49 protein-coding genes and 1 riboswitch (2 of these 50 only partly in view) are annotated in these 57,671 nt (G+C 68.9%); of the genes, 41 read left to right on the forward strand and 8 right to left on the reverse strand.

What is annotated here, in order from left to right; translation table 11 throughout:
• From secF to D7316_RS04095, 4 genes are all read left to right on the forward strand, one after another.
• A protein-coding gene (gene secF, locus D7316_RS04080; protein ID WP_124711089.1) for a protein translocase subunit SecF crosses the window boundary here: on the forward strand, positions 1-298 show its 3' portion. 896 nt of this gene lie to the left of the window's left edge; 298 of the gene's 1,194 nt are visible here — the last part of the coding sequence; its start codon lies beyond the left edge, outside the window; it ends in the stop codon at positions 296-298.
• Between the two features lie 73 nt (positions 299-371).
• Complete coding sequence (locus D7316_RS04085; RefSeq protein WP_124711090.1) at positions 372-2,021, forward strand: ABC transporter substrate-binding protein; 1,650 nt, start codon at positions 372-374, stop codon at positions 2,019-2,021.
• Positions 2,014-2,610: an adenine phosphoribosyltransferase gene (locus D7316_RS04090; RefSeq protein WP_124707159.1), complete on the forward strand. Its 597-nt coding sequence runs from the start codon at positions 2,014-2,016 to the stop codon at positions 2,608-2,610. Before D7316_RS04085 ends, D7316_RS04090 begins: the two co-directional genes overlap by 8 nt.
• Before the next feature lie 83 nt (positions 2,611-2,693).
• Positions 2,694-5,168: a RelA/SpoT family protein gene (locus D7316_RS04095; protein WP_197718181.1), complete on the forward strand. Its 2,475-nt coding sequence runs from the start codon at positions 2,694-2,696 to the stop codon at positions 5,166-5,168.
• Between the two features lie 22 nt (positions 5,169-5,190).
• On the opposite strand, the gene D7316_RS04100 is transcribed toward D7316_RS04095, so the two are convergent.
• Positions 5,191-6,129, reverse strand: a complete 939-nt coding sequence (locus D7316_RS04100; RefSeq protein ID WP_124707160.1) for a peptidylprolyl isomerase — start codon at positions 6,127-6,129, stop codon at positions 5,191-5,193.
• A 200-nt stretch (positions 6,130-6,329) separates the two neighbouring features.
• Here D7316_RS04100 and D7316_RS04105 point away from each other — a divergent pair, with 200 nt between their 5' ends.
• Entirely contained in the window at positions 6,330-7,082 is a 753-nt protein-coding gene (locus D7316_RS04105) for an MBL fold metallo-hydrolase (RefSeq protein ID WP_124707161.1), read from the forward strand.
• Positions 7,079-8,344, forward strand: coding sequence for a histidine--tRNA ligase (gene hisS / locus D7316_RS04110; RefSeq protein WP_124707162.1), 1,266 nt, complete (start codon positions 7,079-7,081; stop codon positions 8,342-8,344). The genes D7316_RS04105 and hisS overlap by 4 nt, the downstream gene beginning before the upstream one ends.
• A gap of 25 nt (positions 8,345-8,369) precedes the next feature.
• Here hisS and D7316_RS04115 read toward each other — a convergent pair whose 3' ends face one another.
• From D7316_RS04115 to D7316_RS27065, 3 genes are read right to left on the reverse strand one after another with little or no spacing between them, the layout of a single operon-like run.
• Positions 8,370-10,034 (reverse strand): DUF885 domain-containing protein, encoded by a 1,665-nt coding sequence (locus D7316_RS04115; protein WP_197718182.1) that lies wholly within the window; start codon positions 10,032-10,034, stop codon positions 8,370-8,372.
• Positions 10,031-10,894, reverse strand: a complete 864-nt coding sequence (ypfJ, locus tag D7316_RS04120; protein WP_124707163.1) for a KPN_02809 family neutral zinc metallopeptidase — start codon at positions 10,892-10,894, stop codon at positions 10,031-10,033. The genes D7316_RS04115 and ypfJ overlap by 4 nt, the downstream gene beginning before the upstream one ends.
• A 32-nt stretch (positions 10,895-10,926) precedes the next feature.
• Complete coding sequence (locus D7316_RS27065) at positions 10,927-11,097, reverse strand: hypothetical protein (protein WP_164473720.1); 171 nt, start codon at positions 11,095-11,097, stop codon at positions 10,927-10,929.
• A gap of 51 nt (positions 11,098-11,148) precedes the next feature.
• Here D7316_RS27065 and aspS point away from each other — a divergent pair, with 51 nt between their 5' ends.
• The 14 genes from aspS to aroB all read left to right on the forward strand — a co-directional run bounded on the left by aspS (position 11,149) and on the right by aroB (position 32,550).
• A complete protein-coding gene (aspS, locus tag D7316_RS04125; RefSeq protein ID WP_124707164.1) occupies positions 11,149-12,951 on the forward strand; it encodes an aspartate--tRNA ligase in 1,803 nt (600 codons plus the stop codon).
• A gap of 116 nt (positions 12,952-13,067) precedes the next feature.
• A complete protein-coding gene (locus D7316_RS04130) occupies positions 13,068-16,538 on the forward strand; it encodes a transglutaminase family protein (protein ID WP_124707165.1) in 3,471 nt (1,156 codons plus the stop codon).
• A gap of 116 nt (positions 16,539-16,654) precedes the next feature.
• Entirely contained in the window at positions 16,655-19,366 is a 2,712-nt protein-coding gene (locus D7316_RS04135; RefSeq protein ID WP_124711093.1) for a circularly permuted type 2 ATP-grasp protein, read from the forward strand.
• The gene (locus D7316_RS04140; RefSeq protein WP_232016752.1) at positions 19,363-20,331 is read left to right on the forward strand and encodes a transglutaminase family protein; all 969 of its coding nucleotides are present in this window, start codon (positions 19,363-19,365) and stop codon (positions 20,329-20,331) included. The genes D7316_RS04135 and D7316_RS04140 overlap by 4 nt, the downstream gene beginning before the upstream one ends.
• Positions 20,332-20,518: 187 nt before the next feature.
• Positions 20,519-21,682, forward strand: coding sequence for a protein kinase family protein (locus D7316_RS04145; RefSeq protein WP_124707166.1), 1,164 nt, complete (start codon positions 20,519-20,521; stop codon positions 21,680-21,682).
• Between the two features lie 10 nt (positions 21,683-21,692).
• Positions 21,693-23,093 (forward strand): replication-associated recombination protein A, encoded by a 1,401-nt coding sequence (locus tag D7316_RS04150; RefSeq protein ID WP_124707167.1) that lies wholly within the window; start codon positions 21,693-21,695, stop codon positions 23,091-23,093.
• A gap of 176 nt (positions 23,094-23,269) precedes the next feature.
• Positions 23,270-25,951 (forward strand): alanine--tRNA ligase, encoded by a 2,682-nt coding sequence (alaS, locus tag D7316_RS04155; RefSeq protein WP_124707168.1) that lies wholly within the window; start codon positions 23,270-23,272, stop codon positions 25,949-25,951.
• Positions 25,948-26,379 carry a Holliday junction resolvase RuvX gene (gene ruvX / locus D7316_RS04160; RefSeq protein WP_124707169.1) on the forward strand — a complete coding sequence of 144 codons (432 nt, stop codon included), beginning with the start codon at positions 25,948-25,950 and terminating at the stop codon, positions 26,377-26,379. Before alaS ends, ruvX begins: the two co-directional genes overlap by 4 nt.
• Positions 26,380-26,479: 100 nt before the next feature.
• Positions 26,480-28,300 carry an endolytic transglycosylase MltG gene (locus D7316_RS04165; RefSeq protein WP_232016753.1) on the forward strand — a complete coding sequence of 607 codons (1,821 nt, stop codon included), beginning with the start codon at positions 26,480-26,482 and terminating at the stop codon, positions 28,298-28,300.
• A gap of 8 nt (positions 28,301-28,308) precedes the next feature.
• Positions 28,309-29,148: a shikimate dehydrogenase gene (locus tag D7316_RS04170; protein ID WP_124711095.1), complete on the forward strand. Its 840-nt coding sequence runs from the start codon at positions 28,309-28,311 to the stop codon at positions 29,146-29,148.
• A 117-nt stretch (positions 29,149-29,265) separates the two neighbouring features.
• Positions 29,266-29,655 carry a prepilin peptidase gene (locus tag D7316_RS04175; protein WP_124707171.1) on the forward strand — a complete coding sequence of 130 codons (390 nt, stop codon included), beginning with the start codon at positions 29,266-29,268 and terminating at the stop codon, positions 29,653-29,655.
• 32 nt (positions 29,656-29,687) lie between these two features.
• Positions 29,688-30,896, forward strand: a complete 1,209-nt coding sequence (aroC, locus tag D7316_RS04180; RefSeq protein WP_124707172.1) for a chorismate synthase — start codon at positions 29,688-29,690, stop codon at positions 30,894-30,896.
• Positions 30,893-31,447, forward strand: a complete 555-nt coding sequence (locus tag D7316_RS04185; protein WP_124707173.1) for a shikimate kinase — start codon at positions 30,893-30,895, stop codon at positions 31,445-31,447. Before aroC ends, D7316_RS04185 begins: the two co-directional genes overlap by 4 nt.
• On the forward strand, positions 31,444-32,550 hold the full coding sequence (gene aroB, locus D7316_RS04190) for a 3-dehydroquinate synthase (RefSeq protein WP_124707174.1): 1,107 nt from the start codon (positions 31,444-31,446) through the stop codon (positions 32,548-32,550). Before D7316_RS04185 ends, aroB begins: the two co-directional genes overlap by 4 nt.
• Positions 32,551-32,637: 87 nt before the next feature.
• Here aroB and D7316_RS04195 read toward each other — a convergent pair whose 3' ends face one another.
• Positions 32,638-33,132, reverse strand: a complete 495-nt coding sequence (locus D7316_RS04195) for a B-4DMT family transporter (RefSeq protein WP_124707175.1) — start codon at positions 33,130-33,132, stop codon at positions 32,638-32,640.
• A gap of 125 nt (positions 33,133-33,257) precedes the next feature.
• Between D7316_RS04195 and D7316_RS04200 the strand changes: the two genes are divergently transcribed.
• From D7316_RS04200 to pyrF, 10 genes are all read left to right on the forward strand, one after another.
• Positions 33,258-34,385 (forward strand): aminopeptidase P family protein, encoded by a 1,128-nt coding sequence (locus D7316_RS04200; RefSeq protein ID WP_124707176.1) that lies wholly within the window; start codon positions 33,258-33,260, stop codon positions 34,383-34,385.
• A 31-nt stretch (positions 34,386-34,416) separates the two neighbouring features.
• Positions 34,417-34,980: an elongation factor P gene (efp, locus tag D7316_RS04205; protein WP_124707177.1), complete on the forward strand. Its 564-nt coding sequence runs from the start codon at positions 34,417-34,419 to the stop codon at positions 34,978-34,980.
• Positions 34,981-34,997: 17 nt separating this feature from the next.
• Positions 34,998-35,474, forward strand: a complete 477-nt coding sequence (gene nusB / locus D7316_RS04210; protein WP_124707178.1) for a transcription antitermination factor NusB — start codon at positions 34,998-35,000, stop codon at positions 35,472-35,474.
• A 131-nt stretch (positions 35,475-35,605) separates the two neighbouring features.
• Positions 35,606-36,226 (forward strand): bifunctional pyr operon transcriptional regulator/uracil phosphoribosyltransferase PyrR, encoded by a 621-nt coding sequence (pyrR, locus tag D7316_RS04215; RefSeq protein ID WP_124711096.1) that lies wholly within the window; start codon positions 35,606-35,608, stop codon positions 36,224-36,226.
• Positions 36,226-37,212: an aspartate carbamoyltransferase catalytic subunit gene (locus D7316_RS04220; RefSeq protein WP_124707179.1), complete on the forward strand. Its 987-nt coding sequence runs from the start codon at positions 36,226-36,228 to the stop codon at positions 37,210-37,212. Before pyrR ends, D7316_RS04220 begins: the two co-directional genes overlap by 1 nt.
• Positions 37,209-38,519 (forward strand): dihydroorotase, encoded by a 1,311-nt coding sequence (locus D7316_RS04225; RefSeq protein WP_124707180.1) that lies wholly within the window; start codon positions 37,209-37,211, stop codon positions 38,517-38,519. The genes D7316_RS04220 and D7316_RS04225 overlap by 4 nt, the downstream gene beginning before the upstream one ends.
• Complete coding sequence (locus tag D7316_RS04230; RefSeq protein WP_124707181.1) at positions 38,516-39,070, forward strand: PH-like domain-containing protein; 555 nt, start codon at positions 38,516-38,518, stop codon at positions 39,068-39,070. Before D7316_RS04225 ends, D7316_RS04230 begins: the two co-directional genes overlap by 4 nt.
• Positions 39,067-40,257 (forward strand): glutamine-hydrolyzing carbamoyl-phosphate synthase small subunit, encoded by a 1,191-nt coding sequence (gene carA / locus D7316_RS04235; protein WP_124707182.1) that lies wholly within the window; start codon positions 39,067-39,069, stop codon positions 40,255-40,257. Before D7316_RS04230 ends, carA begins: the two co-directional genes overlap by 4 nt.
• Complete coding sequence (gene carB, locus D7316_RS04240; protein ID WP_124707183.1) at positions 40,257-43,592, forward strand: carbamoyl-phosphate synthase large subunit; 3,336 nt, start codon at positions 40,257-40,259, stop codon at positions 43,590-43,592. The genes carA and carB overlap by 1 nt, the downstream gene beginning before the upstream one ends.
• Complete coding sequence (gene pyrF / locus D7316_RS04245) at positions 43,589-44,425, forward strand: orotidine-5'-phosphate decarboxylase (protein ID WP_124707184.1); 837 nt, start codon at positions 43,589-43,591, stop codon at positions 44,423-44,425. Before carB ends, pyrF begins: the two co-directional genes overlap by 4 nt.
• Before the next feature lies 1 nt (position 44,426).
• Here the strand turns inward: pyrF and D7316_RS04250 are convergent, their stop codons facing one another.
• From D7316_RS04250 to D7316_RS04260, 3 genes are read right to left on the reverse strand one after another with little or no spacing between them, the layout of a single operon-like run.
• Positions 44,427-44,942 carry a hypothetical protein gene (locus tag D7316_RS04250; protein ID WP_124707185.1) on the reverse strand — a complete coding sequence of 172 codons (516 nt, stop codon included), beginning with the start codon at positions 44,940-44,942 and terminating at the stop codon, positions 44,427-44,429.
• 34 nt (positions 44,943-44,976) lie between these two features.
• Positions 44,977-46,185: a DUF6973 domain-containing protein gene (locus tag D7316_RS04255; RefSeq protein ID WP_124707186.1), complete on the reverse strand. Its 1,209-nt coding sequence runs from the start codon at positions 46,183-46,185 to the stop codon at positions 44,977-44,979.
• The gene (locus D7316_RS04260) at positions 46,182-46,376 is read right to left on the reverse strand and encodes a hypothetical protein (RefSeq protein WP_124707187.1); all 195 of its coding nucleotides are present in this window, start codon (positions 46,374-46,376) and stop codon (positions 46,182-46,184) included. The genes D7316_RS04255 and D7316_RS04260 overlap by 4 nt, the downstream gene beginning before the upstream one ends.
• A gap of 698 nt (positions 46,377-47,074) precedes the next feature.
• Between D7316_RS04260 and mihF the strand changes: the two genes are divergently transcribed.
• The 11 genes from mihF to D7316_RS04315 all read left to right on the forward strand — a co-directional run.
• Complete coding sequence (gene mihF, locus D7316_RS04265) at positions 47,075-47,389, forward strand: integration host factor, actinobacterial type (RefSeq protein ID WP_012834141.1); 315 nt, start codon at positions 47,075-47,077, stop codon at positions 47,387-47,389.
• A gap of 46 nt (positions 47,390-47,435) precedes the next feature.
• Entirely contained in the window at positions 47,436-48,077 is a 642-nt protein-coding gene (gene gmk / locus D7316_RS04270) for a guanylate kinase (RefSeq protein WP_124707188.1), read from the forward strand.
• A gap of 64 nt (positions 48,078-48,141) precedes the next feature.
• Complete coding sequence (rpoZ, locus tag D7316_RS04275; protein WP_124707189.1) at positions 48,142-48,441, forward strand: DNA-directed RNA polymerase subunit omega; 300 nt, start codon at positions 48,142-48,144, stop codon at positions 48,439-48,441.
• Positions 48,442-48,458: 17 nt separating this feature from the next.
• Complete coding sequence (gene coaBC / locus D7316_RS04280) at positions 48,459-49,736, forward strand: bifunctional phosphopantothenoylcysteine decarboxylase/phosphopantothenate--cysteine ligase CoaBC (RefSeq protein WP_124707190.1); 1,278 nt, start codon at positions 48,459-48,461, stop codon at positions 49,734-49,736.
• A gap of 204 nt (positions 49,737-49,940) precedes the next feature.
• Positions 49,941-51,152 (forward strand): methionine adenosyltransferase, encoded by a 1,212-nt coding sequence (gene metK / locus D7316_RS04285; RefSeq protein WP_124707191.1) that lies wholly within the window; start codon positions 49,941-49,943, stop codon positions 51,150-51,152.
• Positions 51,153-51,238: 86 nt separating this feature from the next.
• A complete protein-coding gene (locus tag D7316_RS04290; protein WP_124707192.1) occupies positions 51,239-53,182 on the forward strand; it encodes a primosomal protein N' in 1,944 nt (647 codons plus the stop codon).
• A gap of 39 nt (positions 53,183-53,221) precedes the next feature.
• A complete protein-coding gene (gene fmt / locus D7316_RS04295; RefSeq protein ID WP_124707193.1) occupies positions 53,222-54,166 on the forward strand; it encodes a methionyl-tRNA formyltransferase in 945 nt (314 codons plus the stop codon).
• Complete coding sequence (locus D7316_RS04300; RefSeq protein WP_124707194.1) at positions 54,163-55,524, forward strand: RsmB/NOP family class I SAM-dependent RNA methyltransferase; 1,362 nt, start codon at positions 54,163-54,165, stop codon at positions 55,522-55,524. The genes fmt and D7316_RS04300 overlap by 4 nt, the downstream gene beginning before the upstream one ends.
• A gap of 49 nt (positions 55,525-55,573) precedes the next feature.
• A complete protein-coding gene (gene rpe / locus D7316_RS04305) occupies positions 55,574-56,272 on the forward strand; it encodes a ribulose-phosphate 3-epimerase (protein WP_408609966.1) in 699 nt (232 codons plus the stop codon).
• A gap of 5 nt (positions 56,273-56,277) precedes the next feature.
• Entirely contained in the window at positions 56,278-57,297 is a 1,020-nt protein-coding gene (gene ribD, locus D7316_RS04310; protein WP_232016754.1) for a bifunctional diaminohydroxyphosphoribosylaminopyrimidine deaminase/5-amino-6-(5-phosphoribosylamino)uracil reductase RibD, read from the forward strand.
• A gap of 92 nt (positions 57,298-57,389) precedes the next feature.
• A riboswitch (FMN riboswitch) is annotated at positions 57,390-57,547 on the forward strand.
• A 65-nt stretch (positions 57,548-57,612) separates the two neighbouring features.
• On the forward strand, positions 57,613-57,671 hold the 5' end (the start) of the coding sequence (locus D7316_RS04315; protein ID WP_124707195.1) for a riboflavin synthase. Its footprint extends 616 nt past the window's final position; only the first 59 of its 675 coding nucleotides appear in the window; its start codon is at positions 57,613-57,615; the stop codon falls past the right edge of the window.

Raw genomic sequence — 57,671 nt, forward strand, 5'->3', positions numbered from 1 at the left:
GCTGCTGGGCGTGGGCACCCTGAAGGATCTCGCGCTGATCCAACTCGTCGGCGTGGTCGTCGGTGCGTACTCGTCGATCTTCCTGGCGGCGCCGCTCCTGGTGACGCTCAAGGAACGTCGTGAGGACATCTCCCGGCACACCAAGCGCGTGCTGGATCGGCGGGCCCGGGTGGCCGCCGGTGACGACTATCGTGAGCCGCGTCCGGTCCGGGGGCGCTCGTCCACCGGGCGGACGTCGCGGCGCGCCGAAGCGGACGCACCGCAGGCTCCGACCGGAAAACGGCGTCGGTCGCGATAACCTACGCGTCGTGACTCTGCGGACCGGGGCGGCTGCCCGACGACGAACCGGCCTGTCCGCGACCCTGTTCTCGATGGTGGGTGTGATCGTGGTCGCCGCGGGCCTGTTGACCGCCTGCGGCGAGGACGGCCCGCCCACCATCGACTACGTGGTGGATGCGCGGATCGACAGCTACAACGCCAATACCGTCGATGGCAACGCGTCAGGCGTCCTGATGGCCACCACCCGGATTTTGCCCGGGTTCAGCTATCTCGGCGCGCAGGGGCAGGTCACGCCGGATCGCGACATCGGCACCGTGACCCCGGTGCCGGGAGACGGTCTGACCCTGCACTACGAGATCAATCCCGAGGCACGCTATTCCGATGGACAGGCCGTCGACTGCGACGACCTCGTCCTCGCGTGGGCGGCGATGAGCGGTCGGTTCCGCGGATTCCGGCCGGCGACGACGGCGGGCTATCGTGACATCGAGCGGATGGACTGCAATCCCGGAGACAAGACCGCGACCGCGACCTTCGCGCGCGGCCGCGACTACCGCGACTGGCTGTCCCTGTTCGGCGCGGGAACACTGCTGCCCGCGCATGTGATCGCGCGCGACGCGGGCATCCCGGACGTCCTCGACGCGATCCGCGCGACGGATGGGGCGGCCATCACCAAGGTCGCCCGATCCTGGAACAGCGGCTTCACCTTGACGCCCGGCCCCATCGACGCGGCTCGCTTCCCGTCGTCGGGACCGTATCGGGTGGATCGATACTCGAAGTCCGGTGGTCTCGTGCTGGTGGCGAACGACAAATGGTGGGGTGATGCGCCGGCCACTCCGCGGATCGTCGTGTGGGGTCGGGGGACCGATGCCGAACGACGCATCCCCGACGGCGCTTTCGACGTCGCCGACATCACCGCCGGGCTCACCGGGGACGAGGTGACTCCGTCGGGTACCTCGACACAGCCGCTGCCGCAACCGAATCGGGCCCTGGCGGTCGAGGAGCTGGTGCTCTCGCAGAGAGGTGTGTTCGCTGATCTGCGCGCCCGGCAGGCGTTCGCGTCGTGCGTGCCGCGGGATGCGTTGGCCCGACAGTTCGGTCAGGGCGCGCAGGTGTGGAATCTGCGGGTTCTCGCGCCGTCCGACAATCTGGCGGCACAGCTCAACGGCGCGTTCGGGCGGGCGTACTCGCGTCCCGACCTCCCGCGGGCGCGGACATTGAGCGCCGACCCCGACGGCGCCCGCGCCGGTCCGTTGCGGATCCGGATCGGCTACCTCGCACCGACCGTGCGACGGCAGCAGATGGTCGCCGCGATGGCCGAGTCGTGTCGGCGGGTGGGCATCGACGTCGTCGATGCGGGTTCACCGGAGATCGCTCCCGGGGCGTTGGGGCGCGACGTGGACGCGCTGTTGGTCGCCAACGGCGCCGCTTTCGCGGCGGCCGGCGCGGCCAACCCGTCGCGCGACGCCTACCAGCTCCGGGGCGGTGACCCGCTGAACCTGGGTGGGTTCCGTAGTCCCGAGGTCAGCGGCGCGATCGACGAACTCGTCGCGTCCGATCTCGCTGCCGATCGCCTGCCACTGGTGCGAGCCATCGAGAACGCCGCGTGGTCGAGTCTGCCGTCGATCCCGTTGTTCGCCGCGCCCCGCGTCCAGCGGTGGGGCGGTCGGGTCGATAACGTGGTGGCCGGGCTGGGTCGCAACGGAACCGGATGGAACATGGATCGGTGGACGGTACGTGACTGACGCAGACAACCTTCGGTCGGGACCCGCGGACGACGTGACCGCGCGTGCGCTCGACGAGGCACGGGAGGCCATCGCGGTCCATGCGCGGATGGTCGCGGACTTCCCGAAGCCCGGCATCGCCTTCAAGGACCTCACCCCGGTGCTCGCCGACCCGGTCGGTCTCTCCTCGGTGGTCACCGCGCTCACGCATGGTTGCCGCGGCATCGACCTCGTCGCCGGCATCGACGCGCGCGGGTTCCTCCTCGGGGGCGCGGTCGCCCGCGAACTCGAGGTCGGCGTGCTGGCGGTTCGTAAGGGCGGCAAGCTGCCCCCGCCTGTGCACAGCGTCGACTACACCCTCGAATACGGCACCGCGAGTCTGGAGATCCCGGCCAGCGGCATCGACATCACCGGTCAGCGGGTACTCCTGGTGGACGACGTGCTCGCGACCGGCGGCACCGCGGTCGCAGCGGCCGAACTGCTGCAGCGGGCCGGAGCCCATGTCGTCGGCGTCGCGGTGATCATGGAACTCGATGGCCTCGGTGGCCGCGCGACCATTGCCGACGGGCTGGGCGCCGACCTGCCGGTTCACGCCGTCACCGTCGGCTGAGAGAAGGCCGCGGGTCGTCGGCGACTCCGGACTAGACTCGCGTCAACGATTGTTGTCCGGGACGGATGGGAGAGGAGGTCACGATGCACGACGAGATCGACACGAGTGCCCGCGAGGAGAGCGCCGAGGCGCCGGTGACGGAATCGTCCGGCGCGCGACCGGACCGACCCCGTGCGCAACCCCGACCGGCCGACCCGGGAGCGGGCGATGCCGCCACGTCCGCCGACGAGCCGCTCACCGTCGGCGCGGGTGCTCAGCGCACACCGCAACGCGCCGGTTCGGACGCCCTGGGCGCCCCGTCGTCGTCGGCGTCGCGGCGCGTCCGTGCCCGCCTCGCACGCCGGATGACCGCCACCCGTAGCTCGGTGCGGCCCGTCCTCGAGCCGCTGGTCACGCTGCATCGTGAGATCTACCCGAAGGCCGACGTCGCGCTGCTGCAGCACGCCTACGACGTCGCCGACGAGCGCCATGACGGACAGACGCGCAAGTCGGGTGACCCGTACATCACCCATCCGCTGGCGGTGGCGACGATTCTCGCCGACCTCGGTATGGACACGACGACGCTCGTGGCCGCCCTGCTGCACGACACCGTCGAGGACACCGGGTATTCGCTCGAGCAACTCGAGAAGGATTTCGGGGTCGAGGTCGCCCATCTCGTCGACGGCGTGACCAAGCTGGACAAGGTCGCCCTCGGCAGCGCCGCGGAGGCGGAGACGATCCGCAAGATGATCATCGCGATGGCGCGCGATCCACGCGTGCTGGTGATCAAGGTCGCCGACCGGCTGCACAACATGCGGACCATGCGCTTCCTGCCCCCGGAGAAGCAGGCACGCAAGGCGCGCGAGACACTGGAAGTGATTGCGCCGCTTGCGCATCGGCTCGGTATGGCGACGGTCAAGTGGGAACTCGAGGACCTGTCGTTCGCGATTCTGCATCCCAAGCGGTACGAGGAGATCGTCCGGCTGGTGGCCGATCGTGCGCCGTCGCGGGACACCTACCTGGCGCGGGTCCGCGCCGACATCAACAACGCACTGGGAGCGGCGCGCATCTCGGCGGCCGTCGAGGGCAGGCCCAAGCACTACTGGTCGATCTATCAGAAGATGATCGTCAAGGGCCGCGATTTCGACGACATCCACGACCTCGTCGGGGTCCGGATTCTCTGCGACGAGGTCCGCGACTGTTACGCCGCGGTCGGCGTGGTGCATTCGCTGTGGCAGCCGATGGCAGGTCGGTTCAAGGATTACATCGCCCAGCCGCGCTTCGGCGTCTACCAGTCCCTGCACACGACGGTGATCGGGCCGGAGGGCAAGCCGCTCGAGGTGCAGATCCGCACCCAGGAGATGCACCGGACCGCCGAGTTCGGCATCGCCGCGCACTGGCGGTACAAGGAGCGACGGGGCAAGAACCCGCGCAAATCCTCCGACGCCGGCGAGATCGACGAGATGGCGTGGATGCGCCAGTTGCTCGACTGGCAGCGGGAGGCTGCCGATCCGGGCGAATTCCTGGAGTCGCTGCGCTACGACCTCGCGGTGCAGGAGATCTTCGTGTTCACCCCGAAGGGCGACGTGATCACCCTTCCGGCGGGTTCCACCCCGGTCGACTTCGCTTATGCCGTGCACACCGAGGTCGGACACCGTTGTATCGGCGCCCGCGTCAACGGTCGGTTGGTCGCACTCGAACGCACCCTGGAGAACGGCGAGGTCATCGAGGTCTTCACCTCGAAGGCGCCCAACGCCGGCCCGTCGAAGGACTGGCAGAATTTCGTCGTCTCGCCCCGGGCGAAGGCCAAGATCCGCCAGTGGTTCGCCAAGGAACGCCGCGAAGAGGCCCTCGAGACGGGCAAGGACGCCATCGCCAAAGAGGTCCGTCGAGGCGGATTGCCGTTGCAGCGCTTGATGAGTGCCGAATCGTTGGCGTCGATCGCCAAGGAACTCCGGTACGCCGACGTCACCGCGCTCTACACAGCGGTGGGGGAGCATCACGTCTCGGCGCGCCATGTCGTGAGCCGTCTGGTGGCCTCGCTCGGTGGCCTCGACGACGCGGTCGACGAGATCGCCGAGCGCTCGACCCCGTCGACGCTGCCGACCCGGACACGTCAGGGCGGTGATGCCGGCGTCGTGGTGGAGGGTCTCGACAACGTGATGGCCAAGCTGGCCAAGTGCTGTACGCCGGTACCCGGCGACGAGATCCTGGGTTTCGTGACCCGCGGTGGCGGCATCAGCGTGCACCGGACCGACTGCACCAACGCCGAGGCGTTGCGCGGGCAGTCCGAACGGATCATCGAGGTGACGTGGGCGCCGTCGCCCTCATCGGTCTTCCTGGTGGCCATCCAGGTGGAGGCGCTCGACCGTCATCGCCTGCTGTCCGACGTCACCAAGGTCCTCGCCGATGAACGTGTGAACATCCTGTCGGCGTCGGTGACCACCAGTCGCGATCGGGTGGCGATCAGCAAGTTCACCTTCGAGATGGGCGATCCCAAGCACCTCGGGCACGTACTGAACGTCGTGCGCAACGTCGAGGGTGTCTACGACGTCTACCGGGTGACCTCGGCGGCCTGAGCCGCCGAGGTCATCTCGGGTGTCAGTCCTGGCTGCCGGCGTCCACGGTCGCCGTGGCGATGTCGACGGGCTGCTTGGGGCGGCCGTCCTGCGCATTGCCGTTCGGGCCGGGGGTGAGACCGTTCTTCGCGATCTTGTCCAGCACGGTGAGGCCGCCCGGGTCGACCTTGCCGACGACGGTGTAGTTCGGCGCGAGCTGGCTGTCCTGGAGGACCAGGAAGAACTGGCTCGAACCCGTATTCGACTGTCCGGTTTGGGGATTGTTGCTGTTCGCGATCGCGACCGTGCCGCGTGGGTAGATCACCGGTCCCTGCTGGGTCATCGGGTCGGCAGGCTGACCGGCGGGCTTGAGGTCGGTGGGCAGTTCGTCGGGACTCGACCATCCCGGGCCACCCGCGCCGGTCCCGGTCGGATCGCCGCACTGCAGCACCTTCAGGCTCTCGCTCTCGGTGATCCGGTGACATGGGGAGTTGTTGTAGAAGTTGTTCTCCGCCAACGAGATCACCGCACCCGTGTTGCACGGCGCGCCGGTGCGCTGAAGGGTGATCGGGATCGCACCCTGGTTGGTGTCGAGCACCATGTCGGCGGTGCCGTCCTTGAGCTGCTGGGAGTCGGGCTTGGGCGATGTGCGCTGTTTGGCCTCACCGGCCTTCATCTCGTCGAGGTAGGCCTGCGCCTGGGCGCGTTGATCGGCCGGGACCTCGGCGGGGACCTCCTTGGGCAACTGATCGAATCGGCTCGGCGTGTCTTCGTAGGCGCACGACGTCCACCGGGCGGCCTCGCGGTCATCGAGGACCTTCTTCACGATCAACGTCGTCGCCGTCGCGACGATCGCGACAACCACCACGGTGGAGACCGAGGCGATGATCAGTTTGCGGCGTCGCTTTTCCTGGCGTTCGCGTTCGAGGCGCTCCTCCAGCTTTCGCTTGGCGGCTTCGCGACGTTCCTCGTTGGTGGACACGCGGTTGGACCCTCCTGGACTCGTGTGCCGTGGTTCCCCCGGGGGATGGGCATGCCGGACGTGCCGTCGAGGCCTCGACCGGCGCTGATGCTACATCGACAGGCCAGTGTGCCAGCCGAACCTGAGAGTTCGATGGCCGGGGCGCGTGTCGACGACCCCGTGACGAGTGGCGTCACCGGGCCGTTTGCGACAATGGACGGATGCTGATCACCGGATTCGCGGCGGGGATGTTCCAGACCAACTGCTATCTCCTCGCCTCCGAGGCGGGCTCCGAAGCGGTCATCATCGACCCGGGGCAGGACGCCGCCCCGCGCGTCCGGGAGTTGCTCGCGGAGCACGACCTCACGCCGGTCGCGGTGCTGCTCACCCACGGTCACCTCGACCACACGTGGAACGCCGCGGAGCTGTGCGACGAGCACTCGATCCCGGCCTACATCCACCCGGCCGACCGGCCGATGCTCGCCGACCCGGGAATGGGTCTCGGCCGGGCGCTGGAGTCGGTGATCGGGTCGCTCGAGTTCCGCGAACCGGAGAAGGTGATCGATTTCGCCGATGGCGAGGACGTCGATCTCGCGGGCATCCGCATCTCGGTCGACCTGGCACCCGGGCACACCCAGGGTTCGGTGCTCCTCGGCATCGAGGTGCCGATCGAGGTGGAACCGGCCGAACGTGCCCCGGGCACGCCCGAGGTGGTCCCGGTGTGCTTCTCCGGTGACGTACTGTTTGCCGGGTCGATCGGGCGTACCGACCTGCCCGGCGGAGACCATCAGCAACTGCTCGACTCCATCGGGGACAAATTGTTGCCGCTGCCCGACCACACCCAGGTCCTGCCCGGGCACGGGCCGCAGACGTCGATCGGGGCGGAGCGGGCGAGTAATCCGTTCCTCGCCGGCATGAGCACACCCGGCTCGTCGACATCGGACACTGTGAAGAAGGGACGATTCGGACTGTGAGCGCCGACTTCGCCGCGCCGAGAGGCATACCCGACTACTTCCCGCCGAACTCGGCGGACTTCCGCCGGGTCCGCGACACCCTGACCGACGCCGCCCGCCTGGCCGGTTACGGGCACATCGAACTCCCGATCTTCGAGGACACCGCGCTCTTCGCGCGCGGCGTCGGCGAATCGACCGATGTCGTCAGCAAGGAGATGTACACCTTCGCCGACCGGGGCGATCGGTCGGTGACCCTGCGACCGGAGGGCACGGCGGGCGTGATGCGTGCCGTCATCCAGCACGGTCTCGACCGCGGACAACTCCCGGTCAAGCTGTGCTATGCCGGACCGTTCTTCCGTTACGAGAAGCCGCAGACCGGCCGCTACCGCCAGTTGCAGCAGGTGGGGGTGGAGGCCATCGGGGTCGACGATCCTGCGCTCGACGCCGAGGTGATCGCGATCGCCGACGAGGGTTACCGTCGCCTCGGATTGTCCGGCTTCCGACTGGAGATCACCTCGCTGGGCGACAACGAGAGCCGTGGCCCTTATCGAGAAGCGTTGCAGGAGTTCCTGTTCGGTCTGGACCTCGACGAGCCGACCCGCAAGCGCGCGGAGATCAACCCGCTGCGCGTGCTCGACGACAAGCGTCCCGAGGTGAAGGCCGCGACGGCCGAGGCGCCCCTGCTCATCGACTTCCTCTCGGACGAGGCACGCACGCATTTCGATCTCGTCCTGACCAATCTCAAACGCCTCGGTGTGCCGTACGAGCTCAATCCGCGGCTGGTACGCGGCCTCGACTACTACACGAAGACCACGTTCGAGTTCGTGCACGACGGACTCGGTGCGCAGTCGGGCATCGGTGGCGGCGGCCGGTACGACGGGCTGATGAAGCAGATCGGCGGCAAGCAGGATCTGTCGGGCATCGGATTCGGGCTCGGTGTCGACCGCACCATGCTCGCGATGGAGGCCGAAGGTGTCGCCCACGCCGATGTCGCCCGCTGTCAGGTGTTCGGCGTGCCGCTGGGCGCCGACGCGAAGGCCGAATTGGTCGGCGTCGCAGGACGTTTGCGGGCGGCAGGCATCAGCGTCGACCTGGCATACGGCGACCGTGGCCTCAAGGGTGCGATGAAGGCGGCCGATCGGTCGGGTGCGCGCCTGGCGCTCGTGCTCGGCGACCGTGAACTCGAGGAGCGACGTATCGAGGTCAAGGATCTGAGCAATGGTGAGCAGCATGCCCTTTCGCTGGATGGGCTCATCGAGGAGGTCGCCCGCCTGCTCGGGTGATCGGCCGTGAGTTCCTGCCAGGCGTTCAGACCCGGGTCAGTTCGTCCGCCAGCACATCCAGTGACACCCCGCCGAGCGCGAGTGCCCGGGTGTGGAAGTCCTTGAGCGACCACTCGGGGTGCGCGGCCAGGGCCGCGGTGCGGGTCTGTTCCCAGACACGCTGTCCCAGAGCGTAGGACGGTGCCTGCCCGGGCCAGCCGAGATACCGGTTCAGCTCGAATCGCAGCACCGCGCGGTCCATCGCGACCGACTCGGTCAGGAACTGCCACGCCTTGTCCGCGTTCCAGGTACCGCCGCCGAGGGCGGCCGGGGCAGGTAGCCCGCAGTGCAGGCCGATGTCGACGACGACGCGGGCCGCGCGCAGTCGTTGGGAGTCGAGCATGCCCATCCGGTCGCCCGGGTCGTCGAGCCAGCCGAGCTCGCCCATCAGACGTTCGGCGTACAGCGCCCAACCCTCGCCGTGTCCCGAGGTGAACGACGCCAGCTTGCGCCACGAGTTGAGGTCGTCGCTGACGATGGCCGAACCGAGTTGCAGGTGGTGGCCGGGCACGCCCTCGTGGAAGACCGTGGTCGTCTCCTGCCACGTGTGGAAGACCGTCTGTTCCGGCGGCACCGACCACCACATCCGGCCGGGACGGGTGAGGTCGGCGCTCGGCTGTGTGTAGTAGATGATCCCGGTCGACGACGGGGCGAGACGACACTCGAGCCGGGTGAGGCGGGACGGGATGTCGAAATGGGTCCCGGTGAGACCGTCCACCGCGCGGTCCGAGAGTTCCTGCATCCATTCGACGAACGCGTGACGATCGTGGATCGCGTACTGCGGCAGGGTGTCGAGATGTGCGAGCGCATCGCGCACGTCCCCGCCGGGCACGAGGTCCGCGGCGATCGTGGACTGTTCGGAGATGATCGATGCGAGGCGATCCAGACCGTAGGCGTAGGCCTCGTCGGGGTCGACGTCGGCGCCCAGGTAGGCGGGTAGGAACCGCAGGTAGCGTTCCCGGCCGACGGCATCGTCGTCCGTCGCGGTCGGCAACACCTCGGTGCGCAGCACTGCCGCAAGCGCGGCGAACGCCAGCCGGACATCACCGAGTGCGACCTCGAGAGGCCGTGACAGCGCCGGGTCCGCGGCGATCGCCATGGTGTCGGCCGCGATCGCGCCGGCCGCGTCATCGGCTTGGGCGGCAACCAGTTCCACCTGTCGCCGCGCGAGTGCCGGGCCGTGGGCCACCCGGTGGCGCAGACCGTCGATCACCGTGTCGACACAGGCGGGCAGGGCCTGCAGCCGCGACACGAACACCTCGCGGGCGTCCCGCGTGGATGTCGACATCAGATCGAAGACGTCGCGCACCGCTTGCAGAGGAGACGCGATGACGTTGCAATCGCCCACGCGTTCACCGGTATCGGCCAGCGCGATCTCACGGTGCAGTGAGGCCGACATGGTGGCCACGGTGACCCGGTCGACGTCGTCGATGATGGGGGCCTCGGCCAGCGCGTGCACCGTCGCGCGGGCTGCCGCGGTTCTGGCCGCGCATGCGCCGGGCGAGAAGTCGGTCAGCAGGTGATCGTGGCCGCCGATGCCGATCTCGGTCGCGAACAGTGGGTCGAGGCTCGCCTGATCGGCGAGGTAGGTGTCGGCGAGGCGGTCGACGGCCGTCGGCGTGCGCGGCACCGCACCTCGGTGGTCGGTCACAGATCGTTGGTGGCGAACGTGTCGCAGCGACGGGGATCGCCGGCGTCGTAGCCGATCCCGAACCAGCGGGCCCGTTGCTGGGCGGAGCCGTGCGTCCAGCCCTCCGGGTTGGAGTTGGCACCCTGAATGGTGTCGTCGCCGATCGCCTTGGCGGTCTGGATGACACTCGCGATCTGGTCCTGTGTCAGCGGTTCGAGCATGGCGTCCGGGCCCTTGTCCGCGTGATAGGCCCACACGCCGGCGAGGCAGTCCGCCTGCAATTCGACTCGCACAGATCCCGATTTCGGTCCCTGCGAACCCATCCGGTTGCCCTTCTGCAGCGCGCCGGTCAGGTTCTGCACGTGGTGGCCGTATTCGTGTGCGACGACGTACTCCTGCGCGAGTGGGCCGTCGCTGCCGCCCATCTGCTCGAGCTGGGCGAAGAAGGACGGATCGAAGTACGCGGTCTGGTCGGCGGGACAATAGAAGGGTCCGGTCGCCGAGGTCGCCGGGCCGCATCCGGTGTTGACCGATCCGACAAAGATCTTGGTGTTCGGTGGCGTGTAACCCTGCATCAGATCCGACCAGACGTCGTCGAGGCTGTTGGTGGTGGCGACGATGCGGCAGATGTCGTCGGTGTTGGCCTTCTCGACGTTGCACGACTGGATGTGCGCGTCGAGTTCGGATGAGCCCTGGCTGCTCATCGAGCTCCCGGTGCCGGAACCGCCCGTGATGGCGCCCGGGTCGATCCCGAAGAACAAGGCGATCAGGGTGAACACGAGTCCGGCCCCGCCACCGAGGGCGATGCGGCCCATCCCGCCACCTCCGCCGCCGCCGGACACGTTGCTGGTGTCCAGGGGACCGCCACCTTGAAAAGTCATGTCGCTCCTCGTCCCGCGTCCATTGGTCCGGCTCAACACGGCCCCGCGGCCCGGTCGGTGATGTCCGGGTTCCGCCCACGGTCGAGCATATTCGCCCGCACGACGTCGACGTTCCGATCGACGACAATGTCGCGGGTGCGTGTCGCCCGTACCCCCGGCGGGAGGCGTGCGGGCACGGCCGGGTGCGGTCCGGTGCTGGTCACGAAAGTAGGATGAGCCGAGATTCGTCTCGTACCCCCTTGGAAGGACTCTGAGTGCTCCGCACGCATCTCGCCGGTTCGCTTCGCCGCACCGACGCCTCGCAGACCGTCACCGTCGCCGGTTGGGTCGCCCGTCGTCGCGATCACGGTGGCGTGGTCTTCATCGACCTGCGCGACAGCTCGGGTCTGGTCCAGGTGGTCTTCCGCGACGAGGCGGTGGCCGAAGCAGCCCACCGACTCCGCGCCGAGTTCTGCGTCGCCGTCACCGGCGTCGTCGAGGAACGTCCGGCCGGCAGCGAGAACCCGAACCTGTCCTCGGGCGAGATCGAGATCAACGCGGTCTCCCTCGAGGTGCTCAACGCCTCGGCGCCCCTGCCGTTCCAGCTCGACGAGACGCCGGGCGAGGAGGCTCGTCTGCACTATCGGTACCTCGACCTGCGCCGGGAGGGTCCGGCGCATGCGCTCCGCCTGCGCTCCAAGGTCAATGCCGCCGCCCGCGGGGTCCTCGACGACCACGATTTCGTCGAGATCGAGACGCCGACGCTGACCCGCTCGACACCCGAGGGTGCCCGCGACTTCCTGGTCCCGGCGCGATTGCAGCCGGGGACCTTCTACGCCCTGCCGCAGAGTCCGCAGCTGTTCAAGCAGCTGCTCATGGTCGCGGGGATGGAGCGGTACTACCAGATCGCGCGCTGCTACCGCGACGAGGATTTCCGCGCCGACCGGCAGCCGGAGTTCACCCAGCTGGACGTCGAGATGAGCTTCGTCGACCAGGACGACGTGATCGCGCTCGCGGAGCAGATCCTCGTCGCCCTGTGGCAGCTGATCGGTGTGGAGATCACGACCCCGATTCCGCGGATCACCTACGCCGAGGCGATGCGTCGCTTCGGCAGCGACAAGCCGGACCTGCGTTTCGGCATCGAACTCGTCGAATGCACCGAGTTCTTCGCCGACACTCCGTTCCGCGTGTTCCAGGCGCCCTACGTCGGCGCGGTGGTCATGCCCGGCGGCGCGTCCCAGCCGCGTCGTCAGCTCGACGCCTGGCAGGAATGGGCCAAGCAACGCGGTGCCAAGGGGCTGGCGTATGTGCTCGTCGGTGAAGACGGTGAACTCGGTGGCCCGGTCGCCAAGAACCTCTCCGACGCCGAGCGTGCGGGCCTGGTGGCCCACGTGGGTGCGAACCCCGGCGACTGTGTGTTCTTCGCCGCCGGACCGGTGAAGGCGCAACGGGCACTCCTGGGCGCCGCGCGTGGTGAGATCGCGGACCGTCTGGGATTGATCAAGGACGGGGACTGGGCGTTCACCTGGGTCGTCGATGCGCCGCTGTTCGAGCCGGCCGACGACGCGACCGCCAGTGGTGACGTCGCGGTCGGATCCGGGGCCTGGACCGCCGTGCACCACGCCTTCACCGCGCCCAAGCCCGAGTCGCTGGACACGCTGGAGACCGATCCCGGTTCCGCACTGGCCTACGCCTACGACATCGTCTGCAACGGCAACGAGATCGGTGGCGGATCGATCCGTATCCACAGCCGCGAGGTGCAGGAACGGGTCTTCGAGATCATGGGTATCGGCCATGACGAGGCGCAGGAGAAGTTCGGCTTCCTGCTCGACGCCTTCGCATTCGGCGCCCCGCCGCACGGCGGCATCGCCTTCGGCTGGGACCGGATCACCGCTCTGCTCGCGGGCCAGAACTCCATCCGTGAGGTGATCGCGTTCCCGAAGTCGGGTGGCGGCGTCGATCCGCTGACCGACGCTCCCGCGGCGATCACCGCGCAACAACGCAAGGAGTCCGGGATCGACGCCAAGCCGGCCCCGCGCAAGCAGGACGCCGTGGCCGAGGCGCCCTCGGAGTCCTGATCTCGGCCGGTGGCGTGGAGTGTGTCGGATTCCGCGACGTTCCATGCCACCGCGCCACGTATGAGCAAGCCCTCAAACCCGGCACCACGTCGGCATGTGTGATGTGATTTCTGACCATGACGATCAAGGTGGCCCTCGAGCATCGCACGAGCTACGCGTTCGATCGCGCAGTCAAGATCTTCCCCCACGTGGTGCGACTGCGGCCCGCGCCGCACTCGCGTACACCGATCGAGGCGTATTCGCTGAAAGTCGAACCGGCGGAACACTTTCTGAACTGGCAGCAGGACGCATTCAGCAACTACATGGCCCGTCTGGTCTTCCCGGAGCCGACGACGACCCTCTCGATCGCGGTGAGTCTGGTCGCCGACCTCACCGCGATCAATCCGTTCGACTTCTTCATCGAGGACTGGGCCGAGGACTACGGCTTCGACTACCCCGATGACCTCCGCAGCGATCTGGAGATCTTCCTCCGGCCCGTCGGCGTGACCGAGGGCGAGTTCGCGGGGGCGGAGGTGCATCCGTCGATCGCGGAGTTCGCGGCCGCGCACAAGCCCACCCGCACGATCCGCATCATCGACTTCCTGGTCGCGTTGAACCAGGCGGTACGCGATGCGGTCGGCTACACGGTCCGCCTCGAGCAAGGGGTGCAGACGCCCGAGCACACCCTCGCCAGCGCGATCGGCTCGTGCCGTGACTCGGCATGGCTGCTGGTCGCCGTGCTGCGTGAGCTCGGTCTGGCCGCCCGCTTCGTCTCCGGCTATCTGGTCCAGCTGACCTCCGACATCAAGTCGCTCGACGGCCCGTCCGGACCGGACGCCGACTTCACCGACCTGCACGCGTGGACCGAGGTGTATCTCCCGGGCGCGGGCTGGGTGGGCATGGACCCGACGTCGGGTCTGTTCGCCGGCGAGGGGCACATCCCGCTCGCGGCGACCCCGAACCCCGGTGGGGCGGCGCCCATCACCGGCGCCACCGGCCCGTGCCACGCGACCCTCGACTTCGCCAACACGGTGACCCGATTTCACGAGGACCCCCGGGTCACGCTGCCCTACACACCGACCCAGTGGGATCGGGTGCAGGAGTTGGGTGCGGCCCTCGACGACAAGATGGCCGAGAACGACGTCCGGCTCACGATGGGCGGCGAACCGACCTTCGTCTCCATCGACAACCAGACCGACCCGGAGTGGACGACCGCCGCCGACGGCCCGCACAAGCGGCAACTGGCCTCGGACCTGGCCGCCCGCCTCAAGGAGGCCTACGCACCGAGCGGGCTCGTCCAGCGCAGTCAGGGCAAGTGGTATCCCGGTGAACCGTTGCCGCGCTGGCAGATCGCGTTGATGTGGCGTGCCGACGGGCAACCGATCTGGCGGCGGCCCGAACTGCTCGCCGATCCGTGGTCGACCCGCGCGGAGGCCGAGGCGAGTATCGCCGTCGAGACCAGCGGGCCCGAGCCGGGCGCCACGGCGTCGTCGGGGACAGCGGAGAAGCTGCTGAGCGCCTTCGCGTCCCGCCTGCGTCTCCCGCAGTCGCAGGTGATGCCCGCCTACGAGGACCCGCTGGTGCGGCTGCGGGATCTCGCCGCGCTGCCGCCGGGCGACCCCGCCATGGATCCGACGGTCCAGACGGCTCTGGTCGCCAAACTCGCGGAGGCCGCGGTGGAGGCCGCCGACGCCGACGACGACCTCGAGCCGCCCACCGATTCGACTCCCGCGCGCCGCGCGCTGCTGGCGAAACTCGAGGAAGGGGTCACGGCACCGACGGCGTTCGTGCTGCCGCTGAGCCGCTCCGAGGACGAGACCGCCTGGCAGAGCGTCCAGTGGACGACCCGCCGTGGCCGCCTCGTATTGACCCCGGGCACGTCGCCCGCGGGTCTGCGTCTCCCGCTGAACTCGCTGTCCTGGGGACCGGCCCCGACCGTGTTCGAGGTCGACCCGTCGATACGTCCGGATCCGCTGCCCGACGATCCGGCCGAGGCGCTGGGCTGGACCGTCAAGGAGATGGACCCCACCGCATTCGTCCCCCGGACGGCGCTGGTCGCCGAGGTTCGGGGAGGCATCCCGTACGTGTTCCTGCCGCCGACCGCGGCGCTCGAGGAGTACCTCGCGATCATCGAGATGATCGAGGACGCGGCCGCCGAGATCGACACCCCGGTGGTGATCGAGGGCTACGGTCCGCCGTCGGACGGTCGGCTCACGACCCTGACGGTCACCCCCGATCCGGGTGTGATCGAGGTGAACATCCAGCCGACCAACAGTTTCGCCGAACAGTCCGAGTTGCTGGACTCGCTCTACGACCACGCGCGACGGGCCAGACTGGGCACCGAGACCTTCGACCTCGACGGCAGTCACGGCGGGACCGGCGGCGGCAACCACATCACCCTCGGCGGCCGGACCCCGGCCGACTCGCCGATGCTGCGACGTCCCGACCTGCTGGTGTCGATGTTGACCTACTGGCAGCGCCATCCCGCACTGTCGTACCTGTTCTCCGGACGATTCGTCGGCACCACATCGCAGGCACCGCGCGCCGACGAGGGCCGGGAGTCCTCGCTCTACGAACTGGAGATCGCGTTCGCCGAGATCGACCGGCTCGCGGTGAAGGCGGCCGGTGCAACCGGCGACGGCGCACCGCCGAACCCGTGGGTGACCGACCGGGCGTTGCGGCACCTGCTGACCGACATCACCGGCAACACCCATCGCGCAGAGTTCTGCATCGACAAGCTCTACAGCCCGGATTCGGCCCGTGGCCGCCTGGGGCTGCTGGAACTCCGTGCGTTCGAGATGCCCCCACACCATCGGATGGCGATGGTGCAGTCCCTGCTGGTGCGCTCGCTGGTGTCGTGGTTCTGGGAGCAGCCCTACCGCGGCCGGTTGATCCGGCACGGCGCCGACCTACACGGCAAGTACCTGTTGCCGCATTACCTCATCGCCGACATCGCCGCGGTCGCCGAGGAGCTACGCGAGGCGGGCTATCCGTTCGACACCGCGTGGCTCGACCCGTTCACCGAGTTCCGCTTCCCACGGTTGGGCACCGTGCAGATCCGTGACCACGAGGTGGAACTGCGTGGTGCGATCGAGCCGTGGAACACCCTGGGTGAGGAATCCACCGGCACCGGTACCGCCCGCTACGTCGATTCCTCGATCGAGCGCGTGCAGGTCCGCGTACTCGGCGGCGACGACGATCGGTTCCTGCTCACCTGCAACGGTTTCCCGATCCCGCTGCGGCCGACCGGTCGCACCGGCGAGCAGGTCGCCGGAATCCGGTTCCGGGCGTGGCAACCGCCGAGTGCCCTGCACCCGTCGATCAGCATCGACACCCCGCTGACCTTCGACCTCGTCGACACCGTGTCGGAGCGGTCGGTGGGTGGGGCGACCTATCACGTCGTCCATCCCGGCGGACGCTCCTATGACCGGCCGCCGGTCAACGCGGTGGAGGCGGAGTCCCGGCGCAACGGACGATTCGAGGCGACCGGGCACACCAGCGGTGCGGTCGACGTCGGGCTGCTGCGGGAACGGCAGGCCCGGATCGCCATCGACTCCGGGGTACCGGCGATCCTCGATCTGCGCCGGGCACGTACAGTTCTCCGGTGATTGTTTCGTCGGACAGGGGCGAGCGTAGCGACGGGGAGTTTGCCGGCGAGCGTAGCGACGGGGAGTTTGTCGGCGAGCGTAGCGACGGGGAATCTGCCGGCGCCGTCGACGGCGCCCTGCCCGCGGTCTTCGAGCGTTACCGTCCCGACGGATCCGCATTGTTCGACCTCGATGGTTGGGGTGCAGGTGCCCCGGCGCCGGTCGCTGCGGCGCGCCCGTTCGACGAGATGCTGGACGGTTCGGGACGGACACGGACCGCGTGGAACGATCTGGTCGCCGGATACGCCGCCCGCGGAGATGCGCGGCTGAGCACGGCGGCGGCCCGCCTGGCCACCGCGGTCACCGACGAGGGCGTCGTCTACAACCAGTACGAGAACGGACAGACCGTCGCCCGGGGCTGGCAGGTCGATCCGGTCCCGCTGATCATCGACGGCACCGAGTGGTCGGAGCTGGAGAAGGCCGTCACCCAGCGCTCGATGCTGCTCGACCTGCTGCTGCGCGACCTCTACCGCGATCAGAAGACGATCCGATCGGGCCTGATCCCGCCCGAGATGATCTACGGCCATCCCGGCTACATCCGTAAGGCCGCCCGCCTCGAGGTGCCCGGCCCGCACGCGTTGTTCCTGCACGCCCTCGACCTCGGTCGCGCGCCCGACGGTCGGTTCGAGGCCTACGCCGACCGAACCCAGGCGCCCTCGGGCATCGGCTTCGCCATCGTCGATCGGCGGTTGCTCTCGCGGACGTTCCCGCAGCTGTTCCAGGCCTGCGCCCCGCGGCCGATGACGACCTTCGCCGGTACGCTCCGGCTCGCCCTGTTCGACTACGCCCCACCCGGCGTCGACGACCCGACGGTGGCGGTGCTCAGTCCGGGCAGCATGTCCGAGACCGCCTTCGATCAGGCATATCTCGCGTCCGTCCTCGGGTTCCCACTCGTCGAGGGCGCCGACCTCACCGTGCGCGACGGCATCGTCTACATGCGATCGCTGGGCAAATACAAGCGCGTCGACGTCCTGCTCCGCCGACTGGACGCCGATTACGCGGACCCGCTGGATCTGCGTACCGATTCGCGGCTCGGGGTGGCCGGGCTCGTGGAGTCGATCTCGCGCGGCAACGTCACCGTGGTGAACACGTTGGGCAGCGGTCTGCTGGAGAACCCGGCACTGCACACGGTGCTGGAGAAGCTCGCACCGGTCCTGCTCGACGAGGAGCTCGCGCTGCCGTCGGTGCCCACCCTGTGGGCCGGCGACGATCTGCAGCGCGGCAAGATCCTCGCCGACCTCGACGATCTGGTGCTGTCGAACTTCCGGACCGGCGAGGAGGTGGTGGTGCCGATGATCGACGCGACCGCACGCGCCGGGCTTTCCGCCCGCATCGAAGCACAGACCTGGCAGTGGGTCGCCCGGACACTGCGGCCGTATTCGGTCGCGCCGTCGATGACGCCCGGCCGCTTCGGGTCGCCGCCGCCCGGTGTGGTGCGGGCGGCACCAGTCGGGATGCGGGCGTTCAGTGTCGCGCAGGGACCCACCTACGCGGTGATGCCGGGCGGTCTGGGTGCGGTCCTGGCCGACGGTGTCGGCGGGTCGGCACAGCGCACGGTTGCGGCCAAGGACATCTGGGTGACCAGCGCCGACGTCGGGGGACATGTCTCCCGCAAATCGAGCACGCGCGTGCCCGCCACCGACGAATCGATGGTGCGTCGTCCCGGTCGCGCCCCGCGCATCGAATACTCCGACATCGCCGCCGCGGCCAGCCCGCGTGTCCTGGCCGATCTCTTCTGGTTCGGGCGATACGGGGAGCGCGTGGAGTCGACGACCCGGTTGGCCAAGGTGGCCCGCGAGCGCTATCAGGAGGTCCAGTACCGCCCGTGGATGAGCGGCACCGCGGCGGTGCCGTTGGTGCTGCACGCGGCGGCGGTCGTGACCGGCATCTCCGGCTATCTCGCCACCGCCGACCTCACGCCCGATCATGACGAGCGACCGGCCGCTCCCGACCGCGTCGACGACGCGATCACCAAGATCACCGACCTGACGGTGGCGCGCGCGGTTCCCGGGACCATCGCGCATTCGGTCGACCGCCTGGTCACCACGGCGCGGGCGGTGCGCGACCAGATGTCCACCAGTACGTGGATGGTCCTGGCCCCGGTGGAACGTGCGATCGAGGAGCTCGCCACACACGCACGGGCGAGCCGTGCGGACGGCGACGAGACCGCCCTCGATCTGGGCACCGATCTCGGTCACGCACACGACGAGGTGCTGCACGGCGTCCTCGCACTGGCGGGCCTGCAGGCCGAGTCGATGGTGCACGACGCCGGGTGGCTGTACATGGACGTCGGCCGGCGCATCGAACGCGCGTTGACTCTCGCCGACCTGACCCGCGCGCTGTTCGTCGAGCACCGCGAGAACGAGGTCGAGCAGGCGCTCCTGGAGTCCTACCTCGTCGCCAACGAGTCGTCGGTGATCTACCGCAGGCGCAACCGGGGTCTCTACCAGTTCGACGCCGTCGGTCAGCTGCTGTTCTTCGACGAGTCCAATCCCCGGTCGCTGACCTATCAGCTCACCCGGATGCGGACCGACCTCGTGTCCTTGCCCGACGAGCTGAAGTCGGCGGGCGCCGAACGCGTCGTCGAGGAGATGATCGCCGAACTGAGGCGCTCGGATCCGGAGGACCTCGCGGCGGTCAACTCCGCGGGTCGTCGGGCCGAGCTCGACGACCTCATGTCGGCGCTCGCCGCCGGCGCTCGCGAACTGTCCGACATCCTGACCCGCACCCGGTTCGCGCCGCCGCGGCAGGCGCAGCCGATCTGGGGCGGGGGAGGCGACACACCGTGAGCAGTCCCGAGGCCACCACCGCCGTGGGTCCCGATCAGCGACGTCGCTATCGCGTCATCCATCGCACCTGCTACACCTACGACGACGTGGTGTCGTCGTCGTACGGGCGGTGCTACCTGACACCGCGCGAACTGCCTCAGCAGCGCGTGCTGGCCGGCGAGGTCCGCATCGAGCCCGCACCCGACGACTGGTCCACCGGAGTCGACGTATACGGCAACGGGGATTCGTATTTCCACGTCCGGACTCCGCACGACGAACTGGTGGTCACCGCGACGTCCGTCGTCGAGGTCGATCCGGTGGACGCGGGTTTGCTGCTCACCCCGGCCGCCCTCGGCCCCTGGGAACAGGCGCGTCCTCCGGTCCACGGCACCGCGGGGGCGGGCGCGGTCGAGTTCGTCCTCGACCTGGACCCGCCGGAGATCACGCCGGCCGTCGCGGCCTACGCGGCGCAGGTGTTCACCCCGGGGCGGCCACTGGTGGAGGCGGTGACCGACCTCACGTCCCGTATCTTCCGGGATTTCACCTACAAGTCGGGTTCCACCGCGATCAGCACCCGGGTCGACACCGTGCTGGAACGCCGGATGGGCGTCTGTCAGGACTTCGCGCGGGTTGCGATCGCATGCCTGCGGTCGGTGGGTCTCGCGGCCCGCTACGAGTCGGGCTATCTGGCGACCGATCCGCCGCCCGGGGCCGAGCGCATCTTCGGGGCCGACGCGAGTCACGCCTGGGCCGCGGTCTGGCTGCCGGGCGACCGCTGGCTGGCGTTCGACCCCACCAACGACAAACTGGTCGACGAACGCCACGTCACGGTCGCGTGGGGGCGCGACTACGACGACGTGCCACCCCTGCGCGGGGTGATCTACACCGAGTCGAAGAAGAGTCGGATCGATGTGTCCGTGGATGTCAGTCCGATCGATCCGGACGGTCCCGTGGAGATCGCCGCCGGGTCCGGCGACGAGGTGTGATCCGGCAAACCGGACCGCAGGTGTCACCCGACCGGATGACAGCTGCGGTCGACCGGCGTAGCGGCGTGACCATCGTTGTGCGCGACCAACTCTGACGTTCGCCCGGGGTTTGCTGACGGCAACTGCGTTGCAGATGGATGAAGAGTCGTGACTCTGTTCGAGACGATTGGGTAGGTTGGTTGGTGACATGACGGTAATCACTGAAAGTCGTATCTCCGGGGTGGTGCGCGCGGCCGAGACGGTGCTCTCGCATCGCGCCGGTGCACCCGTCACCCTCGCCGACCCGGAAGATCTCGGGGGAAGTGGCCGCACCATCGTGGTGCGGGCGCGGGTGATGGCGAATCCCTTGTCGATGGATCGGACGCTGGTGGTCAAGGCGCTGCCCGCCGACGAGGACCCCAGCGCCTTCCACCGCGAGCTGGCGTCGTACAAGTACGCGACCGCACTGCCCACCGAATCCCGGCCGGGACCACAGCTCATCGCATCCGATCCGGACGTCCGGCTCCTCGTCCTCACCGACCTGGGTCATGGGCGGCCGATGTCGTCGCTGCTCTCGGGCACCGACATCACGGAGGCCTCGCATGCGGTCAGTGCCTGGGGACAGGCACTCGGCCGTCTGCACGCCGCGACGGCAGGCGGTGAGAACGATTTCCGGGCCATTCTGCGTCGCGGTGCCTCCGGTGCCGAGGACGTCGACATCCTCGGTGAGACCGCGGCCCGCGCCGTCGCGGATGCACCCGCGCTCCTCGCGCGCCTGGGCGTCGATCTCCCCGACGAGATCGCGGACCGGCTGACCGCGGCGTGCACCCTCTTCACCGACGGCGAGCACCGTGCGTTCAGCCCATCGGACGTGGGCCCGGAGAACATCATGCTCAACGACGAGGGCGTGCAGTTCATGGACTACGAGTGGGGCGGATTCCGCGACGCCACCCTCGACATCGCCTACGCGCTGGTCACCTGTGGCGCGCAGTTGTCCCGATCCAACGTCGAGCATCGACCCGACCTCGAGGTCTCGATGATCGATGCGTGGCGCTCTGAGGTGACGTCCATCTGGCCGGCGCTCTCGCACGATCGCGAGTGCAACCACAAGATCCTGACCGGCCGCCTGCTCTGGAAGTGGCTGTCGACCGTGTGGATGCTGCCGGCCGACGACGGTGTCGCCACCGTCGAGGCGCCGCATGTCAGTCCGGCCGGGTACATCCACGACTGGGCTCTGCACACCAACGACCCCAGGGTCGTCGTGGCGCGATGGACGGATCTGGCGGCCGCGGCCCGGCGGTCGGGTGAGACGACGCTGGCCGCGTTCGCGGTCGCTCTCGGTGCGGCCCTGCAGCGCACCTGGCTGACCTGACACCGCCGGAATGGACGGGCTCTTCGACACACCGGCGGCCGCACCCGCCGGCGGCAGCGGGGGCGGCCTGACCTCGCCGCCGGGCGCGCACGCACCGCTGGCGGTGCGGATGCGCCCACAATCACTCGACGAGATCGTCGGGCAGCAACACCTCCTCGGTCCCGGATCACCGCTGCGCCGACTGATCAACGGCTCGGGCGCGGCGTCGGTACTGCTCTACGGGCCGCCCGGAACCGGCAAGACGACGATGGCCGCCCTGATCTCCCGTGCCACCGGCGGCCGTTTCGAGGCTCTGTCCGCACTGTCGGCCGGTGTGAAGGAGGTGCGCTCGGTCATCGACATCGCGCGGCGGCGGCTGATCGACGGCCAGCAGACCGTCTTGTTCATCGACGAGGTCCATCGGTTCTCCAAGACCCAGCAGGATGCGCTCCTCGACGCCGTGGAGAATCGCATCGTGTTGCTGGTCGCGGCAACCACCGAGAACCCGTCGTTCTCGGTCGTCTCCCCGCTGCTGTCCCGATCGCTGGTGTTGCAGTTGCGATCGCTGGCCGACGACGACATCCGGGAGGTGTTGCGGCGGGCGGTGTCCGATCCGCGCGGACTCGACGGCCGCGTCGAGGTCAGCGACGCCGCGCTCGATCATCTCGTCGCGGTCGCCGGTGGTGACGCCCGCCGGGCCCTGACCGCTCTGGAGGCGAGCGCGGATGCGGCGCTGCGCGACGACGAGGAGTCGGCCGAACCGGACGGGCACCGACCGCTGCTCGACATCGCCGAGGTCGAGGCGGCCATCGACCGCGCGGCCGTCCGCTACGACCGCGACGGCGATCAGCACTACGACGTGACCAGTGCATTCATCAAGTCGATCCGTGGCTCCGACGTCGACGCCGCCCTGCATTACCTGGCCCGGATGATCGCCGCCGGCGAGGACCCGCGCTTCATCTCACGTCGCCTGATGATCCACGCCAGCGAGGACATCGGGATGGCCGACCCGACCGCGCTGCAGACGGCGGTCGCCGCGGCGCAGGTGGTGGCGCTCGTGGGGATGCCCGAGGCCAAACTCGCGCTCACCCAGGCGACCATCCATCTGGCCACGGCCCCGAAGTCCGCCGGGGTCGTCTCGGCGATCGGTGCCGCACTCGCCGACGTCGAGGCGGGCAAGTCCGGCGCGGTCCCGGCGCACCTTCGGGACAGCCACTACGCCGGCGCGAAGGGGCTGGGCAGCGGCATCGGCTACCGCTACCCGCACGACGACCCCGACGGCGTGGTTGCCCAGCAGTACGCCCCCGACGACCTGGTCGGCGTCGACTACTACCAGCCGACAGATCACGGCAACGAGCGTGAGATCGGCGCCCGCCTGGGCCGGTTGCGCTCCATCGTCCGAGGCGTCTCCGCACGCGGTCGACGCCGGTAGCCCGACACCCGCGGGTCACCCGGGCGGAGGCGCCGCGCTCGACAACACGGCGTCTGACCGGCCGAGACCTGCCCGGGCGACGCGCGACGGTACGCTGGTGAGTCGACCAGCCCCGATCGGGCCCGTACGTCCGATCGCCGACCTCACCCCGAATCACTTGAGCAAGGACGAACTCAGTGCAGACGCATGACATCCGGCAGCGCTTCCTGGATCACTTCATCAAGGCAGGCCACACCGAGGTGCCCAGCGCCTCGCTGATCCTCGACGATCCGAACCTGCTGTTCGTCAATGCGGGCATGGTGCCGTTCAAGCCGTATTTCCTCGGTGAGCAGACGCCGCCGTTCGACCGCGCCACCAGCGTGCAGAAATGCGTGCGCACCCTCGACATCGACGAGGTCGGCATCACCACGCGCCACAACACCTTCTTCCAGATGGCCGGGAACTTCTCCTTCGGCGACTACTTCAAGCGTGAGGCCATCAACTTCGCGTGGACGCTGCTCACCAACAGCGTCTCCGACGGCGGTTACGGGATCGCGGCCGACAAGCTGTGGCCGACCGTCTACCTCGACGACGACGAGGCCGAGGCGATCTGGCGCGACGAGATCGGGGTGCCCGCCGAGCGCATCCAACGACGCGGACTCAAGGACAACTACTGGTCGATGGGTGTGCCCGGGCCCTGCGGGCCGTGCTCGGAGATCTTCTACGACCGCGGCCCGGCCTACGGGGTCGAGGGCGGACCCGAAGCCGACGAGGACCGCTACATCGAGATCTGGAATCTCGTGTTCATGCAGAACGTGCGCGGCCCGGGTGGCGGCAAGGACGGCTACGAGATCCTCGGTCCGCTGCCGAAGAAGAACATCGACACCGGCATGGGCATCGAACGTGTCGCGTGCATCCTGCAGGGCGTCGACAACGTCTACGAGACCGACCTGTGCAAGCCCATCATCGATCTCGCCGCGCGACTCACCGGTCGGGCCTACGGCGCCGGTTCGCACGACGACGACGTGAAGTTCCGGGTGATCGCCGACCACGCACGTACCGCCACCCTGCTCATCGGTGACGGTGTGCTGCCCGGCAACGACGGCCGAGGCTATGTGCTGCGGCGGTTGCTGCGGCGGGTGGTGCGCTCGGTACGCCTCCTCGGCGCGGACCAGCCGACGATGGGCGACTTCATCGACCTCGTCGTGGACACCATGTCGCCGTCGTACCCGAATCTCGCCGAGCAGCGCACCCACATCGTCGACGTCGCGGTCGGCGAGGAGGCCTCGTTCAGCAAGACGTTGGCGGCGGGCTCCAAACTGTTCGCCGACGCCGCCCAGGCCACCAAGGCCGCGCGGAACACCACCATCAGCGGCGGCGACGCCTTCACCCTGCACGACACCTACGGGTTCCCCATCGATCTGACGCTCGAGATGGCCGCCGAGGCCGGACTGTCGGTCGACCAGGAGGGCTTCACCACCCTGATGGCCGAGCAGAAGCAGCGCGCGAAGGCCGACGCCACCGCCCGCAAGACCGGTCACGCCGACCTCTCGGTCTATCGGGAGTTCCTCGACCGCGGACCCACCACGTTCACCGGGTTCGACGAACTCATCTCGGAGGCAAGGGTTCTCGGCCTCGTCTCCGACGGTGCCCGGGTGCGTACCGCAGCGCCCGGCCAGGAGCTGGTCGTGGTCCTGGACCGCTCGCCACTCTATGCCGAATCCGGTGGCCAGATGGCCGATGTCGGCACCATCACCACCGGAGACGGTGTGCGCCTGCGGGTCACGGATGTGCAGAAGGCCGGCAAATCGGTGTGGCTGCACAAGGTGGTCGTCGACGAGGGGGAGATCGCCGAGGGTGACGAGGTCATCGCCGCGGTCGACCAGTCCTGGCGTCATGGTGCGACCCAAGGGCATTCGGGCACCCACATGGTGCACGCCGCGCTGCGCGAGGTACTCGGACCGACCGCCACGCAGGCGGGTTCGCTGAACCGGCCGGGCTATCTGCGCTTCGATTTCCACTCCGGAAAAGCCTTGTCGGAGAGTCAGCGTCGGGAGATCGAGGAGATCAGCAACGCGGCCGTGGAGGCCAACTATCCGGTGAACACCTTCGAGACCGGGCTGACCGAGGCGAAGTCGATGGGCGCGGTCGCACTCTTCGGCGAGAATTACGGTGACGTGGTGCGGGTCGTGGAGATCGGCGGACCGTTCTCGATGGAACTCTGTGGCGGAACGCATGTCGCGTCCTCCGCGCAGATCGGTCCGGTGACGCTGATCGGCGAATCGTCGGTGGGGTCCGGTGTCCGGCGCGTGGAGGCCTACGTCGGGATGGACTCCTTCCGCTACCTGTCGAAGGAGCGCGCGCTGCTGGCCGGGCTGGCGTCGTCGCTCAAGGTGCCCTCCGAGGAGGTGCCCGGCCGCGTCGAGCAACTCGTCACCCGGCTGCGGGACGCGGAGAAGCAGATCGACCGGCTCCGTGCGGAATCCGCCGGCCAGGCCGCCGGTGGATTGATCGACGCCGCAACCACATCGGGCGCGACCCTGATCGTCGGCGGGCGACTCCCGGACGGGCTGGACGGCAACGGACTCCGCGGTCTCGCAACCGATCTGCGCGGCAAGGTGGGGGACCGGCCCGCGGTGATCGCGCTGTTCTCCTCGACCGATGACGGTGGAGGGGGACACAAGGTCCCGTTCGTCGTCGCCACCACCGACGCCGCCCGTGGTCTCGGGATCAAGGCCGGTGACATCGTCAAGGACGTGGGCGGCATGGTCGGCGGACGTGGCGGTGGAAAGCCCGATCTCGCCCAGGGTTCCGGAAGTGACCCGGCCGGTATCGATGCCGCCATGACACGCATCCGCGAACTCGTCCGAGACCGATGACCTGGACGCGCGGACGCCGACTCGGCGTCGACGTCGGCTCCGTGCGGGTCGGGGTCGCGGTCTGTGACCCCGACGGGATTCTCGCGACACCGGTCGAGACGGTCCGCCGGACGCCGGGGGCCGCGGGCGACATCGAGCGCATCGCCGCGCTCGTCGCCGAGTACGACGCGGTGGGCGTGGTGGTCGGTCTGCCCAAGACCTTGCGCAACGAGGCGGGCACCGCGGCCGGTCTGGCCCGGGAGTTCGGTGACCGCCTCGCGCAGCGAATTCGGCCGGTCGGTGTCGAATATCACGACGAGCGCCTGACCACGGTCACCGCGACCCAGGCACTGCGTGCGAGTGGGGTGAAAGCGAAATCCTCGCGCGCCGTGATTGATCAAGCGGCCGCGGTCGCTATTCTGCAGGGGTGGCTGGATACGCGACGATGACTTCTGCATGCGTACGCCCCGACAGCACACGGCAATTCGTGATCGCGAACCGCCGCTGCAGTGCGATCGAACTTCGCCGGAATCTGAGAGGAACCGCTCGGTGACCGACGAACGCCATCGACCTCGACGGCATGATCTGTCCGACCAGCCGACCGAACAGCTGGATCTGGAACGGTTGCGCTATTTCACGCAACCCGCGGACGGCAAGCCGAGTACACGTCATCGCCGCCGCCGGGTCGCGCCGCCGCCCGACGTCGACCAGCAGGAGTCGCGCGGCACCCGACCGCCCTCGACGCCGCCCGACACGGGGGCCCAGCAGGTCGCTCCGGAGGCGTGGGCGCCGGCGGGTGCTCCCGCCGAAGGTGGTCGTCCGGAACGTCGCCGTCCCGTCCGCCCGGCTCCTGAACGGACCGCCCCCGACCGGACCGCCCCCGAGCCGATCGTTCCCGAACGCGCCGCTCCGGAACGTATCCCGGCCGAGCCGCTCGATGAGGCCGATCGCCCGCTGACCATCTCGTCCGGTGAGTACAGCGATCCGCTGCGCAGTGCCGTCCCGCACCGCGTCCGGCCACGGGCCGCCGCGACGGCTCCGCCTGCCGGCGCCCAGGCGAGGACACATTTCCTGGATGAGGAACCGGTCACGGCACGGTCCATCCCGGACGATGATCTCGCCGACCCCGTTCGTCGCGACCGCCGCCGATCACGACGGCCCGCCGGTCGAGACGCGGAGACACCGCGGCGCACGTCGCGGCGAGGCGGCAGCACGGGAGGCTCGTCGAGACGCACCCGTCGTCGGGTGGTGCTCGCCGTCGTGCTGGCGTGCATGTTGGCGCTCGTCGTCAGCGTCGGCTTCGTCGGTCTGCGTGCCTTCGGGGTCTTCGAGAACCGAAAGGACTACACCGACGCGGCGGGGACGTCCGACGTCATCGTCGACATCCCGCAGAACTCTACGTTGATGGACTTCGGGCGCATCCTGGAGGACAACGATGTCGTCGGCAGCGTCAACGCATTCGTCGACGCCGCAGGCGGACAGGCGATGTCGGGTGGGTACTACAAGCTGCGCACCCAGATCCCGGCGGCCACCGCGGTCGAGATGATGACCGACGGCAACGAGCACCGGGTGGGTCGGATGGTGGTCCCCGAAGGACTGCAACTCGACGACAAGAAGGGCGTCGACGGCAAGACCACGCCGGGCATCTTCCAGATGATCGCCAACGCGACAGCTGTGACCGTGAACGGTGAACGGATCGGCGCCGACGTTCCCGACCTCGAGAAGGCCGCGGCCGATGCGACCCCGGAGGAGCTCGGTGTCCCGGTGTGGGCACGACCCACCGTGCAGGAACTCTCCGGTGACCATCGCCGGATCGAGGGTCTGATCGCCCCGGGAACGTGGGAGACCATCGACCCGCATCACTCGCCGACGCAGATCCTGCACGACCTGATCGCCGCGAGCGCGCTCAGGTTCGAGCAGTGGGGACTGCTCGACACCAAGGAATCGGGCCTCACTCCCTACCAGACGCTCGTCGCCGCGTCGGTGGTCGAACGCGAGGTGGCCAACGCCGACGACTTCGCGAAAGTGGCCAGGGTGATCCTCAACCGGTTGGAGAAGGACCAGCGGTTGGAGATGGACTCCACGGCGAACTACACCGCCGACGTCACGAACATCGATGTGTACGGCGACGCCTACCAGGCCGACAACAAGTGGAACACCTACCGGATCAAGGGCCTGCCGGTCACGCCGATCGGCGCGGTCGGTGAGCGCGCGCTGACCGCGGTCGAGCATCCGACGGCCGGTCGGTGGCTCTATTTCGTCACGATCGATCGTGAGGGCACCACGCTGTTCGCGAACACGTTCGAGGAGCACAAGCAGAATCGCGAGAAGGCGTGCGAGAACAAGCTGCTGAGCACCGGGTGCAGCTGACCGAGGCGATGGACGACACAGCCACGCAAGTGCGGCGGGCCGCCGTGCTCGGATCGCCGGTGGGACACTCCCGCTCACCCGACCTGCACGCCGCGGCGTACCGCGCGCTCGGGTTGACCGGTTGGACCTACGACCGTATCGAGTGCACCGGCGAACAATTGCCGGCACTGGTGTCCGGACTCGGTCCCGAGTTCGTCGGTCTGTCGGTGACGATGCCGGCCAAACTGGCGGCCCTCGCGTTCGCGGATGAGCGCACGACCAGGGCCGAATTGGTCGGTTCCGCCAACACGCTGGTCCGGACCGACCGCGGATGGCGGGCCGACTGCACGGATATCGACGGGATGGCCGGTGCGCTCGTCGAGGTCGGCGCGGACGCGGCCGAACATCCGTCGGCGGTGCTCGTCGGTGCGGGCGGAACCGCGCTGCCGAGCGTCGCCGCCCTCGCCGATGCGGGTGTCACCGATCTCACGGTGGTCGCCCGTGACCCCGGACGCGCTGCCTCGGTGCTCGAACTCGCCGAACGCCTCGGCATGATGTCGAGGGTGGTCGGATTCGAGAGCGGTCCCGACCTCGGTCGTCGCTGTCGCGACACCGGCGTCGTCGTATCGACGGTACCTGCGGACGCCGCGGCCGCGCTCGCCGAATCACTCTCGCGCGCAACGAAGTTCGTCGACGTGATTTACCATCCCTGGCCGACGCCGGTGGCTGCGGCGGTCGCCGACGCCGGTGGACGCGTCGTCGGGGGACTGGTCATGTTGCTGAACCAGGCGTTCAGTCAGGTCGAACAGTTCACCGGGCGGCCGGCTCCGCGGGACGCGATGACGCAGGCGTTGCGCGACACGCTCTGAGGACGCCTACCCCGGATCGGTGGGTGCGACTCACTCCGCCTCCACAGCCCGTCCGCGCATCCACAGGCGCGGCATCGCGTGGCGCCGGCGGCGCCCGGGGCGCGACATGCTCAGCAGATGTCCGAGTGTGTCGTACTGATCTGGCTCGCGGTGATCGCGGCGGTGGATTCCCGAACGGGACGCATCCCCACTCCGCTGGTGTGGCCGGGCGCGGTGGCGCCGCTCGTCGTCGGCGTCGCGGAGCCGTCGGTGGCGCTCGCCGCGGTGGTCACCGCGTGTCCGTACGCCATCGCCACGCTCGTGCGGCTCTGCGGCGGTGGCGACGTCAAGCTGGCCTTCGCGATCGGCGGTCTGCTCGCCGATCCGGGGCTCGGCCTGCTCGTCGTGGTGTTCGCTGCGGTCGTCGACGTCGTCGGCCGTGGGCGTCGGGAGGTGTCGTCGAGCGGCGGGCGTCCGCACGCTCGGGCTCTGGTGGGTGCGGCGGTCTGCGGTCTGGCCCTGACGTAGGTCGACACGGGTCGTCGGGCGCGGATGACCGCATGGAACAATTGAGCACTGTGTTGCGCTGGATAACTGCCGGAGAGTCCCATGGCCCGGCCCTGGTCGCCATCGTCGAGGGGATGGTGGCCGGAGTGGAGATCACCTCGTCCGACATCGCCGAACAACTCGCGCGTCGACGCCTCGGCTATGGGCGTGGGGCGCGGATGAAGTTCGAGGCGGACAAGATCACCCTTGTCGGCGGGCTTCGGCACGGCCGGACCATGGGTGGACCCGTCGCGGTCGAGATCGCCAACTCGGAATGGCCCAAGTGGGAGACCGTGATGGCCGCCGACCCGGTCGATCCGGCCGAACTCGAGGGCAGCGCGCGTAACGCGCCGCTGACCCGGCCACGTCCCGGCCATGCCGACTACTCCGGCATGCTCAAGTACGGCTTCGACGACGCGCGTCCGGTCCTCGAACGCGCCAGCGCCCGCGAGACCGCCGCGCGGGTGGCAGCCGGTACGGTCGCACGCAACTTCCTGCGCCAGGTGTTCGGTATCGAGGTGCTCTCGCACGTCATCTCGATCGGGGCCAGCGACCCCTATGACGGTCCGGCACCCCGGTATGCCGATCTGCCCGCGATCGACGAGAGCCCTGTGCGGGCGTTCGACGCCGCCGCCGGGCAGCGGATGATCGATGAGATCGAAGCGGCCAAGAAGGACGGCGACACGCTGGGCGGCGTCGTCGAGGTGGTCGCCACCGGAGTGCCCGTCGGACTCGGATCGCATGTCAGCGGGGACACCCGACTCGACGCACGGCTCGCCGGCGCGCTGATGGGCATCCAGGCCATCAAGGGCGTCGAGGTGGGTGACGGTTTCACCACCGCGCGTCGTCGCGGCAGCCAGGCCCACGACGAGATGGTGCCCGGCCCCGACGGTGTGCTGCGGTCCACCAACCGCGCCGGCGGACTCGAGGGCGGTATGACCAACGGCGAAGACGTCCGGGTGCGGGCCGCGATGAAGCCGATCTCGACGGTGCCGCGCGCACTGTCCACGGTCGACATGGCGACCGGGGAAGAGGCCGTCGCGATCCACCAGCGGTCCGACGTGTGCGCGGTGCCCGCGGCCGGTGTGGTCGCCGAGGCGATGGTCGCGTTGGTCCTCGCGCAGGCGGCCCTGGACAAGTTCGGCGGCGACTCGGTCACCGAGACCGCGGAGAACCTCGCCGGCTACCGCAAGCTCATCGCCGCCCGGCCTCCGCACTCATGACGTCGACGCGGCCGGAACGCCGCCCGGTGGTCGTGCTGATCGGCTTCATGGGCGCCGGCAAGTCGACGGTCGGCCGGGTGCTCGCCGATCGTCTCGGGGTCGACTTCGTCGACACCGACTCCGAGATCGTGCGCACCACGGGTCGCAGCATCCCGGAGATTTTCACCGCCGACGGTCCGGAACGTTTCCGGGAGATCGAGCGGGACGTGGTCCTCGACGTCCTGCGATCCCACGGCGGCGTCGTCGCACTCGGGGGTGGCGCTGTGATGACGCCGGCCGTCGCCGACGGTCTCGCCGGACACCGGGTGGTCTACCTGCAGATCACCGCCGAGGACGGCTTCGCGCGGGTCCGTGGCACGGACCGACCACTGATCGCCGCCGAGGATCCACAGCAGCGCTACCGCGAACTCCTCGCCGAGCGTGACGAGACCTACACCCGCACGGGCACGTTCACCGTCGATGCCGCCGCCGGCGAACCCGGCGACGTCGCCGATGTCATCCTCGCCGAATTGGCCCGGGCACTCGTACCAGAAAGGGCATCGATCCCATGACCGAGCCGATAGCGATCACGGTCAACGCCGGCGCGCCGTACGACGTCATCATCGGCCGCGGACTCCTCGACGATGTGGCCGTCGCGGCGACCGGCGCCGATCGCATCGCGATCCTGTATCAGCCGACTCTCGCCCAGACCGCCGAGCAGATCCGGGAGTTCCTCGCCGACAAGGGCTTCGACGCGCATCGGGTGGAGATCCCGGATGCCGAGGCGGGCAAGGACCTCTCCGTCGCCGCGTTCTGCTGGGACGTGTTCGGCCGGATCGGACTCAAACGCAACGACAAGGTGATCAGTCTCGGCGGGGGAGCGGCCACCGATCTCGCGGGTTTCGTGGCGGCGACCTGGATGCGCGGTATCGGCGTCATCCACATCCCGACGACCCTGCTCGCGATGGTCGACGCCGCGGTGGGTGGTAAGACCGGCATCAACACCGATGCGGGCAAGAATCTGGTCGGCGCGTTCCACGAACCGGATGCCGTGCTGATCGACACCGCCACGCTGGAGACGGTGCCGCGCAACGAGGTGATCGCCGGCCTCGCCGAGGTGATCAAGACCGGTTTCATCGCCGATCCGGTCATCCTCGACCTCATCGAGGCCGATCCCGCGGCGGCCGTCGATCCGAGCGGATCGGTTCTGCCGGAATTGATCCGGCGGTCGGTGCAGGTCAAGGCTGACGTCGTGTCGGCAGACCTGAAGGAATCCTCCTTGCGGGAGATCCTCAACTACGGACACACTCTCGGACACGCGATCGAACGCCGCGAACGCTACCGCTGGCGCCATGGTGCCGCGGTGTCGGTGGGTCTGGTGTTCGCTGCCGAGTTGGCCCGGTTGGCCGGCCGGCTCGACGACGCGACCGCCGACCGCCACGCGTCGATACTCGAACTCGTCGGACTGCCGACCGGCTATGACTCCGACGCCCTGCCGGACCTGCTGGAGGGTATGGCCGGGGACAAGAAGAATCGCGCCGGTGTGCTGCGGTTCGTCGTGCTCGACGGCCTGGCGAAGCCGGGGCGGCTCGAGGGACCCGATCCCGGGCTGATCGCCGCGGCGTATTCGGCGGTGGCCGGCAACGCGACGGCGTCCGGCGGTGTACTGCTCTGACTCGGATGTGAAAAAACTCCCATCGCTGCCGGACATTCCGGGCGATGGGAGTTCTTTGGTGTGTCGGAAGGCCGCAGAGGCGGTCGCTCAGCTCGCGGCGTGCTCGGGGTCCCGATCGGGATGGACCGACCAGTCGTCGTCGTTCGACTCGCCCTTGCGCTGATCGCGACGCACCAGGAAACGTCCGATCGCGGCACCCACGAAGGCGGGCGCGAAGACCAGCAGCGCGGTGAACGATCCACCCGCGACGATTTCGACGAACAGATTCGCCTCGCCGATCCCGGCGAACACGAATCGGCCCAGGATCCAGCCGATGATGCCGGCCAGGACTCCGGCGAGCAGACCGGCCTGCAGCCAGCGAACCGTCAGGTCGTCATAGTCGTCGGGATCCGGGTTGGCACGGGCGTCGGCCATGCCGTCGATACCACCCCACACCAGGGCGACGAGAACGACCGCGGCGATCGCGATCGTCTTCCAGACGGTGGTGTGCAGGGGGGCGTTGACCACCGCCACACCGAGCAGGACACGGGCGATGACGTGAACGACGGTCATGGCCAGACCGCGCAGCAACCACGAAGACATAGCGGACAGGGTACGCAACGGGGAACGTGTTCCAAAACACTTCCCCGTCCGGGGTGGTCGCCGGGGTGGTGTGCCGGGTGGGCCGACGGACCGCACGGTAGCGTGAAAGGATGCCTGCCGAAGCCATGACCAGCGCTTACCGAGCGCGCCGTGATCGTCTGCGGGCGGCGCTCGCCGGATCTGCGAACCCGGCCGACGCCGTCGTCGTCAGCGATCTCGTCAACGTGCGGTACCTGACCGGGTTCACCGGGTCCAATGCGGCCGTCCTCATCTGGGTCGACGACCCGGCCGCGGACCGCATCTGCACCGACGGGCGCTACATCACCCAGGTGGCGCAGCAGGCGGGTGACCTCGAGGCGGTCATCGCCCGGGACTGCCTCACCGAACTGGCGCTGCGGGCGCGCGACTCGGGCGCCGCGACCGTCGCCTTCGAGGCCGATACGGTCACCGTCGCGCAGTACCGCGGGCTGCGGGCACGGATCGCCGACGACCACGACACGCCCCCACGGCTGACCGCACACACCGGACTGGTCCAGCAACTGCGGATCATCAAGGATCCTGGTGAGATCGACCTGCTGCGGCAGGCCTGCGGCGTCGGGGATCAGGCCCTGGCGACGATCATCGAGCGCGGCGTGATCCGGGCAGGTGCCACCGAGCGTCAGGTGGCGCGCGCCCTGGAATGGGAGATGTACGCGCTCGGCGCCGACGACATCGCCTTCGAGACCATCGTGGCCGCCGGCGCCAACTCCGCCGTGCCGCATCACCGGCCCACCGATGCGGTGCTCGCCGACGGCGACTTCGTGAAGATCGACTTCGGAGCCGTCGTCGGGGGATACCACTCCGACATGACCAGGACCTATGTGCTGTCGCACGCCGCCGACTGGCAACGCGAGATCTACGACCTGGTCGAGGCGGCGCAGGCGGCGGGACGTGCGGCGCTGCACCCGGGTGCCGACCTTCGCGCAGTCGACGCCGCGGCCCGTTCGGTGATCGCCGACGCCGGGCACGGCGAGCATTACGTCCACGGCCTCGGCCACGGCGTCGGGCTGGAGATCCACGAAGCGCCGGGAATCGGCGCGCTCGCGACGGGTACACTGCCTTGCGGCGCGGCGGTGACCGTGGAGCCCGGCGTCTACCTCCCCGGTCGAGGTGGCGTCAGGATCGAGGACACACTCGTCGTCACCAGTATGGAGACGGCCGGTGACACACCGGACCTGCTGACCGCCACCGACAAGGCATTCACCGTCATCTGACGGCAATTGACATCAAGTTAGGGAAGAGAACATGGCGACCACCGCCGATTTCAAGAACGGCCTCGTGCTGCGCATGGACGACCAGCTCTGGCAGATCCAGGAATTCCAGCACGTCAAGCCCGGCAAGGGCCCGGCGTTCGTGCGCACCAAGATCAAGAACGTGATGTCCGGCAAGACCGTCGACAAGACGTTCAACGCCGGCGTGAAGGTGGAGACCGCGACGGTCGACCGTCGCGACATGACCTACCTGTACAACGACGGCTCCGATTACGTGTTCATGGACACCCAGGACTACGAGCAGTTCGCGATCTCGCCGGCCACCGTCGGCGAGGGCGCGCGCTTCCTGCTGGAGAACATGACCGTGCAGGTCTCGCTCAACGAGGGCACCCCGCTGTTCATCGAGCTGCCGGTCACGATCGAGTTGCTGGTCCAGCAGACCGACCCGGGCCTGCAGGGCGACCGCTCCACCGGTGGTACCAAGCCCGCGACGATGGAGACCGGTGCCGAGATCCAGGTGCCGCTGTTCATCAACACCGGGGACAAGCTGAAGGTCGACTCCCGCGACGGCAGCTACCTCGGCCGCGTCAACGCTTGAGCACGCGAAGCCAGTCAGTGAAGAAATCCGGTACCCGACACAAGGCCCGCCGTCGCGCGGTCGACCTGCTGTTCGAGGCGGAGGCCAAGAAGGTCAGCCCCGCGCAGCTGGTCGCCGAGCGACGCGAGTACGTCCGCGACGACGAGAGCGTCGGCACCATCCACGACTACACCGCGACCGTCATCGACGGCCTGAGCGGCGATCTGACCCAGGTCGACGCCGTCGTCTCCTCGCATCTGCGCGGCTGGACACTGGAACGGCTGCCCGCGGTCGACCGTGCGATCCTGCGGCTGGCGACCTGGGAACTGTTCAACGCGGTCGACGTCGATCCCGTCGTGATCGTCGACGAGGCGGTGGAGCTGGCCAAGGAGCTCTCCACCGACGACTCGCCGGCGTTCGTCAACGGTGTGCTGGCACGGATCGCCGAACTGGCCCCGCAGGTGCGTGCCGCGGCGGCCGCGGGCGACGATCGCCCGGCCCCGGGCACCGAGTGACCTCACTCCCGGTTTGACGCACCACACACCTCGTCGACTCGGATTCGCGAGGTGGTGGCGTGTAGAGTTCTGCGAGACAGACATCCTTTAACGATCCGTCCGGCGAGGCGGAGAAGGAGGTCGGCTTGACCATGTCGACTGACGGTGTGCAGCCAACCGACGATGCCCGGCCCTCCGGGCGGGTTCTGCTCGACGCTTCCGACGTAGCCCGCACCATTGCCCGGGTCGCGCACGAGGTGATCGAGAAGACGGCCCTCGACTCTTCCGCCGCACCCCGCGTGGTGATCATCGGAATCCCTACGCGTGGAACATATCTCGCTTCCCGCCTGGCCGAGAAGATCAACGAGTTCGCCGGCACCGACGTGCCGGTCGGATACCTCGACATCACGCTCTACCGCGACGACCTGCGTGCCAAGCCGCACCGGGCGCTGGAACGCACGGTCGTTCCGCCGGGCGGCGTCGACAACGCGGTCGTCGTGCTCGTCGACGACGTCCTCTTCTCCGGCCGGACCGTCCGCGCCGCGCTCGACGCGCTGCGCGACCTGGGGCGTCCGGCCGCGGTGCAGTTGGCCGTCCTGGTCGACCGCGGCCACCGCGAACTGCCGCTGCGCGCCGACTACGTCGGCAAGAACATCCCCACATCCCGCGACGAGAACGTGTCGGTGCACCTCGAGGAGCACGACGGCATCGACCAGGTCGTGTTGAGTCCGGCCCCGCCTCGGCAGACGTCCGTCCCCGGAGGCCAGAGCTGATGCGTCACCTGCTCTCCACCCAGGATCTCTCCGCCGACGAGGCGACCGAACTCCTCGACGAGGCAGAACGTTTCGAACAGGCTCTGACCGGGCGCGAGGTCCGCAAGCTCCCGACGCTGCGGGGCCGCACGGTCATGACGGTCTTCTACGAGAACTCGACCCGCACCCGGGTGTCCTTCGAGGTGGCCGGCAAATGGATGAGCGCCGACGTCATCAACGTGAGTGCGTCGAGCAGTTCGGCAGGCAAGGGCGAGTCGCTGCGGGACACCGCCAAGACGCTCCATGCGGCGGGCGCCGACGCACTGATCGTCCGGCACCCGGCCTCCGGAGCCGCGCATCAGATCGCGGGCTGGACCGCGGGTCCCGACGACGACGGGCCGGCCATCATCAATGCCGGCGACGGCACCCACGAGCATCCGACCCAGGCGTTGCTCGACGCGCTCACCCTGCGCCAGCGACTCGGGTCGCTGAACGGGCGCCGCGTCGCGATCGTCGGTGACGTCCTGCACTCGCGGGTGGCCCGATCCAATGCCCACCTGCTGTCCACCCTGGGCGCCGAGGTGGTGCTCGTGGCGCCGCCGACGCTGCTGCCGGTCGGGGTGGCGGAATGGCCGGTGATCACGTCCAACGACCTCGACGCCGAACTGCCCGCGGTCGACGCGGTGATGATGCTGCGCGTGCAGGCCGAGCGGATGAACGGCGGATTCTTCCCGAGCGCGCGTGAGTACTCGGTGCGTTACGGCCTCAACGACCGACGGATGAACCTGCTGCCCGACGACGCCGTGGTCCTGCATCCCGGCCCGATGCTGCGCGGCATGGAGATCGGCTACTCGGTCGCCGATTCACCGCGCGCGACCGTGCTCGAGCAGGTCCGCAACGGCGTGCACGTGCGGATGGCGGTGCTGTTCCGCCTGCTCGTCGGCACCGACAGCGCGCCGAGCCCGGCGAACACCCCGGGAGCCCAGCGAGGGGAGATGCAGAAGTGAGCGCTCCGACATCCGGATCGGTCCTGATCACCGACGTCCGTCCCTACGGCGAGGGTGAGCCGATCGACGTAGTGGTCGTCGACGGCACCATCAACGAGATCGGCTCGGAGTTGTCCGCGCCGGCCGGGGCCGACCGCATCGACGGCGGCGGCGCGATCCTGCTGCCGGGTCTGGTCGACCTGCACACCCACCTGCGTGAGCCCGGCCGGGAAGACACCGAGACGATCCGCACCGGATCCGCGGCGGCCGCGCTCGGTGGCTACACCGCGGTGTTCGCCATGGCGAACACCGATCCGGTCGCCGACAACTCGACCGTCACCGACAACGTCTGGCGCACGGGCCGCGACATCGGACTCGTCGACGTGTACCCGGTCGGTGCCGTCACCGTCGGGCTCGCCGGCAAGCAACTCGCCGAGATGGGCATGATGGCGGCCGGCGTGGCGGGAGTGCGCATGTTCAGCGACGACGGCAAGTGCGTCGACGACCCGCTACTCATGCGCCGCGCACTCGAGTACGCGAAGAGCCTCGACGTGTTGATCGCCCAGCACGCGGAGGAGCCGCGGCTGACCGTCGGGGCCGTCGCCCACGAAGGACCGAATGCCGCACGGCTCGGTCTCGCCGGGTGGCCCCGTGCCGCCGAGGAGTCGATCGTCATCCGCGACGCACTGTTGGCGCGGGATGCCGGGACCCGGGTCCACATCTGTCACGCCTCCACCGAGGGCACCGTCGAACTGCTGCGCTGGGCGCGCGCGCAGGGGATCGCGATCAGCGCCGAGGTGACGCCGCACCATCTGTTGCTCGACGACTCGCGCCTTGCCACGTACGACCCGGTGAACAAGGTCAACCCACCGCTGCGCGAGGCCCGCGACAACATCGCGCTGCGGCAGGCGCTCGCCGACGGTGTGATCGACTGCGTCGCCACCGATCACGCGCCGCATGCCGCCCAGGAGAAGGCGTGTGAGTTCGGCCAGGCCCGACCGGGCATGCTCGGACTGCAGACCGCATTGCCGATCGTCGTCGAGACGATGGTCGCCACCGGCCTGCTGGACTGGCGCGGCGTCGCGAAGGTGATGAGCGAGCGGCCGGCACAGATCGTCGGGCTGACCGATCAGGGACGGCCGATCGAGGTCGGGGAGCCGGCCAATCTCACGCTGATCGATCCGGACACGTCGTGGGTTGTCGACCCCGACGGCCTGGCCAGCCTGTCACGCAACACCCCGTACGAGTCGATGACGATGCCCGCCACCGTGACCGCGACCGTGCTCCGCGGGGTGGTCACCGCTCGCGACGGTGAGGTCACCCGATGAGCGGGTTCGAGCTGACCGTCCTGCTGGTCGTGGTCCTGGTCTGGTTGGGACTGGTCGCCCTCGCTGTGCGCGGGTGGCGCAACCGCGGCCGTCGTCAGGCGGACGTGATCGGGACGCCCCCGGCGGTTCCCGCCGACCTCTCCGCACCGACGCGCGGTCCCGACACCGGCTTGTACGTCGGCAGCACCATGGCGCCGAGCTGGCAGAACCGGATCGCGGTGGGGGACTTCGGGGATCGCGCCGCCGCGGCGATATCCGCGTACCCGGACGGCATCCTGATCGAACGGCGGGGCGCATCCGAGATCTGGATCCCGCGGTCGTCGATCACCGCGGTGCGGACCGAGCGCGGTCTGGCCGGGAAGGTGATGACCGCGGACGGCGTGCTGGTGATCCGCTGGGTGTTGCCGAGCGGGACCGAGATCGACTCGGGCCTGCGCGCGGACGACAAGAGTGTTTATCCCGGGTGGGTTGCCGACTACGCGGCCACGGCAGCTGAACACGACGCCGGGAGCGCGGCGAGCGGGCAGGACGAGAAGGGGAAAGAGCAATGAGCACAGCGGTTCTGGTGCTGGAGAACGGGCAGGTCTTCCGCGGCCTGCCGTTCGGGGCCGTCGGCGAGACGCTCGGCGAGGCGGTGTTCTGCACGGCGATGACCGGCTATCAGGAGACCCTGACCGACCCGAGTTACCACCGGCAGATCGTCGTGGCCACGGCGCCGCAGATCGGCAACACCGGCTGGAACGACGAGGACGGCGAGAGCACCGGCAGCGCGGGTAGCGACTCGGCGACGGGGGACTCGGGCAAGATCTGGGTCGCCGGTTACGCCGTGCGCAATCCCACACGGCGCGTGTCGAACTGGCGGGCCACCACGTCACTGGAGGACGAACTCCGTCGTCAGGAGGTCGTGGGTATCGCCGGCATCGACACCCGGACGCTGGTCCGCGTGTTGCGCGACCACGGCTCGATGCGCGCCGGGATCTTCTCCGGCGCGGCGGTGTCGACGGACGACGATCTGGTCTCGCGGGTCCGTAATCAGCCGGAGATGAAGGGCGCCAACCTGGCCGGTGAGGTGACCACCGACACGGGTTACGTCGTGGAACCCGCCGCGGGCACCGGAAGTGGTGGCGGCGAAGCCCGATTCACGGTCGCGGCTCTCGACCTCGGCATCAAGACCAACACCCCGCGGATGTTCGCGCAGCGAGGTGTACAGGTACATGTGTTGCCGTCGACGGTCGGTCTCGACGCGATCACCGATCTGAAGCCGGATGGCGTGTTCCTGTCCAACGGGCCGGGTGATCCGGCGACCGCCGACGCCACCGTGGAGTTGACGCGGGGTGTCCTCGGCGCAGGGCTGCCGCTGTTCGGCATCTGCTTCGGCAACCAGATCCTCGGTCGGGCGCTCGGGCGGAGCACCTACAAGATGAAGTTCGGTCATCGCGGCATCAACATCCCGGTGATCGACCACGTGACCGGCACGGTGTCGATCACCGCGCAGAACCACGGGTTCGCACTCGAAGGTGAGGCCGGCGAGGAGTTCGACACCGACTTCGGCCGGGCCCGAGTGAGTCACGTCTGCGCCAACGACGGCACCGTCGAGGGCGTGGAATTACTTTCGGGACAGGCCTTTTCGGTCCAGTACCACCCGGAGGCGGCGGCCGGTCCACACGACGCCGCATACCTCTTCGACAAGTTCGTCACCCTCCTCGAGGGTGGCGCTGCGCAAGGAACGAGAGCCTGATGCCACGCCGCACAGACATCTCCCACGTCCTGGTCATCGGGTCGGGCCCGATCGTGATCGGCCAGGCGTGCGAGTTCGACTACTCCGGCACGCAGGCGTGCCGCGTCCTCAAGGCCGAGGGCCTGCGGGTCAGCCTGGTGAACTCCAATCCGGCGACGATCATGACCGACCCCGAGTTCGCCGACGCCACCTACATCGAGCCGATCACGGCGGAGTACGTGGAGAAGGTGATCGAGGCCGAGCGCGACGCCGGTCATCCCATCGACGCGGTACTGGCCACCCTCGGTGGCCAGACCGCGCTCAACACCGCGGTCGCGCTCCACGATCGTGGTTCGTTGGAGAAGTATGGGATCGAGCTGATCGGCGCCGACTTCGATGCCATCCAGCGCGGTGAGGATCGACAGAAGTTCAAGGACATCGTCGCGAAGGTCGGTGGTGAGAGCGCCCGATCTGCCGTGTGCCACACGATGGACGAGGTCTACGCCACGGTCGACGACCTCGGCTACCCGGTCGTGGTGCGGCCGTCGTTCACCATGGGCGGACTGGGCTCGGGGATGGCGTACGACCGCACCGACCTCGAGCGGATCGCCGGCGGTGGTTTGGCCGCATCGCCGACCGCCAACGTGCTGATCGAGGAATCGATCCTGGGCTGGAAGGAATACGAGCTCGAATTGATGCGCGACAACCGCGACAACGTCGTGGTGGTGTGCTCGATCGAGAATCTCGATCCGGTCGGTGTGCACACGGGTGACTCGGTCACCGTCGCGCCGGCGATGACCCTGACCGACCGTGAGTACCAGATCATGCGCGACCTCTCGATCGCGATCCTGCGTGAGGTCGGCGTCGACACCGGTGGCTGCAACATCCAGTTCGCCCAGGACCCCACCGACGGCCGTCTCGTCGTCATCGAGATGAATCCCCGCGTGTCCCGCTCGTCGGCCCTGGCGTCGAAGGCGACGGGCTTCCCGATCGCCAAGATCGCCGCGAAGCTCGCGATCGGATACAGCCTGGACGAGATCGTCAACGACATCACCAAGGAGACGCCGGCGTGCTTCGAGCCGACGCTCGACTACGTCGTCGTCAAGGCGCCGCGGTTCGCTTTCGAGAAGTTCCCCGGCGCCGACGACACGCTGACCACCACGATGAAGTCGGTGGGTGAGGCGATGTCGTTGGGCCGCAGCTTCGCCGAGGCCCTGGGCAAGGTCATGCGCTCGCTGGAGAACAAGGCGGGCGGATTCTGGACCGAGCCGAACCGACCCGATCCCGCGACCATCGATCTCGACGAGCTGCTGGAGTCGTTGACGACGCCGAAGGACGGTCGTCTGTACGGGCTGATGCTGGCCTTCGAGGCCGGGGCGTCGATCGAGCAACTCTACGAGGCGACCGCCATCGACCCGTGGTTCCTCGCCGAGATCGGCGGCATCGCCGCACTCGGCGCGGCGATCCGCGACGCGGACACGCTGGACGAGGCCCTGCTGCGCGAGGCGAAGAGCACCGGATTCTCCGACCGTCAGATCGCCGCGCTGCGTGCCGATCTCGTCGACGAGGCGGCGGCACGCGAACTCCGCCTGGGGTTCGGCGTGCATCCCGTCTACAAGACCGTCGACACCTGCGCGGCCGAGTTCGAGGCCAAGACGCCGTATCACTACTCGACCTATGAGCTCGATCCGGCGGCCACCAGTGAGGTTGCGCCACAGCCGGATCGACCGAAGGTGCTCATCCTGGGGTCGGGGCCCAACCGCATCGGCCAGGGTATCGAGTTCGACTATTCGTGTGTGCATGCGGCGCTGACGCTGTCGGAGGCCGGATACGAGACCGTGATGGTCAACTGCAACCCGGAGACGGTCTCGACGGACTACGACACCGCCGACCGCCTGTACTTCGAGCCGCTGACCTTCGAGGACGTGCTCGAGGTCTATCGCGCGGAGGCCGAGTCCGGCACCGTCGCCGGGGTGATCGTGCAGCTCGGCGGGCAGACCCCGCTCGGTCTCGCGCACCGCCTCGCCGCCGCCGGGGTGCCCATCGTCGGGACGAGTCCGGAGGCCATCGATCTCGCCGAGGACCGTGGAGAGTTCGGCAAGGTGCTCACCGCCGCGGGTCTGCCCGCTCCCGCGTTCGGCACCGCGACGAGCTTCGTGGAGGCCCGCGACACCGCGGCTCGCATCGGCTACCCCGTGCTGGTCCGTCCGTCCTACGTGCTCGGTGGCCGCGGCATGGAGATCGTCTACGACGAGAAGTCCTTGGAGGACTACATCTCTCGTGCCACCGAACTCACCCCGGACCATCCCGTACTGGTCGACCGGTTCCTCGAGGACGCCGTGGAGATCGACGTCGACGCGTTGTGCGACGGCGACGAGGTCTACATCGGCGGGGTCATGGAGCACATCGAGGAGGCCGGCATCCATTCCGGTGACTCGGCCTGTGCGTTGCCGCCGGTGACGCTCGGCCGGGCCGACCTCGCGATGGTCCGGGCGTCCACCGAGGCGCTGGCACGAGGCATCGGCGTGCGCGGTCTGCTGAACGTCCAATACGCGCTCAAGGACGACATCCTCTACGTGCTGGAGGCCAATCCGCGCGCCAGCCGCACCGTGCCCTTCGTGTCCAAGGCCACCGCCGTGTCGCTGGCCAAGGCATGTGCCCGCGTCATGCTCGGCGAGTCGATCGCCGAGCTGCGCACGCAGGGTCTGCTGGAGGCCACCGGGGACGGCGGCGAATCACCTGCGCACGCGCCGATCTCGGTGAAGGAGGCGGTGTTGCCCTTCAACCGGTTCCGCCGCCATGACGGAAGCGGTGTGGATTCGCTGTTGAGCCCGGAGATGAAGTCGACGGGCGAGGTGATGGGCATCGACGCCGACTTCGGTCGCGCCTTCGCGAAGTCGCAGACGGCCGCGTACGGGTCACTCCCCATGTCGGGCGCGATCTTCGTGTCGGTGGCCAACAAGGACAAGCGGGCGCTGATCTTCCCGGTCAAGCATCTCGCCGACCTCGGATTCGAGATCCTGGCGACCGAGGGCACTGCAGATGTGTTGCGGCGCAACGGCATCGAGTGCCGGACCGTGCGCAAGCACTTCGAGGCGGCCGAAGGCGAGCCCACGATCGTCGACCTCATCCGCGCGGGTGAGGTCTCGATGGTGATCAACACGCCGTACGGCAATTCCGGCCCGCGCGTGGACGGATACGAGATCCGTAGCGCCGCGGTGTCGGTGAACATCCCGTGCATCACCACGGTGCAGGGCGCGAGCGCGGCCGTGCAGGGCATCGAGGCGGCGATGAACGGCCAGATGGAGGTCCAGTCGCTGCAACGGCGTCACGCGGTGCTGGTGAACAGGCGATGACCGCGCCGCCCTCGTCCGGGTTCGCACCGCGATACCGCGAGGTGATCGGGGAGCGGGGCCGTCTGTGCGTCGGCATCGACCCACACGCCGAACTGCTCGAGGAGTGGGGCCTACCGGTCTCGATCGACGGGTTGTCGAGGTTCGCGGACATCTGTGTCGAGGCGTTGGGACCGGTCGCCGCGGTCATCAAACCGCAGGTCGCCTTCTTCGAGGTCTTCGGCTCCGGCGGATTCGCCGTTCTGGAGAAGGTGATCCGCGGCGCTCAGGCGGCCGGTGCGCTGGTCCTCGCCGACGCCAAACGTGGTGACATCGGCTCGACGATGCAGGCGTACGCCACCGCATGGCTCGGGGACGCCTCACCGCTGTGCTCGGACGCCGTCACCGTCTCGCCCTACCTCGGGTTCGGTTCCCTCGCTCCCGCCGTGGAGGCGGCACGTGCGACCGAGCGCGGGGTCTTCGTGCTCGCCCGCACCTCGAACCCCGAGGGCGCACGGATTCAGCTCGCCGACGCGGACGGACGAGCGGTCGGACAGACCGTCGTCGACGCCGCGGCCGTGGAGAACGCCGACGGATCGGCGACCGTAGGACTGGTCGTCGGCGCCACGCGCGCGCACGGCCTCGACCTCGGTGCGCTGCAGGGGCCGATACTGTCGCCCGGGCTCGGCGCGCAGGGGGCCACCCCGGCGGATCTCGCCGAGGTGTTCGCCGACGCCGACACGGCCTGGTTGCTGCCCGCGAGCAGTCGGGGAGTGTTGCGCAGCGGACCGGCGATCGGAGAGCTCCGATCTGCTTGTGAGCGCACGCGTGACGAGGTGGAGTCGGCGCTGCGCTGAACTATTGTTCGGGCGTGCCGGCGACAACGAGGCGCGGGTTGAGTCCTGGGCTTGATCGCAGGACCGTGTCAGGGCGGATTGCACCGCGGGTGTCGCCGAAGTTGATCGTGTCATTATGTCCAGCGTCCCAGCGCATACCCTGGATCGGCGTATGGCCGAGAAGGAAAATGTATGACCCCATGGCACTCACGGTCGGTTCGGTGTGCGGCACGCCCCAGCAGATACCCTGCGTGCCCGCGAGTTCGTTGATCTCGGTGTCCGACATCCCGTCGAATTGCTGGATCATTCGGTCGTATCGACGCGTCCAGCCTGCCTTGTCTGTCAACTCGCCGAGGGTGACGGAAATGCCCTCCGTGGAGCCCGCCTCCAGCGTGACCCGCTCGATCCGGGCGCTCGATCCGAGGGGTTCCCCCGCCGTGCGTGGGTCGAACTCGGAGGTGCAGTTGTCCTCATCATCGGCACTTGGCCATACGAGACAGCCACCGAGGGCGGACATCAGAAAGATCGCCGTCGTCACGGTGACTGCACATCGACGCACCCGTCGCGACATGTCAGTGGGCCGGTAGTGGAACGCCGACGGTGCCGGGCAGTCCGATGTCACCCGTCTCGACATGGTTGCTCCAGTCGATCGCACCGTCCTGGCCGATGACAACGGTCCCGCCGTCGCGGACCTCCGCCGCGATGAGGTCGGCGAGTTCGTCGGCGCTGGCATCCGGATTCGCTTGTGCGACATGGCGTCCGATCTCGTTGTTGTAGAGGTCCATGGCCTCCCGGTTCGCCGGGTTCCCGCCGAGTCCCTCGTGTGCAGTGGTGTACTGGGCCGTCCACTCCGCTCCGAACTGCTTGGTCAACAGGGCATTCCAGTAGGCGTGCCGAAAAGCGTCGCCGTGTCCGTCGTTGAGCGAGTTCGGCGGGAATCGGTCCTTCGCCACCTGATCGGCTTTCGACATGGCGTCGTACCAGCGATAGACGGCCTCGCCCTGGGCGATCGGACTCGCCCCCTGACGCGCCAGCAGCAGTCCGAGTGAGGCGACCTCCTCGGGAGTCATCAGTCGGGGATCGAAGTCGGGATGCACCGCCCGGATCGTCGCGAGCAGCGTGCCGTCGGGCCACAGGGTGGCCTGGCCGCTGGATTTGTGGGTCTGGTACCTGGTCAGGATCTCCTGGAGCCGGGGATCGCCGGGCATCGGCACGGCACCTTCTTTGACGCCCTGGGCCAGACTCTCGAAGGTCCCGCGGATCGTCTCCGCGCCGGCCTGGTCGATCGTCTGGATCTGCGCCAGGGCGTTGCGCAACGCCAGAGTGAAGCCCAGCTCCTCACCTTCTTTGTCGGCCAGCTTGAACGGGGTCTTCCATCCCCATTCGTCGGCCCACTCCGCATTCGATCTCAACGAGTACACCTCGCCGTTCGGCCGGTAGGCGAGTTGATACTCCGAGGCCTTGATCTCACCGACCTTCGCATTCAGGACGTCGATATGGCCCTGGATCTCGTCCAGCTTCGACGAGGCTCGTTCCGCGATGGTCTCCATCACGACCGTGGAGCGGACGAGATCGCTCGTGTGCAGCATGGAGAGATTCCGCGCTGCGTCACCACCCTGTGACTGCCAGAAGTCGGTGGAGGAGTCGTAGTCGCGTGCCGTCGCATCGGCGGTGCGCTTCACCGCCGAGCCCTTTGCGTCGATGTGATCGATGACGCTGCGTGCCCCGGAGAAGTTCCAGGCCCGGACGGCGTCCACCGTGTATCGCGTGCCGTCGCTCATCCGCCCGGCCCGACGAGCCGGTGCGCATTGGCGGTGTCGGTGCGTTCGTAGTCGCGCGCGCCCTGGTCGGCGAGGTCTGCGAAGTGGTCGAGGCGTCCGGTGTGATAGCGCAACACCGTGTCGATGGTGCGTGCCGAGTCCTTGAGGACGCGTGCGATCTCCGACTCCTGGGCACCCGCGTCTGCTGACACGCCGCCCGCCACCGGTGATTGCGCCCTGATCTCGTCGGCTCGCCCTCTGGTGGATCTGGCCAGCCCGTATACGCGTGGTGGATCGACGTACATTTCCCCCGCACCCCTCGTGTCGATTCGCAGACTCTGTTGTCTTGTCGTTCTCCGGATTCTTGGACGCACGGGACGACCGATCGGTTCCCGCATTGTCGGGATCTCCCTCGACCGGTCGTGAGCATAGACGGAGATCCCGACCCCGCCGCGCATCGACACCGGAGGACCCGCGACACGCGCGACACAGCGCCCGATCGCGGAGAAATTCCTGGTCACCACTCCTGTCACACGCGTATCAGTGCAGGCAGGAGGCGATTTGCCCGGGATATCCGGCGCGCGGCGACACGTGTGCGGCAGCGTTGTCGATGACCTGCGGTTTTCCTTCGAACGCCGTAGTCAGAGCGCCACGCCGACCGTTGTCGGGCCGATGGTCTACCTTGCAAGGGCGCGGGACGCTACAGCACCGGATTCCGCCGGGTTTCCCGGGGGTGGCACTCGCAAATGCCTGCTCACGTGGGTACGGTCGCTTTCGCCGCACCATTCGGCGGCGGTGGCCGGTTCGCCGATCGCGACCGCCCCCGGTCGCGCCGGCGACCAACCGCCATCAGGAGCCGCGAGGCGACTGATGACAGTCCAATCGAAGACACGAAAGACGGAGGAACCCCGTGGCCCTTCCCCAGTTGACAGACGAGCAGCGCGCTGCCGCGTTGGAGAAGGCAGCTGCCGCTCGGCGGGCCCGCGCCGAGCTCAAGGAGCGCCTGAAGCGCGGCGGTACGGACCTCAAGCAGGTCCTCAAGGACGCCGAGAACGACGAGATCCTGGGCAAGATGAAGGTCTCAGCCCTGCTCGAGGCACTGCCCAAGGTCGGCAAGGTCAAGGCGCAGGAGATCATGACCGAACTGGAGATCGCTCCGACCCGCCGCCTGCGTGGCCTCGGCGATCGCCAGCGCAAGGCCCTGCTCGAGAAGTTCAGCTCCTGATCGAGCAGGTGACGACGACACGCGTGACGATGACACAGGGCCGGCGGTGACTACGGAACCGCAGCCGGAATCCGAGCGCACGAGGGGCCGACCGGTGGTACTGGTCGGCCCCTCGGCCGTGGGTAAGTCGACCGTGGTCGCAAAGGTCCGTGAGCGTTTGCCGGAGATGCACTTCAGCGTCTCGGCGACGACGCGTGCACCGCGGCCGGGTGAGGTGGACGGCCGTGACTACCATTTCGTCAGCAGCAGTGATTTCGATCACATGATCGCGGCCGACGAATTGCTGGAGTGGGCGGAGATCCACGGTGGACTGCAGCGATCGGGCACGCCGCGCCAGCCCGTGCTCGACGCGATGGATCGCGGTGTTCCGGTGCTGATCGAGGTCGATCTGGTCGGCGCGCGAAACGTGATGCGCCGGTTGCCCGAGGCGATCAGCGTCTTCCTGGCACCGCCGAGCTGGGACGAACTCGTGTCGCGGCTCACCGGGCGGGGTACCGAGACGCCCGAGGCGGTCGCCCGGAGACTCGCGACCGCACGTGTCGAGATGGACGCCCAGGACGAGTTCGACCACGTGCTGGTCAATCGCGAAGTCGACCGGGCGGCCTCCGAGTTGGTATCCTTGCTGGTCGGGTCCGATGAGCCTTCTCCATGGTCGGCACCAACCCGACAATCGACCTCAGACGTTTGAGAAGAGCGGATGGCCTGCCGATCGACAGGCCGCCGCACCAGAGCACAGTGATGCAGGAGTTTGCGTGAGCACCCAGACGAATTTCGATGTGACCGAGATCGCCGACGCACCGGCCTATGAGACCCCGCTGGGTATCACCAACCCGCCGATCGACGAGCTGCTCGAGCGCGCGTCGTCGAAGTACGCGTTGGTGATCTACGCGGCCAAGCGTGCCCGGCAGATCAACGACTACTACAACCAGCTCGGTGACGGCATCCTCGAGTACGTCGGCCCGCTGGTCGAGCCGGGCCTGCAGGAGAAGCCGCTGTCGATCGCACTCCGCGAGATCCACTCCGACCTTCTCGAGCACACCGAAGGCGAATAAGACCTCGGGGCGCGCGGATGACGACATCGCGCACCAGCACGCCGGGGACACCGCGCCGCCGGGTCCTCGTCGGTGTGGGCGGCGGCATCGCCGCGTACAAGGTGTGTTCGGTGATCCGACATTTCACCGAGGCCGGACATGAGGTCCGGGTGGTGCCCACCCAGGCCGCGCTGAAGTTCATCGGAGCCGCGACCTTCGAGGCGCTGTCGGGAAATCCGGTCAGCACCGATGTGTTCGACGACGTCGACCAGGTCGCCCACGTCCGTCTCGGTCAGGGTGCCGACCTGGTGATCGTGGCGCCGGCCACCGCCGACCTGATGGCACGCGCCGCGTCGGGCAGGGCCGATGACCTCCTGACCGCCTCTCTGCTGACCGTTCGATGTCCGGTGCTGTTCGTGCCGGCGATGCACACCGAGATGTGGGAACACCCGGCCACGCAGAGCAACGTCGCGACGCTCCGGGCACACGGCTCCACCGTGATGACCCCGGCCTCGGGCCGGCTCACCGGCACCGACAGCGGGCCCGGCCGACTGCCCGATCCGCAGGAGATCGCGATGATCGGTGAGCTCCTTCTCGAACGCCCGGAGGCGCTGCCCTATGACCTCGCCGGTGTCCGGGTCGTCATCAGCGCGGGTGGCACCCGCGAACCCCTCGATCCCGTCCGCTATCTCGGCAACCGCAGTTCGGGCAAGCAAGGCTTCGCGCTCGCCCGCGCCGCCGCGCAACGGGGGGCCACGGTGACCGTGGTCGCCGGTTCGACCGCCGATCCCGGCGATCCCGCGGGAGTCGAGATCGTCCGTGTCGCCAACGCCCAACACCTGTCCGACGAGATGACCAAGCGCGCAGCCGAGGCCGACGTCGTCATCATGGCCGCGGCGGTCGCGGACTTCCGGCCTGTGGCGGTGGCCGAATCCAAGATCAAGAAGGGCGAGGCGGGGCCCGCCCCCATCGAGCTGACCACCAACCCCGACATCCTGCGGGGGCTCGTCGAGAGCAGGGCCGCCGGACGCATTCCGGGCCACACGGTGATCGTCGGTTTCGCCGCCGAGACCGGCGACGAGACGGGTGGGGTCCTCGACCACGGCCGCGCGAAGCTGCGTCGCAAGGGGTGCGATCTGCTGGTGGTCAACGCGGTGGGCGACGGCAAAGCGTTCGGCACCGAGGACAACACCGGGTGGCTGCTGTCCGCGAGTGGCACGGAGACGGCCCTGCCGCTCGGATCCAAAACGCTCATGTCGAGTCGAATCCTTGACGAAGTCCGCGTCTTGGTGCCAGATGAACACGGCACCGACTGAGCGGAACCGGTACCGGGCGCCCAGCGACGGGCGGCATCCTCGTAGTCGTTGCCGGTGTGTACTTTGGAACGCGTTCACCGGGGAGGATCCCGGCGTGCGAGACCCCTGAGCAGTGGCGACAATTGCTCAACAGACACAATGAATCAACGGCAGTCACGACTGCCAGCGCGCCCGCACGGGGCCCGGAGAGCCTGAGAGGACCAGATGACCACCTCTGCGTCACGCCTGTTCACCAGTGAATCCGTCACCGAGGGTCACCCCGACAAGATCTGTGACGCCATCAGCGACTCGATCCTCGACGCCATGCTCGCCCAGGATCCGAAGGCCCGCGTGGCAGTGGAGACCCTCGTCACCACCGGCCAGGTCCACGTCGCAGGCGAGGTCACCACGACCGCGTACGTCGACATCCCGGGCATCGTCCGCGACAAGATCCTCGAGATCGGTTACGACTCGTCGACCAAGGGCTTCGACGGTGCGTCGTGTGGCGTCAACGTCGCCATCGGCGCACAGTCGCCCGACATCGCCGGCGGCGTCTTCAACTCCCACGAGAGCCGCAGCGGGATCTCGGAAGACGAGATCGACAGCCAGGGTGCCGGCGACCAGGGCCTGATGTTCGGCTACGCCACCGACGAAACCCCGGAACTCATGCCGGTGCCGATCGCGCTGGCGCATCGCCTGTCACGCCGCCTCACCGAGGTCCGTAAGAGCGGGGTGCTTCCGTACCTGCGTCCGGACGGCAAGACCCAGGCCACCATCGAGTACGACGGTGACAAGCCCGTCCGCCTCGACACCGTCGTCGTGTCGACCCAGCACGCCGCCGACATCGACCTCGAGAACATGCTCACCCCTGACATCCGCACGAAGGTGCTGGACTCGGTGCTCGCCGACCTCGCGTTGCCTGGCTTCGACACCTCGGAGGTCCGGTTGCTCGTCAACCCGACCGGCAAGTTCGTCCTCGGCGGTCCGATGGGTGACGCCGGTCTGACCGGTCGGAAGATCATCGTCGACACCTACGGCGGCATGGCCCGTCACGGTGGCGGCGCGTTCTCCGGCAAGGACCCGTCGAAGGTCGACCGCAGCGCGGCGTACGCCATGCGCTGGGTGGCCAAGAACGCTGTCGCCGCCGGTCTGGCCGGCCGCATCGAGGTCCAGGTCGCGTATGCGATCGGCAAGGCCGCGCCGGTCGGTCTGTTCGTCGAGACCTTCGGCACCGAGAAAGTGGATCCCGCAGTCATCGAGAAGGTCATCTCCGAGGAGTTCGACCTCCGTCCGTTGGCGATCATCCGTGACCTCGATCTGCTGCGGCCGATCTATGGACCCACCGCCGCATACGGGCACTTCGGTCGCACCGACCTCGACCTGCCGTGGGAGCGTACCGACCGCGCCGAGAAGTTGCGGGCCGCCGCGGGCCTCTGAGCCGCACGTCCCCGCCGCAGACCGTGTCGTCCCGGAGTGGTGCGCGCCTGCGTGCACCACAGCGTCCGATCGGCAAGGTGCTGCCGATGTTGGGGCTCGCACATCTCGATCGGGCGTTCGACTACCAGATCGACGCCGACCAGGATGAGGCGGCGATCCCGGGAGTCCGTGTCCGGGTGCGCTTCTCGGGTCGCCTCGTCGACGGGTTCCTCCTCGACCGGGTGGACGAGAGCGATCATCCGGGGAAGTTGGGCTGGCTCGAACGGGTCGTCTCGCCGGAACCGGTCCTCGGTCCCGAACTGGCGGCGTTGTGCCGCGCGGTCGCCGATCGATATGCCGGCACCATGTCGGATGTCGTCCGACTCGCGATTCCGCCCCGACACGCCCGGACCGAGAAAGAGGAGATCGCCGAACGCGAGTCCCCACGCCCGAGCGCACCCGACACCGCGGCCTGGGAGTCGGCCTACCCGGCCGCGGAATCCTTTCTCGCGTCGATGATCTCGGGGCAACCGCGCGCCGTCTGGCAGGCCACCGCGGGGGAGGACTGGCCGGCCCGTCTCGCGGAACTGGCGGCCGCCGCGGCGGCGGCGGGCCGCGGCACGATCGTGGTGGTACCCGACCAGCGCGACCTCGACCGGCTCGAGGCCGCATGCACACCGCTGCTCGGCGACCGATGCGTCACGCTGGCCGCCGGGCTCGGTCCGACGGCCAGGTACCGACGTTGGCTGTCGGTCCGACGTGGTGCCGCCGATGTGGTGCTGGGGACGCGCAGCGCCATCTTCGCCCCGGTCCACGACCTCGGCTTGGTCGTCGTCTGGGACGACGGCGACGACAGCCTGAACGAACCGCGCGCGCCGTACCCCCACCCACGGGAGGTGGCGGTGCTGCGATCACACCAACAACGATGCGCCCTCGTCATCGGCGGGTTCGCGCGCAGCACCGAGGCGCAATCACTGGTCACCGCCGGCTGGGCACACGACCTGGTCGCGGATCGCGCCACCGTCCGGACCCGGACCGCCCGGGTGCTCGCGCTGAGCGCCGAGGATCGCCGGATCGCAGGAGATCCGCTGGCACGGTCCGCACGCATTCCGGGTGTTGCGTTCGAAGCGGCGCGAGCCGCCGTCGCCGCCGGGGCGCCGGTGCTGTTCAGCGTGCCGCGACGCGGCTACATCCCGTCGCTGGCCTGCGCACGGTGCCGGGCGCATGCGCGCTGTCGGACATGTCACGGGCCACTCCAACTCGACGACCACGGTGCTCTCTCGTGTCGGTGGTGTGGTCGACCCGAGCGCGGATTCCGGTGCGCGGAGTGTGGCGGCACCGAGGTCCGCGCCCTGACCACCGGCGCTCGGCGAACCGCCGAGGAGCTCGGCCGGGCCTTCCCTGGGGTGCCCATCACCACCTCCGGTGGCGCGTCGGTCGTCGACGAGATCGAGACGGGTGCCCGGATCGTCGTGGCCACCCCGGGGGCCGAACCGATCGCCGCCGACGGCTACGGCGCGGCGGTCGTCCTCGACACCTGGGCGCAACTGGACCGCGCTGATCTACGGGCGGGGGAGGAGGCCGTCCGGCGGTGGATGGCGGTCGGATCGTTGGTCCGTCCGCACGCCTCCGGTGGCGCCCTGGTCATCGTCGCGGACGCCGGACTGGGACCGGTGCAGGCGCTGATCCGTTGGGACCCAGTCGGTTTCGCCGAACAGGAGCTCGATCAGCGGGCCCAGCTGGGCTTTCCGCCTGCGGTGACGATGGCGTCGATCGACGGCGCGCCGGCCACGGTGTCGGCGTTCGTGGATGCGGTGGAACTCCCCGACGGCGGGGAGAGGCTCGGCCCGGTGCCGTTGCCGCCCGGGGTCCGGCCGCCGGCCGGGTCGGGCGACGACATCGGTGACGACGCCGAACGCGTCCTGCTCCGCGTCGACCGACGCGCAGGGCGGAGGCTGGCCGCGGCGCTGGTCGCCGCGCAGATCACGCGCAACACGCGCCACGAGACCGGGCCGATCCGTGTGCAGGTCGATCCCCCTACGATCGGATGAGCACACGGGCTCACCAGTGTCCGTCGACGAGAGGGTCGCATGAGGGTCGTATTCGCGGGAACACCCGAGGTGGCGGTGTCGTCGCTCCAATTGCTCCTCGACTCCGCCCGGCATGAGGTCGTCGGCGTCGTGTCGCGCCCCGACGCCGCGTCGGGGCGGGGGCGCTCGCTGGTGCGTTCGCCGGTCGCCGCGCTCGCCGACGAGCATCAGATCGACGTGATCACCCCGCGGCGCCTCACCGACCCGGGCGTCCTCGATCGTCTGCGATCGTGGCGCCCGGACTGCGGCGCCGTCGTCGCATACGGCGGGCTGGTCCCACCCGGGCTGCTGGATCTGCCGACGCACGGCTGGGTCAACCTGCACTTCTCGGTGCTGCCCGCCTGGCGCGGCGCGGCGCCCGTCCAGCATGCGATCGCCGGCGGCGACGAGATCACCGGGGCGACGACGTTCCGCCTCGAGGAAGGTCTCGACACCGGACCCGTCTACGGCGTGATCACCGAGACGATCACCGCAACCGACACCAGCGGTGACCTGCTCGGACGGCTGTCGGAGTCCGGTGCGCATCTCCTGCTGTCCACGCTCGACGGCATCGAATCGGGCGAGCTGACCCCGGTCGCCCAGTCCGGGGCCGGAGTCAGTCACGCACCCAAGGTCGACGTGGACGATGCCCGGATCCGATGGGAACTCCCCGCCCACATCGTCGACCGCCGGATTCGGGCCCACACCCCGGCGCCCGGGGCCTGGACCACACTCGACGACGCACGGATCAAGGTCGGTCCGGTCACCCCGGTCACCGACGCCGTCGACGAGGACGGCGTCAATCCGGCACCGGGGGAGCTGCGCGTGGCCAAACGGACAGTCGACGTCGGGACCGCGACCGGGCCGGTACGCCTGTCGTGGGTCCAGCCGCCCGGGAAGAAGGCGATGCCGGCCGCGGACTGGGCGCGTGGTGCACGACTGACCGATGGGATGGTGGTCCGGTGAAACGCTCTCCGGAGACCCGGGACAAAGCCGTCGACCCGGCCCGGGCGGCCGCCCGCGACACCCTGCGCGCCGTTCGTGAGCGCGACGCCTACGCGAATCTCGTCCTGCCGAAGATGTTGCGGGAGAGACGGATCACCGGTCGTGACGCGGCCCTTGCGACCGAACTCACCTACGGCACCGCTCGAGCGCAGGGTCTGCTCGACGCGGTCATCGTGGCGGCGGCCAACCGGCCCGTCGACGAGATCGACGGCGCCGTCCTCGACGTCCTGCGCCTGGGGGCCTACCAGTTGCTGCGCACCCGCATCGGCGCCCACGCCGCGGTGTCCACCTCCGTCGACCTCATCCGTTCGGAGATGGGGATGGGACCCGCCGGATTCGTGAATGCCGTGCTGCGCAAGATCTCCCAGCGCGACGAGGATCTGTGGGTCGACCAGTTGGCACCGTCGATAGCCGACGACCTGGTGGGGAACCTCGCGTTCCGCTATGCCCATCCGCGCTGGATCGCCGACGTCTTCGCCGATGCGCTCGGCGGCTCGGCGGGGCAGCTGCAGGCTGCTCTCGCCGCCGACGACGAGCGACCGCCCGTCCATCTGGTCGCGCGTCCCGGCATGATCACCGCCGAGGAACTCGCCCTCGCCAGCGGTGGTGACGTCGGCCGGTATTCGCCGTACTGCGTCTACCTGCCGGGGGGTGACCCGGGTGATCTCGACGCGGTCCGCGACGGCTGGGCCGGGGTGCAGGACGAGGGCAGCCAGCTCGTCGGGCGCGCCGTCACCGTCGCCGACGTCACCGACGATTCCGGACGCTGGCTGGACATGTGCGCGGGCCCGGGTGGGAAGGCGGCGCTGGTGGCCGCCATCGCCGACATCGACGGCGCCCGCCTCGACGCCGTCGAGGTGTCCGATCATCGGGCCGACCTGATCCGCAAGGTCGTGGCCGACCTGCCGGTGGATGTCCACGTGGCCGACGCCCGTGCGAGCGGTCTGGCACCGGGATACGACCGAATCCTGTTGGACGCGCCGTGCAGTGGTCTCGGATCGCTTCGGCGGCGACCCGAGGCCCGCTGGCGTCGCACACCGGCGGACGTCGCCGAGCTCGTCGTGCTGCAACGCGAACTGCTCACCGAAGCCCTGCGTCTGCTGCGCCCGGGCGGCGTGGTGGTCTATTCGACGTGCTCACCCCACCCGGCCGAGACCACCGAGGTGATCGCGGACGTTCTCGGGCAGCACCCGGAGGTCGAGCAGATCGACGCCCGGCAGCTGGTGCCGGCCGATCACCTCGGCGACGGTCCTCATGTGCAACTGTGGCCGCACATCCACGGCACCGACGCGATGTTCCTGGCGGCGCTTCGACGCTGATCCGAGGCGGGCGGACTCCGACCCGGGCGTGTCCCTACAATCTGTGGTCATGTGTGACACCGGCCGACCGATGATCGCCCCGTCCATCCTCTCCGCGGATTTCGCGAATCTGGGCGCCGAGGCCCGCGCGGTGGCCGGGCCCGGCGCCGATCGTGCCGACTGGCTGCACGTGGACGTGATGGATGCACACTTCGTCCCGAACCTGACGCTCGGCCTGCCGGTGGTGGAGAGCCTGCTCAAGGCGACGGACATCCCGCTGGACTGTCACCTGATGATCGAGGATCCGGGTCGCTGGGCGCCGCCCTACGCGGAGGCGGGCGCCCACAACGTCACCTTCCACGCGGAGGCGACCGACGACCCGATCGCGGTGGCGCGGGACATCCGCGCGGCCGGCGCCAAGGCCGGGTTGAGCATCAAACCGGGCACCCCGCTGGAGCCCTACATCGAGATCCTGCGCGATTTCGACACCCTGCTGATCATGAGTGTCGAGCCCGGCTTCGGCGGTCAGAAGTTCATCCCCGAGGTGCTGGCCAAGGCGCGCGCGATCCGCAGGGTGATCGACTCCGAGGACCTTCGCCTGCTGGTGGAGATCGACGGTGGCATCAACGCCGACACGATCGAACAGGCCGCCGAGGCGGGCATCGACTGCTTCGTCGCGGGATCTGCTGTCTACGGAGCCGACGATCCGGGTGCGGCGGTCGCCGCCCTGCGCGACCAGGCCGCGGCGGCTCGCGCCACCGCGGGCTGAACACGATGGCCGCGGGCGGCGGGACCGTCGACGTTGCCGGCGCCATGCGGCTGGCGATCGAGGAATCCCGGTCGGCGCAGGGGAGCAGCTCGCCGAACCCACCCGTCGGTGCGGTGATCGTGGCGCCCGACGGCTCGATCCTCGGTCGCGGGTTCACCCAGCCGCCGGGTGGCCCGCACGCCGAGGTCATGGCGTTGCGCGCCGCGGGCGAGGCCACCGCCGGTGCCATCGCGGTTGTCACGCTCGAGCCATGCGATCACACCGGGCGAACCGGACCCTGTACGAGGGCGCTGATCGAGGCGGGCGTCGCCGAGGTCCACTACGCTCTCGACGACCCGAATCCCGCCGCCGCGGGCGGCGCGCAGACGTTGCGCGCGGCCGGGGTCACCGTCGTCGGGGGTGTCGGGGCGGCCGAGGCCGAGGCCGGTCCGCTGCGTCCCTGGCTCTTCCGGCAGCGTCACGGCCGGCCACTGGTGACCGCGAAGATCGCCTCCGGGGTGGACGGGCGCATCGCGGCGCCCGACGGCACGAGTCAGTGGATCACCGGGGAGGCGGCGCGGGCCCGTGCGCACCGGCAGCGGGCGGTCCTCGATGCGATCGTCGTGGGCACCGGGACCGTCGTCCGCGACGATCCGGCCCTCACCGCTCGGGAACTCAACGGCGAGTTACGGTCTCATCAACCGACCAGGGTCGTGATGGGTTTGCGCGACGTCCCGTCCGGCGCGCAGGTCACCGACGGCCGGGCGCCGTTGCGGCACGTGCGTTCCCATGACCCGGCCGCCGTCCTCGCGGAACTCGAGGACGCGTTGTGGGTGTTGGTCGAGGGAGGACCGTCGATCATCGGCGCATTCCTGGCCGCGGGGCTCGTCGACGAACTCGAGGTCTACCTGGCGCCCGTCGTCCTGGGCGCGGGTGCCGCCTCGGTGGACATCCCCGGGATCACCACGCTGGCCGACGCGCAACGATTCTCGATCACCGCGGTCGAAACCCTCGGCGACGACGTCATGCTGCGTTTGCGCCGATGACAACCCCTCGCCGTGGTGTGGCGTGGCCTTTCTCTCACCTCGTGCCGGGGAGGGCGATGTCACGTCGCGTCAGGTCGTGCTAATTTCGATGTCAGAGTTCTCGGGGCGGGGTGCAATTCCCCACCGGCGGTGATGGTGTCCGAACCGATGTCCGGACATCCAGCCCGCGAGCGCCTGCCGACCGGCAGGGTCAGCAGATCCGGTGTGAATCCGGAGCCGACGGTCATAGTCCGGATGAGAGAGAACGGGCACCGTCGACGGCCGCCCTCATCTCCCATCGCTGTCTGCTCCGAGCGAGGACATGAGGAGCGCCACGTGTTTACCGGGATCGTCGAGGAACTCGGCACCATCGTCCGTCGCGACGATCTGTCCGA

Source organism: Gordonia insulae (assembly GCF_003855095.1).
GTDB lineage: Bacteria > Actinomycetota > Actinomycetes > Mycobacteriales > Mycobacteriaceae > Gordonia > Gordonia insulae.

Bases quoted from the DNA above. Each gene is read 5' to 3' on its own strand.
- D7316_RS04085 (WP_124711090.1), top strand. From the start codon at position 372: ATGGTGGGTGTGATCGTGGTCGCCGCGGGCCTGTTGACCGCCTGCGGC.
- D7316_RS04095 (WP_197718181.1), top strand. From the start codon at position 2,694: ATGCACGACGAGATCGACACGAGTGCCCGCGAGGAGAGCGCCGAGGCG.
- D7316_RS04105 (WP_124707161.1), top strand. From the start codon at position 6,330: ATGCTGATCACCGGATTCGCGGCGGGGATGTTCCAGACCAACTGCTAT.
- ypfJ (WP_124707163.1), bottom strand. From the start codon at position 10,894: ATGACTTTTCAAGGTGGCGGTCCCCTGGACACCAGCAACGTGTCCGGC.
- D7316_RS04130 (WP_124707165.1), top strand. From the start codon at position 13,068: ATGACGATCAAGGTGGCCCTCGAGCATCGCACGAGCTACGCGTTCGAT.
- D7316_RS04145 (WP_124707166.1), top strand. From the start codon at position 20,519: ATGACGGTAATCACTGAAAGTCGTATCTCCGGGGTGGTGCGCGCGGCC.
- D7316_RS04150 (WP_124707167.1), top strand. From the start codon at position 21,693: ATGGACGGGCTCTTCGACACACCGGCGGCCGCACCCGCCGGCGGCAGC.
- ruvX (WP_124707169.1), top strand. From the start codon at position 25,948: ATGACCTGGACGCGCGGACGCCGACTCGGCGTCGACGTCGGCTCCGTG.
- D7316_RS04170 (WP_124711095.1), top strand. From the start codon at position 28,309: ATGGACGACACAGCCACGCAAGTGCGGCGGGCCGCCGTGCTCGGATCG.
- D7316_RS04175 (WP_124707171.1), top strand. From the start codon at position 29,266: ATGTCCGAGTGTGTCGTACTGATCTGGCTCGCGGTGATCGCGGCGGTG.
- aroC (WP_124707172.1), top strand. From the start codon at position 29,688: ATGGAACAATTGAGCACTGTGTTGCGCTGGATAACTGCCGGAGAGTCC.
- D7316_RS04185 (WP_124707173.1), top strand. From the start codon at position 30,893: ATGACGTCGACGCGGCCGGAACGCCGCCCGGTGGTCGTGCTGATCGGC.
- aroB (WP_124707174.1), top strand. From the start codon at position 31,444: ATGACCGAGCCGATAGCGATCACGGTCAACGCCGGCGCGCCGTACGAC.
- D7316_RS04195 (WP_124707175.1), bottom strand. From the start codon at position 33,132: ATGTCTTCGTGGTTGCTGCGCGGTCTGGCCATGACCGTCGTTCACGTC.
- D7316_RS04200 (WP_124707176.1), top strand. From the start codon at position 33,258: ATGACCAGCGCTTACCGAGCGCGCCGTGATCGTCTGCGGGCGGCGCTC.
- efp (WP_124707177.1), top strand. From the start codon at position 34,417: ATGGCGACCACCGCCGATTTCAAGAACGGCCTCGTGCTGCGCATGGAC.
- pyrR (WP_124711096.1), top strand. From the start codon at position 35,606: ATGTCGACTGACGGTGTGCAGCCAACCGACGATGCCCGGCCCTCCGGG.
- D7316_RS04220 (WP_124707179.1), top strand. From the start codon at position 36,226: ATGCGTCACCTGCTCTCCACCCAGGATCTCTCCGCCGACGAGGCGACC.
- D7316_RS04230 (WP_124707181.1), top strand. From the start codon at position 38,516: ATGAGCGGGTTCGAGCTGACCGTCCTGCTGGTCGTGGTCCTGGTCTGG.
- carA (WP_124707182.1), top strand. From the start codon at position 39,067: ATGAGCACAGCGGTTCTGGTGCTGGAGAACGGGCAGGTCTTCCGCGGC.
- carB (WP_124707183.1), top strand. From the start codon at position 40,257: ATGCCACGCCGCACAGACATCTCCCACGTCCTGGTCATCGGGTCGGGC.
- pyrF (WP_124707184.1), top strand. From the start codon at position 43,589: ATGACCGCGCCGCCCTCGTCCGGGTTCGCACCGCGATACCGCGAGGTG.
- D7316_RS04255 (WP_124707186.1), bottom strand. From the start codon at position 46,185: ATGAGCGACGGCACGCGATACACGGTGGACGCCGTCCGGGCCTGGAAC.
- coaBC (WP_124707190.1), top strand. From the start codon at position 48,459: ATGACGACATCGCGCACCAGCACGCCGGGGACACCGCGCCGCCGGGTC.
- metK (WP_124707191.1), top strand. From the start codon at position 49,941: ATGACCACCTCTGCGTCACGCCTGTTCACCAGTGAATCCGTCACCGAG.
- D7316_RS04290 (WP_124707192.1), top strand. From the start codon at position 51,239: ATGTTGGGGCTCGCACATCTCGATCGGGCGTTCGACTACCAGATCGAC.
- fmt (WP_124707193.1), top strand. From the start codon at position 53,222: ATGAGGGTCGTATTCGCGGGAACACCCGAGGTGGCGGTGTCGTCGCTC.
- rpe (WP_408609966.1), top strand. From the start codon at position 55,574: ATGTGTGACACCGGCCGACCGATGATCGCCCCGTCCATCCTCTCCGCG.
- ribD (WP_232016754.1), top strand. From the start codon at position 56,278: ATGGCCGCGGGCGGCGGGACCGTCGACGTTGCCGGCGCCATGCGGCTG.